General features: G+C 70.9%; 52 protein-coding genes (2 of these 52 cut by a window edge). 26 read left to right on the forward strand and 26 right to left on the reverse strand.

Features of this window, described 5'->3' with window-relative positions:
* Together G4D85_RS32300 and G4D85_RS32305 are read right to left on the reverse strand one after the other, a co-directional pair.
* A protein-coding gene (locus tag G4D85_RS32300; RefSeq protein WP_164017903.1) for an Ig-like domain-containing protein crosses the window boundary here: on the reverse strand, window positions 1-1,076 show its 5' portion. The gene continues 802 nt to the left of window position 1, outside the view; only the first 1,076 of its 1,878 coding nucleotides appear in the window; the start codon lies at window positions 1,074-1,076; the stop codon falls past the left edge of the window.
* Between the two features lie 264 nt (window positions 1,077-1,340).
* Entirely contained in the window at window positions 1,341-2,999 is a 1,659-nt protein-coding gene (locus G4D85_RS32305) for a carboxypeptidase-like regulatory domain-containing protein (RefSeq protein ID WP_164017904.1), read from the reverse strand.
* Window positions 3,000-3,245: 246 nt separating this feature from the next.
* On the opposite strand from G4D85_RS32305, the gene G4D85_RS32310 reads away from it, so the two are divergent.
* Together G4D85_RS32310 and G4D85_RS32315 are read left to right on the forward strand one after the other, a co-directional pair.
* On the forward strand, window positions 3,246-3,689 hold the full coding sequence (locus G4D85_RS32310; RefSeq protein WP_164017905.1) for an HIT family protein: 444 nt from the start codon (window positions 3,246-3,248) through the stop codon (window positions 3,687-3,689).
* A gap of 94 nt (window positions 3,690-3,783) precedes the next feature.
* Window positions 3,784-8,367 carry an AAA domain-containing protein gene (locus tag G4D85_RS32315; RefSeq protein ID WP_240359617.1) on the forward strand — a complete coding sequence of 1,528 codons (4,584 nt, stop codon included), beginning with the start codon at window positions 3,784-3,786 and terminating at the stop codon, window positions 8,365-8,367.
* 72 nt (window positions 8,368-8,439) lie between these two features.
* On the opposite strand, the gene G4D85_RS32320 is transcribed toward G4D85_RS32315, so the two are convergent.
* A complete protein-coding gene (locus tag G4D85_RS32320) occupies window positions 8,440-9,015 on the reverse strand; it encodes a Uma2 family endonuclease (protein WP_164017906.1) in 576 nt (191 codons plus the stop codon).
* A 181-nt stretch (window positions 9,016-9,196) separates the two neighbouring features.
* Here G4D85_RS32320 and G4D85_RS32325 point away from each other — a divergent pair, with 181 nt between their 5' ends.
* The 6 genes from G4D85_RS32325 to gloA all read left to right on the forward strand — a co-directional run bounded on the left by G4D85_RS32325 (window position 9,197) and on the right by gloA (window position 16,980).
* Window positions 9,197-12,031, forward strand: coding sequence for a TonB-dependent receptor domain-containing protein (locus G4D85_RS32325; protein WP_240359618.1), 2,835 nt, complete (start codon window positions 9,197-9,199; stop codon window positions 12,029-12,031).
* Between the two features lie 44 nt (window positions 12,032-12,075).
* Window positions 12,076-12,519, forward strand: coding sequence for a GNAT family N-acetyltransferase (locus G4D85_RS32330; protein ID WP_164017908.1), 444 nt, complete (start codon window positions 12,076-12,078; stop codon window positions 12,517-12,519).
* Window positions 12,520-12,635: 116 nt separating this feature from the next.
* Entirely contained in the window at window positions 12,636-13,790 is a 1,155-nt protein-coding gene (locus G4D85_RS32335; RefSeq protein ID WP_275900330.1) for an NAD(P)H-dependent flavin oxidoreductase, read from the forward strand.
* Between the two features lie 20 nt (window positions 13,791-13,810).
* Entirely contained in the window at window positions 13,811-14,203 is a 393-nt protein-coding gene (locus G4D85_RS32340) for a hypothetical protein (protein WP_164017909.1), read from the forward strand.
* A gap of 19 nt (window positions 14,204-14,222) precedes the next feature.
* Window positions 14,223-16,529: a glycosyltransferase family protein gene (locus G4D85_RS32345; protein WP_164017910.1), complete on the forward strand. Its 2,307-nt coding sequence runs from the start codon at window positions 14,223-14,225 to the stop codon at window positions 16,527-16,529.
* A gap of 64 nt (window positions 16,530-16,593) precedes the next feature.
* On the forward strand, window positions 16,594-16,980 hold the full coding sequence (gloA, locus tag G4D85_RS32350; RefSeq protein WP_164017911.1) for a lactoylglutathione lyase: 387 nt from the start codon (window positions 16,594-16,596) through the stop codon (window positions 16,978-16,980).
* A 65-nt stretch (window positions 16,981-17,045) separates the two neighbouring features.
* Here gloA and G4D85_RS32355 read toward each other — a convergent pair whose 3' ends face one another.
* Window positions 17,046-17,966, reverse strand: a complete 921-nt coding sequence (locus G4D85_RS32355) for a LysR family transcriptional regulator (RefSeq protein WP_164017912.1) — start codon at window positions 17,964-17,966, stop codon at window positions 17,046-17,048.
* Window positions 17,967-18,186: 220 nt separating this feature from the next.
* Between G4D85_RS32355 and nudC the strand changes: the two genes are divergently transcribed.
* Together nudC and G4D85_RS32365 are read left to right on the forward strand one after the other, a co-directional pair.
* Window positions 18,187-19,026, forward strand: a complete 840-nt coding sequence (gene nudC / locus G4D85_RS32360; protein ID WP_164017913.1) for an NAD(+) diphosphatase — start codon at window positions 18,187-18,189, stop codon at window positions 19,024-19,026.
* 159 nt (window positions 19,027-19,185) lie between these two features.
* Window positions 19,186-19,878: a radical SAM protein gene (locus G4D85_RS32365; protein WP_164017914.1), complete on the forward strand. Its 693-nt coding sequence runs from the start codon at window positions 19,186-19,188 to the stop codon at window positions 19,876-19,878.
* Window positions 19,879-19,885: 7 nt separating this feature from the next.
* On the opposite strand, the gene G4D85_RS32370 is transcribed toward G4D85_RS32365, so the two are convergent.
* On the reverse strand, window positions 19,886-20,299 hold the full coding sequence (locus G4D85_RS32370) for a hypothetical protein (RefSeq protein WP_164017915.1): 414 nt from the start codon (window positions 20,297-20,299) through the stop codon (window positions 19,886-19,888).
* Window positions 20,300-20,321: 22 nt separating this feature from the next.
* Entirely contained in the window at window positions 20,322-20,603 is a 282-nt protein-coding gene (locus G4D85_RS32375; RefSeq protein WP_164017916.1) for a hypothetical protein, read from the reverse strand.
* Between the two features lie 87 nt (window positions 20,604-20,690).
* On the opposite strand from G4D85_RS32375, the gene G4D85_RS32380 reads away from it, so the two are divergent.
* Window positions 20,691-21,002, forward strand: coding sequence for a hypothetical protein (locus tag G4D85_RS32380; RefSeq protein ID WP_164017917.1), 312 nt, complete (start codon window positions 20,691-20,693; stop codon window positions 21,000-21,002).
* 16 nt (window positions 21,003-21,018) lie between these two features.
* On the opposite strand, the gene G4D85_RS32385 is transcribed toward G4D85_RS32380, so the two are convergent.
* The 3 genes from G4D85_RS32385 to G4D85_RS32395 all read right to left on the reverse strand — a co-directional run bounded on the left by G4D85_RS32385 (window position 21,019) and on the right by G4D85_RS32395 (window position 22,200).
* Window positions 21,019-21,387 carry a PKD domain-containing protein gene (locus G4D85_RS32385; RefSeq protein ID WP_164017918.1) on the reverse strand — a complete coding sequence of 123 codons (369 nt, stop codon included), beginning with the start codon at window positions 21,385-21,387 and terminating at the stop codon, window positions 21,019-21,021.
* A gap of 173 nt (window positions 21,388-21,560) precedes the next feature.
* Window positions 21,561-21,812: a GIY-YIG nuclease family protein gene (locus G4D85_RS32390; protein WP_164017990.1), complete on the reverse strand. Its 252-nt coding sequence runs from the start codon at window positions 21,810-21,812 to the stop codon at window positions 21,561-21,563.
* Between the two features lie 79 nt (window positions 21,813-21,891).
* Complete coding sequence (locus G4D85_RS32395; RefSeq protein WP_240359620.1) at window positions 21,892-22,200, reverse strand: CBS domain-containing protein; 309 nt, start codon at window positions 22,198-22,200, stop codon at window positions 21,892-21,894.
* A gap of 174 nt (window positions 22,201-22,374) precedes the next feature.
* Here G4D85_RS32395 and G4D85_RS32400 point away from each other — a divergent pair, with 174 nt between their 5' ends.
* The 5 genes from G4D85_RS32400 to pdxA all read left to right on the forward strand — a co-directional run bounded on the left by G4D85_RS32400 (window position 22,375) and on the right by pdxA (window position 27,644).
* Entirely contained in the window at window positions 22,375-23,394 is a 1,020-nt protein-coding gene (locus G4D85_RS32400) for an alpha/beta fold hydrolase (RefSeq protein WP_164017991.1), read from the forward strand.
* Window positions 23,395-23,464: 70 nt separating this feature from the next.
* Window positions 23,465-24,463, forward strand: coding sequence for a peptidylprolyl isomerase (locus G4D85_RS32405; RefSeq protein WP_164017920.1), 999 nt, complete (start codon window positions 23,465-23,467; stop codon window positions 24,461-24,463).
* A 74-nt stretch (window positions 24,464-24,537) separates the two neighbouring features.
* Window positions 24,538-25,533 (forward strand): peptidylprolyl isomerase, encoded by a 996-nt coding sequence (locus G4D85_RS32410; protein WP_164017921.1) that lies wholly within the window; start codon window positions 24,538-24,540, stop codon window positions 25,531-25,533.
* A gap of 61 nt (window positions 25,534-25,594) precedes the next feature.
* Window positions 25,595-26,563 (forward strand): peptidylprolyl isomerase, encoded by a 969-nt coding sequence (locus G4D85_RS32415; RefSeq protein WP_205525816.1) that lies wholly within the window; start codon window positions 25,595-25,597, stop codon window positions 26,561-26,563.
* Window positions 26,564-26,621: 58 nt separating this feature from the next.
* A complete protein-coding gene (pdxA, locus tag G4D85_RS32420) occupies window positions 26,622-27,644 on the forward strand; it encodes a 4-hydroxythreonine-4-phosphate dehydrogenase PdxA (RefSeq protein WP_164017923.1) in 1,023 nt (340 codons plus the stop codon).
* Here the strand turns inward: pdxA and G4D85_RS32425 are convergent.
* From G4D85_RS32425 to G4D85_RS32435, 3 genes are all read right to left on the reverse strand, one after another.
* A complete protein-coding gene (locus G4D85_RS32425; RefSeq protein WP_164017924.1) occupies window positions 27,568-27,906 on the reverse strand; it encodes a (2Fe-2S) ferredoxin domain-containing protein in 339 nt (112 codons plus the stop codon). The genes pdxA and G4D85_RS32425 overlap by 77 nt on opposite strands.
* Window positions 27,907-27,942: 36 nt before the next feature.
* A complete protein-coding gene (locus G4D85_RS32430; RefSeq protein WP_240359621.1) occupies window positions 27,943-29,955 on the reverse strand; it encodes an AgmX/PglI C-terminal domain-containing protein in 2,013 nt (670 codons plus the stop codon).
* A 318-nt stretch (window positions 29,956-30,273) separates the two neighbouring features.
* Complete coding sequence (locus G4D85_RS32435; RefSeq protein WP_164017925.1) at window positions 30,274-31,359, reverse strand: aldo/keto reductase; 1,086 nt, start codon at window positions 31,357-31,359, stop codon at window positions 30,274-30,276.
* Window positions 31,360-31,564: 205 nt separating this feature from the next.
* Between G4D85_RS32435 and G4D85_RS32440 the strand changes: the two genes are divergently transcribed.
* Both G4D85_RS32440 and G4D85_RS32445 read left to right on the forward strand, forming a co-directional pair.
* Window positions 31,565-32,074: a nuclear transport factor 2 family protein gene (locus G4D85_RS32440; protein WP_240359622.1), complete on the forward strand. Its 510-nt coding sequence runs from the start codon at window positions 31,565-31,567 to the stop codon at window positions 32,072-32,074.
* A 226-nt stretch (window positions 32,075-32,300) separates the two neighbouring features.
* The gene (locus G4D85_RS32445; protein ID WP_164017926.1) at window positions 32,301-32,879 is read left to right on the forward strand and encodes a carboxypeptidase-like regulatory domain-containing protein; all 579 of its coding nucleotides are present in this window, start codon (window positions 32,301-32,303) and stop codon (window positions 32,877-32,879) included.
* Here the strand turns inward: G4D85_RS32445 and G4D85_RS32450 are convergent, their stop codons facing one another.
* The 6 genes from G4D85_RS32450 to G4D85_RS32475 all read right to left on the reverse strand — a co-directional run bounded on the left by G4D85_RS32450 (window position 32,880) and on the right by G4D85_RS32475 (window position 38,210).
* Window positions 32,880-34,265, reverse strand: a complete 1,386-nt coding sequence (locus G4D85_RS32450) for an aminopeptidase P family protein (protein ID WP_164017927.1) — start codon at window positions 34,263-34,265, stop codon at window positions 32,880-32,882. It abuts the gene before it with no gap.
* 18 nt (window positions 34,266-34,283) lie between these two features.
* Window positions 34,284-34,664 (reverse strand): response regulator, encoded by a 381-nt coding sequence (locus G4D85_RS32455; protein ID WP_205525809.1) that lies wholly within the window; start codon window positions 34,662-34,664, stop codon window positions 34,284-34,286.
* Window positions 34,664-35,407 carry a sensor histidine kinase gene (locus tag G4D85_RS32460; RefSeq protein ID WP_164017929.1) on the reverse strand — a complete coding sequence of 248 codons (744 nt, stop codon included), beginning with the start codon at window positions 35,405-35,407 and terminating at the stop codon, window positions 34,664-34,666. Before G4D85_RS32460 ends, G4D85_RS32455 begins: the two co-directional genes overlap by 1 nt.
* Before the next feature lie 4 nt (window positions 35,408-35,411).
* Entirely contained in the window at window positions 35,412-36,176 is a 765-nt protein-coding gene (locus G4D85_RS32465; RefSeq protein WP_164017930.1) for a response regulator, read from the reverse strand.
* Window positions 36,173-37,600, reverse strand: coding sequence for a sensor histidine kinase (locus tag G4D85_RS32470; protein ID WP_164017931.1), 1,428 nt, complete (start codon window positions 37,598-37,600; stop codon window positions 36,173-36,175). The genes G4D85_RS32465 and G4D85_RS32470 overlap by 4 nt, the downstream gene beginning before the upstream one ends.
* 172 nt (window positions 37,601-37,772) lie before the next feature.
* Entirely contained in the window at window positions 37,773-38,210 is a 438-nt protein-coding gene (locus tag G4D85_RS32475) for a response regulator (protein WP_164017932.1), read from the reverse strand.
* A gap of 224 nt (window positions 38,211-38,434) precedes the next feature.
* Here G4D85_RS32475 and G4D85_RS32480 point away from each other — a divergent pair, with 224 nt between their 5' ends.
* Entirely contained in the window at window positions 38,435-39,226 is a 792-nt protein-coding gene (locus G4D85_RS32480) for a hypothetical protein (RefSeq protein ID WP_240359624.1), read from the forward strand.
* 735 nt (window positions 39,227-39,961) lie between these two features.
* Here the strand turns inward: G4D85_RS32480 and G4D85_RS32485 are convergent.
* The 4 genes from G4D85_RS32485 to G4D85_RS32500 all read right to left on the reverse strand — a co-directional run bounded on the left by G4D85_RS32485 (window position 39,962) and on the right by G4D85_RS32500 (window position 43,862).
* Window positions 39,962-40,300 (reverse strand): HPF/RaiA family ribosome-associated protein, encoded by a 339-nt coding sequence (locus G4D85_RS32485; protein WP_164017995.1) that lies wholly within the window; start codon window positions 40,298-40,300, stop codon window positions 39,962-39,964.
* Window positions 40,301-40,471: 171 nt separating this feature from the next.
* Window positions 40,472-41,101 (reverse strand): DUF1360 domain-containing protein, encoded by a 630-nt coding sequence (locus G4D85_RS32490; RefSeq protein WP_164017933.1) that lies wholly within the window; start codon window positions 41,099-41,101, stop codon window positions 40,472-40,474.
* A gap of 102 nt (window positions 41,102-41,203) precedes the next feature.
* On the reverse strand, window positions 41,204-42,211 hold the full coding sequence (locus G4D85_RS32495) for a zinc-dependent alcohol dehydrogenase family protein (protein ID WP_164017934.1): 1,008 nt from the start codon (window positions 42,209-42,211) through the stop codon (window positions 41,204-41,206).
* A 157-nt stretch (window positions 42,212-42,368) separates the two neighbouring features.
* Window positions 42,369-43,862 (reverse strand): LA_2272 family surface repeat-containing protein, encoded by a 1,494-nt coding sequence (locus G4D85_RS32500; protein ID WP_205525810.1) that lies wholly within the window; start codon window positions 43,860-43,862, stop codon window positions 42,369-42,371.
* 260 nt (window positions 43,863-44,122) lie between these two features.
* Between G4D85_RS32500 and G4D85_RS32505 the strand changes: the two genes are divergently transcribed.
* Window positions 44,123-45,145, forward strand: coding sequence for an aldo/keto reductase (locus G4D85_RS32505; RefSeq protein ID WP_240359625.1), 1,023 nt, complete (start codon window positions 44,123-44,125; stop codon window positions 45,143-45,145).
* Window positions 45,146-45,151: 6 nt separating this feature from the next.
* Here the strand turns inward: G4D85_RS32505 and G4D85_RS32510 are convergent, their stop codons facing one another.
* Window positions 45,152-45,646, reverse strand: coding sequence for a hypothetical protein (locus G4D85_RS32510; protein WP_164017935.1), 495 nt, complete (start codon window positions 45,644-45,646; stop codon window positions 45,152-45,154).
* Window positions 45,647-45,778: 132 nt separating this feature from the next.
* On the opposite strand from G4D85_RS32510, the gene G4D85_RS32515 reads away from it, so the two are divergent.
* The 6 genes from G4D85_RS32515 to G4D85_RS32540 all read left to right on the forward strand — a co-directional run bounded on the left by G4D85_RS32515 (window position 45,779) and on the right by G4D85_RS32540 (window position 51,892).
* Window positions 45,779-46,303, forward strand: coding sequence for a pyridoxamine 5'-phosphate oxidase family protein (locus tag G4D85_RS32515; RefSeq protein ID WP_164017936.1), 525 nt, complete (start codon window positions 45,779-45,781; stop codon window positions 46,301-46,303).
* A gap of 541 nt (window positions 46,304-46,844) precedes the next feature.
* A complete protein-coding gene (locus G4D85_RS32520) occupies window positions 46,845-48,182 on the forward strand; it encodes an inositol-3-phosphate synthase (RefSeq protein ID WP_164017937.1) in 1,338 nt (445 codons plus the stop codon).
* On the forward strand, window positions 48,157-49,089 hold the full coding sequence (locus G4D85_RS32525; protein WP_164017938.1) for a phosphatase PAP2 family protein: 933 nt from the start codon (window positions 48,157-48,159) through the stop codon (window positions 49,087-49,089). Before G4D85_RS32520 ends, G4D85_RS32525 begins: the two co-directional genes overlap by 26 nt.
* Entirely contained in the window at window positions 49,082-50,326 is a 1,245-nt protein-coding gene (locus G4D85_RS32530; RefSeq protein WP_164017939.1) for a GtrA family protein, read from the forward strand. The genes G4D85_RS32525 and G4D85_RS32530 overlap by 8 nt, the downstream gene beginning before the upstream one ends.
* Window positions 50,316-51,311, forward strand: a complete 996-nt coding sequence (locus G4D85_RS32535) for a hypothetical protein (RefSeq protein WP_164017940.1) — start codon at window positions 50,316-50,318, stop codon at window positions 51,309-51,311. Before G4D85_RS32530 ends, G4D85_RS32535 begins: the two co-directional genes overlap by 11 nt.
* On the forward strand, window positions 51,311-51,892 hold the full coding sequence (locus tag G4D85_RS32540; protein WP_164017941.1) for a protein-tyrosine phosphatase family protein: 582 nt from the start codon (window positions 51,311-51,313) through the stop codon (window positions 51,890-51,892). The genes G4D85_RS32535 and G4D85_RS32540 overlap by 1 nt, the downstream gene beginning before the upstream one ends.
* A gap of 62 nt (window positions 51,893-51,954) precedes the next feature.
* Here the strand turns inward: G4D85_RS32540 and G4D85_RS32545 are convergent, their stop codons facing one another.
* The 3 genes in view from G4D85_RS32545 to G4D85_RS32555 are tightly spaced (each overlapping or abutting the next) and all read right to left on the reverse strand, a layout consistent with a single transcriptional unit that may run on beyond the window.
* Window positions 51,955-53,307: a hypothetical protein gene (locus tag G4D85_RS32545; RefSeq protein ID WP_164017942.1), complete on the reverse strand. Its 1,353-nt coding sequence runs from the start codon at window positions 53,305-53,307 to the stop codon at window positions 51,955-51,957.
* A complete protein-coding gene (locus tag G4D85_RS32550) occupies window positions 53,304-55,487 on the reverse strand; it encodes a hypothetical protein (RefSeq protein WP_205525811.1) in 2,184 nt (727 codons plus the stop codon). Before G4D85_RS32550 ends, G4D85_RS32545 begins: the two co-directional genes overlap by 4 nt.
* Window positions 55,477-55,799, reverse strand: the 3' end of a protein-coding gene (locus G4D85_RS32555; RefSeq protein ID WP_164017943.1) for a hypothetical protein. Its footprint extends 1,039 nt past the window's final position; the window shows 323 of its 1,362 coding nt (coding positions 1,040-1,362); its start codon lies beyond the right edge, outside the window; the stop codon is at window positions 55,477-55,479. Before G4D85_RS32555 ends, G4D85_RS32550 begins: the two co-directional genes overlap by 11 nt.

The raw sequence follows: 55,799 nt of genomic DNA on the forward strand, positions 1-55,799 counted from the left end.
TGAGCGCGAAAAGTCATTCCAGTAGCCTGTGAAAACTCGTTCCAAGCCACGCTAGGCAACCCGTCTCCATCGACTTCGAGCGCGGAGAAAAGGCTCCCGTGCCCTGCGGTAACCTCGCGAACGCTGCCAATCTGCTCCCAGCCTGTACCGTTCCACCGTTTGACGCGGATACCGAAGGGCTCCAGGTTGGTGCCATCCGACCACGCCACGACAGGCTGGCCCGCCCCATCGATTCGAAGAGAAGGCGTCTGCACGATCGAGCTCTCGGTCGAACTGGCGCTCAGGGGCTCACCCAGAGGCAGGTAGCCGGGGACCGTCCACTCCCAGTCCTGGGGAAGGGCCTGCAGGGTGTTGCCCGCCAGGTCCGCCAGGCCGTCGAGACTCACCTGCACGACAGTGTCAGCGGGCAGGAGCGAGACAGGTCGTAGGGTCAGCAAGGTCCCTTCAGGCGTCAGCAAGACATCCGCGGCAACGACGCCTGCATCAGACAGCAACTTCACCGACGCCGCGCTCACGGTGGCCGGCTTGAGAGGCTCGGAGAAACTCGCCTGGATGGTCTGGCGCACTGGGACGTTTTGTGAACCGGTCAGCGGCGTTTGCGAGATCAACCGAGGCGAGGTCCTGTCCACTTCGAGCGTACGCGACTCACTCGTGAATCTGCGCTCCCCCAGGGTCGCCCTCACGACAAGCACGTGCGAGCCCTCTTCAAGGGACTGAGTGCTCCAGCGAAGTTCGTAGGGCGGGGCCAGCGTGGCAACAGCCACTCCGTCCACGAGGAGTTCCAGCTCGTCTGGAGCGGGCCCGATCACCTCGGCATTCACCTGGACGTCGCCATTGGTGATCGACTGGGAGGTCACCAGTGTGACGACCAGGGATGGAGTACCTGAATCCAGAACTCCCGAATCAGGAATACCGGAATCAGGAACAGAGGCGTCTGGTGATGTCCCCGAGTCCTCGGCATGCCCACCCGGCACACCTGAGTCAGAGGTTTCAGTCACCTGTTGGACTTCAGGCAGATCAATGCATGCCCAGGAGAACAGGCACGCAAACAGAGCAACGATTTGGGGGTAGCGCATGGCGCAAGTCACTGATGCAGCCGTTGTTCCGGGCCCAAGCCGAACCGGCAGCTTCGGAACCCACGGAATTACCGCAGGTTCGAGTCATGGAGATGGCAGTTCATCCAGAAGGTAAGTCCACGGGTGGGACTTGAGTCCCATGAGGTGGACGCTCGCTCCGGTTCTTCCCGGGCCTCTCGTAGAAACAGCAGCGCCCCCGTGGAGCTCATTCCACGGGGGCGCTGAAGAGACACTCAAGCTTTGAAGCTCAACCCTGCCCGTTCATCACGGAGAGACGGGCACGGCCATCTGGCCCATACCGGTCACAGGCAGGTCACTGGTGACCGACTGTCCCCAGAAGCTCTCATAGGTACCGTTGATGTAGCGCGAAGGGAGCTTGGAGAATGACACCACCATGTTGAGCGAGCTGAAGCTCACGTTCTGGATGGCATTGGCACCAGCGAAGGTGAAGGCCCACCGAGTGGTGTAACCAGACGAGTCAATCTGGAACACCGGCGTCTCGGCCGGGATGCGCGTCTGGATGGGAGCCGTGGGCTCGGCACTGAAGAGTTCGAAGCCTACGGGATTGTTCACCTCTCCCGGATAATCGCCAACCACGCCGGGATTCGGGCCACCAATGTCGACCGACACATGGACGTAGACGTTTCCGGCGCCGATGAACTCGCGAGAGATGGGGTAGTTGAAGTTGACGTAGACGGTTTCACCGCTGTTGAGCTGGCCCGACGCGGGAGCGACGGTCGTGGTCTCCTGGTAGCGCGCATCCGTAATGGATACAGCCCGCGCGGAGGTCGGATCTCCTACGAAGAAGAAACCCGTGCGCGTGAAGATGCTGCCGCCCTCGGCGGACACGGCACGCAGGTCCAGGTTGTATTCCTTGCCCTCCACGAGGGTGAGGTTCGGAGTGATGGTGGCGCTGTAGCCGCCATTGCCGACGGTGGCGTTGACCGTCAGCGACTCGCGCGCGTACTCATCCGTCAAGCGCGCCAGCAGCGAGCCCTGCTGCACCGGCTGGTTGAAGAAGAGGTGGATGGGCTCGCCGGGGCGAACCAGGTTGCGCAGCGGGTCGCGGTCGGTGGCCCCACGCAGGCTGCCGACGTTGCTGCTCTCGACGTTCAGCGTGCCACCCGTCGGCCGCGTGAAGGGCAGGTTGATGAGGCGCGTGGTGCTGTTACCGACGATTTCGCCGCCGGAGTAGGAGCTCACGAAGCCGCCCGTCTCCGGGAGGCCGGTCGAAGTGGAGACCATCGGGGACACCCACAGGCGGTACTGGCCGCCCTGCAGACGCGCCATCTCCGCAGCGCCCGGGATGCCCGAGAACGTCAGGAGGCCCTGCTCGTTCGCGGTCGCCTCGACCACGACATTGCTCACCACGCGGGTGGTGTTGTCGCCGTTGAACAGGACGATGGAGCCCGCGGGCGTGGCCTCGATGGTCGCCCTCGCGCCCACCGCGGGACGGCCCTGCGGCGTCACCACGAGGAAGTTCAGCGTGCCATCCAGATGCGCCAGGGTGATGGGGCCGAAGCTCGCGTTGCCGTTGTTGATGGGAACGTTGCCGGCCGACGAGGGCACCGTCGACGTGGCGCGCAGCGTGGCGTAGTTGGCCTTGCTGAAGGTCAGCAGCACCTGGGCGCCAGCGGGGACATCCGTGTACTCGAAGTTGCCCTTGGCATCCGTGGTGGCCGCCACCGGCTCCGCGGAGCTGCCGATGGTCATCTCCACCGAGACGTCGGCCAGCGGCTTCAGATCGGTACCCAGCACCTGGCCCGACACGGTGCCCTTGGGCGTGGACGGCGTCACCACCGTCACGCTGTCCGGCTCACGCACGCCATCCGCGATGCCGTCACCGTTCTCGTCCTTCGCCTCTTCGCCGCAACCGAGCGCCAGCAGCGGCACCAGAGCAAACACCAGATGCTTCTTCATCATCCCCACCTTTAAAGGAAATTCCCCAATATCGACGCCCCAACACTTGGAAGGGCGTCGGGCGGACACTCTCCGACCCGAGCCCATCCCGTCAAGGCGGGGGGGCTCTCTCCCTCAAATCCCCATCCCCAACTCGCGTCACGCTCGCTCCGAAGTGGATCAGCGCAGTCCCTTCAACTGAGAAATGAGGTCATGGATGACCCCATTTCGCGCCACGTCCCGTGACAGTCACCCTGCTAGGGTGGGGCCATGTCGGATGTGAATGAGCCCTGTCTTGGCTGCGCCATCGTTCGGGGGGACACCCGGCCGGTGGGAGGCGTCCTCGCCCGGGCCCCGGGGCTGGTGCTGCACGGGGTGGCGTCACCCAGCCCGGTTCCCGGCTGGGTGGTCATCTCCAGCGAGCGGCACGTGCGTGCCTGGTACGACCTGGACGCGGAGGCCGCGCGCGAGCTGGGCCCCTTCGCCGCCCGGGTGATGCGTGCCCAGCGAGAGGCGCTCGGTGCCGAGCACGCCTACGCCTTCGCCATCGGCGATGTGCTGCGCCACTTCCACCTGCACCTGGTGCCCCGCTTCGCCCAGACGCCCCAGCGGCTGTGGGGCCGCGCCGCCTTTGACGCAGCCCCCGCCGACCACCGCCCCGCGGAAGAACTGGAGGCCGCCGCCCGCGCGCTCGCCGCCGCGCTGTCGGGCTGAGGCTCGCGCCCGGGCCGCGTGGTAGACAACCGGCCTCCTTCCCGACGAGAGGTGCCGCCTGCCGTCCGAGCCCCGCAACCGCGTTCTGGAGAAGATGCTCGAGCGCCTCTACGCCGCGCTCGCTTCCGGACCGAGCCTCAACTGCCGCCCCCACCACAGCCGCCAGCGCGTGGACCTGGCCGCGCTGAGCCGCTTGGATGGCACCGCGCCCCACACCGTGCTGGCCGCGCTCCTGGGTGACAAGGCCACCGTCCGGCTCGCAGTGAAGCCTCCCGCGCCCGACGCAAGCTCCGACAGGACTCCGCCCATCAAGGCTCGGGCCATGCGCTCGGGCCGCGGCTCCACCACGCCGGCTGACGGGCGGAGCCGCCCCCCCGACGCACAGGGCGATTCGCTCGCGCGTGCCTCCGCGCCAGCCCTTCCCACCACCGACGCACCGGGCGCTTCGCGCTCACGTGCCATCACGGTGCCAGGAATGGAGGAGCCGGGTCTCCCCACCGACGACGCCGACGAGAGCGAAGCGGAGGACACCGACTCCCCCACTCGCGCCGAGGAGGAGCAACAGGCACTGCTGCGCAAGTTGGCCACCATCGTCGAGGACGCTCGCACCTTCGAGCAGGACACCGGCGCGCACGTGCTCCACGTGGGCTTCCCCCTGCTGCACCTGCCTCCAGGTGCGAAGGACAAGCGAGGCTTCGGCACCCGGCGCGTCCTCGCTCCCATCGCCTTCGTGCCCGTGCGCCTCACGCTCAAGAAGGGCCGCGCACCCTCGGTGGAGCTCGAGGGCGCCGAGGAGGGCGAGGACCGCGTCGCGCCCAACACCGCCCTGCTCGCCTGGGTGGAGCAACAGACCGGCCAGCGCTTCGGAGACCTCTTCAAGGACGAAGAAGGCGCCGACCCGTGGCGCGAGCTGAACGAGCTGGTCGCCGCGGTGGCCCGGGCCCTCGACCTGCCCGCCCCCGCGCCCTTCACCGCCACCACGCCCCTGGCCCCCGTCCCCCGCTCGGATGATGACGGCGACGCGAAGCCCACCATCCTCCCCAGCGCGGTGCTCGGTCTGTACCCGCTGTCCAACCAGAGCCTCGTCGACGACATGCGGGCGCTCGTGGACGGCGAGCCCATCTCCGGCCCCCTGGAGAGCTTCCTCCGCGTGGACGTGTCGCTCGGCGAGCCCGCGGGCCACGGGGGCGGCGAGCCCAACCTGGAGGGCCTCAAGCGCGCGGACGAGGAGCGGCTCGTCACCATCGCCGACCCGTGCCAGGCGCGCGCGGTGAGACTGGCCCGCAGCAGCCGGGGCCTCGTCGTCCACGGGCCTCCGGGCACCGGCAAGTCGCAGACCATCGCCAACGCCATCGGCGACCACCTGGCTCGCGGCGAGCGCGTGCTGCTCGTCTGCGACAAGCGCACCGCGCTGGACGTGGTGAAGCACCGCCTGGACCACCTGGGCCTGGGCAGCCTGTGCGCCGTCGTGCACGACGCCCAGCGAGACCAGCGCGACCTCTACATGGGCATCCGCGACCAGCTCGACTCGCTGCCGGAGACGCGCACCGACGCGGCCGTGTCCTCCGAGCTGTCCCGCGTGGATGCGGAGCTGCAGTCGCTCCACGACGAGCTGACCACCTCCGAGCGCGCCCTCTCCGAGCGCCCCGCCGGCGGCACCGCGCCCTCCTTTCATGAGCTGGTGGGCCAGTGGTTCGCCCTCGAGCCCTCGCAGGCCCTGGCCCCCACCGTGGCGGGCCTCACCTCCGCGCGCCTGTCCGACGTGTCCCCCCGCGAGCGCGAGGTGCGCGAGGTGCTGGAGCGCGGTGTCCGGGAAGGCTACCCGGACAACCCCTGGCGCGAGGCCCTCGGCGTCGACCTGGCCTCGTACCTCGCCCGGCCGCTCGCCACGTTCCGCGAGCGCCTCGACGCCGCGGCCCAGGCCGCTCGCGACGCGGACGCACTCACCGCTCCCGACGTGCCCGCTTTTGGCGCGGACCCTCGGGCGGAGGGCGCGGCGCGCGCCGCCTTCGCGGAGAAGCTCGCGCCGCTGCTGGAGTCGGCCAGCCCCGACGTGCTCTCGCGCTGGGGCTCGGCGTCACCGGACGCGGTGCGGGCGGCGAAGGCCCAGCTCGACGGACTGGCGCCGCAGACACGAGTGCTCACCGAGGGGCCGCTGGACACGGAGCTGGCGCTGGTCCACCGCGAGCAACCCCAGGCCCTGGGCGCGCTGGGCACGGCGCTGGCCGCGCTGGGCACGTACCTGGACATCGCCAGCAAGTGGTACGCCTTCTTCTACTTCGCCCGGAAGGCCGGCGCGCGCAGGGTGCTCCAGCAGTTCGGCCTCACCCTCGGCATCGCCGCCGCCGAGCGCGTCAACCGCTTCCTCACCGGCGCGCGCGCCCGGGCGCTGCTCACCGAGTACCACCGCTCCACCCTCGCCCCCAGCGCCACCGAGCCCCTCACCGACGAGGCCCTCTCCCGGGGCCTCCGCACGCACGCCACCCTCTTCGAGCTGCTCGGCGAGCTGGACGGCACGCCGCTGCTCGCCTCGTGCCGTGAGGCCGTGCGCCAGGCCCTCAAGGGCGAGGCGGGCGCGCGCATGGCCCTGCTCTCCGGGCTGCGCCAGTCCGCGGCCCGGGGCGAGGCCGTGGCCCGGCTGGAGACGCGGCTCGTCGAGACGGGCCTCTTCTCCACCGCGTGGCTCCAGGCCCGCTCCCGTGAGCTGCGGGCTGGCGGGAAGCTGTCCTCTGTCGTCTCTGCCCTCCAGGCGCGGCTGTCCACGGTGGAGGGATTGCTGCGCCTGCGCTCGCTGCTGTCCGGCATGCCCCCGGCGCTGGAGTCCGCGGCGGAGGGGCTGGCCCGCCAGGGCGCCGACGTGGAGGAGGGCTGGCGCGCGGTGCTGAAGGCGACGCTGGCCGCCGAGGTGTCCTCGCGGCTGCGCGAGGACCCGGCGCTCCAGCACATCGACGCGGACCGCGTGCAGACCACCCACGCGCGCTACCGGGCGCTGGAGGAGAGGAAGCGTGGCCTCGTGCGCGACGCCCTCGTCCACCGCTGGACGCAGCGCCAGCGCGAGCGGCTGCTCGCGGCCACCGGCGGACGGCTCAACGGCGCGGGCGCCGAGCTGCGCCGACGGCTCATGCTGCGCGGAGAGCGCGCCATGCGCGTGAGGCAGGTCATCGCCACCGGCCAGGGAATCGAAGGCGGAGACCCCCTCTTCGACGTGCGGCCCGTGTGGATGGCCAGCCCGCAGACGGTGGCGCAGATATTTCCCCGCCATCCCATCTTCGACGTCGTCATCTTTGATGAGTCCTCGCAGTGCCGGCTGGAGGAAGCCCTCCCCGTGCTCACCCGCGCGAAGCGAGTGGTCATCGCCGGAGACCCGAAGCAGCTGCCGCCCACGCGCTTCTTCGAGTCCGCCGTGGTGCAGAGCCAGGAACTGGAGGCCGAGACGGAGCAGGGCCTCTTCGAGGAGCAGCAGGCCGAGGTGGAGGATTTGCTCTCCGCCGCGCTCAACCTGGACATCGACCAGTGCTACCTGGACGTGCACTACCGCTCGCAGAACGCGGACCTCATCGCCTTCAGCAACGACCACTTCTACGACAAGCGCCTGCAGGCCATCCCCGCGCACCCGTCCCACCGCGCTCCGCACACGCCGCTGCGGCTGCTGCCCGTGGGCGGCACCTACGAGAAGCGCGTCAACCGCGTGGAGGCACAGGCCGTGGGCGCCCTGGTGAAGGAGTTGCTCGCGCGCCCCGAGCCTCCGTCCATCGGCATCGCCTGCTTCAACCTCTCGCAGCGCGACGCCATCACCGACGTGCTCGATGAGCTGGCCGCGGAGGACTCCACCTTCGCAGCCCGGCTGACAGCGGCGCGCGCTCGGCGTGGCGCCGGCTCGTTCGAGGGCCTCTTCGTCAAGAACCTGGAGAACGTCCAGGGCGACGAGCGAGACCACCTCATCATCAGCACCACCTACGGCCCGGACCGGCAGGGGCGCTTCTATCGGCGCTTCGGCCCGCTCGGCACCGCGGGCGGAGGCCGGCGCCTCAATGTGCTCGTCACCCGCGCGCGGCAGCAGGTGCACCTCGTCACATCGATTCCCCGCGAGACGTACCTGTCGCTTCCTCCCGTGGAGAAGGGCCGCCAGCCCAACGGCGGCTGGCTGCTCTTCGCCTACCTCCAGTTCGCGGAGCAGGTGACACAGTCCTACTCCGAGGAAGAACAGGAACTCCGTCAGTGGCTCGCCACCGGGGAAGCGGACCCGAAGACCCTGCCGTTGGAGAAACGGGAGACGCTGGTGCGCGAGCGGGAGACGGCGGCGGGCTCCCCGTTCGCCCGCGCGCTGGCCGGACACCTGGCGCGGGAGCACCGCGTCTCGTCCGACGTGCACTGGGGCAATGACGGCTTCTGCGTGGACCTGGCGCTGCACCACCCCACGCAACTGGATGACGTCACCGTGGGCGTGCTCTGCGACGGCACCCGCTACCCCAAGGCCGCCGACCGCGTGGAGTGGGACTTGTTCCGCACCGGCGTGCTGGAAGGCCAGGGCTGGAGGCTGGTGCGCCTGTGGACGCCCCACTTCTTCAGAGACCCGGAGGGCGCCACCACGCGCGTCCTCCAGGCCGCAGGGGACAAGCTCATGCGAGAGCCCGCAAGCGCCCAGGCCCCGGGAGCCGGCCGATCCGTGGTGCACTGAACCGGCGCTTGCCCCGCTTCACGGGGCTCTGGGTTCGGGCAGCCCCAGCACCCAGGAGGTGCTGGGCCTGCCTCACGGCCCCTTCGGCTCCGGCAGCCATAGCACTCCGAGCTCCAGCTCGAGGGCCTCGAAGGGCTCGGCCCGGACGCGCTCCTCGCCGGAGTACGTGCCCTGCTCCACCCACTGGTGTCCGTCCAGCCGGTACACCTCCAGTGTCCGTAGCTCCGGGTCTATCAGCCACACGTGGCGCACGCCCTCACGCGCGTAGATGCGCTTCTTGCGAACCCGGTCCACCGCCGCGGTGGACGGCGAGAGCACCTCACAGACCCAGTCCGGGGCCAGCGTGAAGAACGGCGTCCGAGGCATGTCGGGCATCCGCTCCCGACGCCAGCCCGCCAGGTCGGGGACCAGGACATCCTCACTGAAGTGCAGCTCCGGCTCGGCGAGAAGGTGCCAGCCCCCGGGACCTCCCCGGCCGCGCTCGAAGGGGCCGTAAAGCTCGCCCCCCAACGAGAAGCTGCCCCTCGCATGCGGGCTCGCCGGCCTCGGCATGACGATGAGCTCCCCGTCGATGATCTGCCCCACCACATGCTCCGGCAGTGCCAGCAGGTCCTCGTAGGTCGCCCGACGCTTCGTCTCCTGGCCCATTCCCTCGCTCCTCTCGCCTGCGACGCCCCACCCCTCCATCATTCCCCCTGCCTCCCAGGAGTGGAACCCCACCCCTCACTGTGTGTCCATCCCACCCTACTCGCGGGGTCTGACAGCAGACGGACAACCGAAGGCCCCCATGGACCTGTTCCCCCAGAGAGGGAAGAATGGCCGCCGCGCCATGCTTCCCACCCGTTACGGCCTCCTCATCCTGTCCCTCCTGCTCCTGGCCAGCCCCGTGCTCGCGGACAACAACGCGGACGAGGCTGACATCGCCTTCGAGCTGGGCAACGAGGCCTATTCCAAGGGCCAGTACGCCGAGGCGCTGCGCTCCTACTTCACCAGCTACCGCCTGGTGCCCAACCGCAACGTCCTCTTCAACATCGCCCGCTGCTTCGAGGCGCTGAACAAGTTCAACGAGGCGTACCGCTACTACAACGACCTGCTCACCGAGGACCTGCCCTCCGACGACGCCGCCGAGGTGTCCCGCTCGGTGGAGCGGCTCCGTCCCAAGGTGGCCCTCGTCCGCGTCACCACCAACCCCAAGGGCGCCGACGTCTACGTGGACCGCATGGACCTGGGCAGCCGCGGCCGCTCGCCGCAGACGCTCGCGCTGACGCCCGGCCGCCACAAAATCATGGTGAAGAAGGACGGCTACCGCCCCGCCGAGGCCACCCTCGCCCTGGTGCGCGGCCGAGAAACGGAGCAGACCTTCGAGCTGGCCCTCATCACCGGCGGCGTCGAGCTGTCCGGCACTCCCGAGGGCGCCGAGGTGCGAGACACCCCCAACGGCCCCGTCATCGCCCGCCTGCCCGGCCGCGCTCGCCTGCCCCCCGGCCAGCGCGTGCTCTACGTGCGCGCCCCCGGCCACGCTCCCGGCCAGTACGTGGTGGACGTGCCCGCCGACGGCAACGTGCCCCTCGCCGTGTCCCTGCGCGTGCAGGACCGCCCCGCCGGCCGGCTCGTCGTCACCGCCAACCGCGACGGCGCCGCCGTGCGCGTGGACGGCAAGCCCACCGGCTTCACCCCCACCGTCGTCACCCTCCCCGAGGGCGAGCACACCCTGGAGGTCGAGAGCCGCGAGGTCCGCCCGCTGCGCCAGACGGTGACGGTGGTGGCCGACCAGGAGGTCAAGGTCCACGCCGAGCTGCGCTACGCGCCGCCTCCCGTGCGCGCCGCTTCCAAGAGCCTCGTGTCCGTGGACGACGCCCCCGCCTCCACCACCGTCCTCACCCAGGAGGAGCTGCGCGCCTTCGGCTGGCGCAACCTCGCCGAGGCCCTCTCCGGCGTGCGCGGCATCTTCCTCACCGATGACCGGACGTACACCTACCTGGGCGTGCGCGGCTTCTCGCCCCCGGGCGACCTCAACACCCGCGTCCTCATCCTCTGGGACGGCCACTCCATGAACGACGTCTGGGCCGGCCAGGGCTATGCCGCGCATGACCTCAGCGTGGACCTCCAGGAGGTGGAGCGAATCGAAGTGGTGCGCGGCCCCGGCTCCGCCCTGTACGGCACCGGCGCCTTCTTCGCCGTCATCAACGTGGTGCCGCGCGAGTCGCTCGGCGATGACAAGAACCTGGAAGTCACCGGCGCGGTGGGCGCCCTCGGCACCACGCGCGCACATGCCACCGCCGCATGGCGGGACGGAGACCGCTCGGTGCTGGTGAGCGCGGCGGCCATGACGGCCACGGGCGCGGACACCACGCGGCTGGGCGAGGGCGGCCCCCTCATCACCGGCATGGACGCGGAGCGGGCCCTCACCGGCTCGCTGACGGCGCGCATGGGGAACTTCTCCCTCCACACCCAGCTCAACGTGCGCGGCAAGGATTTGCCCACCGCCCCCTACGGCACCGTGCCGGGCGTCGAGGGCACCACCGTGGAGGACCTGCGCGCCTTCGCCGAGGCCCGCTACGAGCGCGCCTTCTCCGAGAACTTCAGCCTGTCCGTGCGCGGCGCGTTCGACCTCAGCCGCTACGAGGGCACCTACGTGTACCCGGAAGAGGACGGCGGCCCCAGCACCGAAGGAGGCGCGGCCGACTGGGCCACCGCCGAGGTGCGCGCGCAGCTGGGCCTCTTCGAGGGCAACCGCTTCACCGTGGGCGTGGAAGGGCAGGCCCAATTGCGCGTGCGGCAGACCGCCAACGACGTGCCGCTGGCGACGCAGGCCCGCACGCTGGTGTCCGTCTACCTGCTCGACGAGTGGCGCCTGCACCCACGGCTGAGCCTCTCCGCCGGCCTGCGCCTGGACAAGTACGTGGACCTGGACACCACGCCCATCACCCCGCGCCTGGCCCTCATCGCCCGCCCGTATGACGCGGGCCTCACCAAGCTGGTGGCCGGCCGCGCCTTCCGCGCGCCCAACGTCTACGAGCTCTACTACGAGGACAACATCTCCCAGGCCGCGGCCAGGGAGCTGGAGCCGGAGACCATCACCACCTTCGAGCTGGAGCACTCGCACGACCTCACGGACGAGCTGCGCCTCACCGTGGCCGGCTACCACAACCGCATCTCCAGCCTGGTGCAGCTGCAGACGGAGGCCACACCCTCGGGCGACTGCGGCACCGTGGCGTGCCTGCGCTTCGCCAACAACGACGGCACCACGCTGGCCTGGGGCGCGGAGGCCGGCGTGCACTGGCAGCCGGGGCGCTGGCTGCTGGTGGACGTGAGCTACTCGTACGTGACGCTGCGCGACGCCTCGGAGGAGGTGGCCGCCGCGGCCCCCGCGCACCTCGTCTCCGGCCGGCTGATGATGCCGGTGGGCGGCGGGGACATGCGGCTGGCCACGCAGGCCACCTACCAGAGCGCCCGGTCCACCGGCCCGGGCGGCGCCGAGAGCGGGGAGGCGCTGCTCATCGGCTTCGGCCTGTCCGGCGACTACGGCCCCCTGCGCTACTTCGCCGGCGTGCAGAACCTGCTGGACGCGCGCTACACGCTGCCGGTGTCGGACGAGAACTCCATCGCCCCCGTGCCGCAGTACGGCCGCACCTTCACCCTCCAGCTCACCGGCACCTTCTGAGCCGGCACGCCTGACGCGCCGCCCCCGGCGCGACGCCCGCCGCCATGCCCGACACCGTGCTGTCCTTCATCCACCCCGGCCACCCCCTGTACGCGGGCGAGCTGGAGCTGCGCTTCCAGGTGCTACGCGAGCCGCTCGGCTTCACCCGCGCCCAGGTGGCCTTCCCCTTCGAGTCCGACAGCCTCCACCTGGTGGCCCACCAGGACGGCACCGTGCTGGGGTGTGTCCTCTTCAACCCCGAGGACGCCCACGGCGGCCGCCTCTTCCAGATGGCGGTGGCCCCCCACCTCCAGGGCCAGGGGCTGGGTGCCCGGCTGGTCCGCTCGCTGGAGGAGGAGCTGCGCCGCCGGGGCTTCACCCACGTCCACCTCCACGCCCGCGCGCCCGTCGTCCCCTTCTACGAGCGCCTCGGCTACGCCGTTTACGGAGAGGCTTTCACCGAGGTCGGAATTCCGCATCGGCACATGCGCAAGGCGTTGGACACCTAGGGTGGGACAGCTGTCACCCGCCCACCAGCCCGGGTGGCGTCTTCCCCACCCATGCGCATCATCGACGAGGGTGCTGGTAACCTTCTCAATCCCATCCGCCGCCACCTCCAGGAGACATGATGAACGGCACGAACGATGGACGTTCCCCGGAAGACACCGACGACAGGCCCCGGCGACCCATCTCCGTGCTGGAGGGAAACACGCTGCACACGCGACTGACGCGTGAGCTGGGTGTGCACTATCCATTCGTCAGCGCGGGCATGGCCTTCGTGGCGCTGCCGCCGCTGGTCATCGCCGTGTCGGAGGCCGGAGGCGTCGGCATGCTCGGCGCCGCGCCGGAGCCGCCGCCCTTCCTGCGTGCCCGCCTCCAGGCCATCCAGGCAGGCACGAAGCGGCCGTATGGTGTGAACTTCATCGTCGCCAACGCGAAGGGGCAGGACTTCACCACGCGCGAGCACATCGACGTGTGCCTCGCCGAGCGCGTCCCCGTCGTCACCTTCCACTGGGAGGCGCCGCCCGCGGACTGGGTGAAGGCGCTGAAGGCGGCGGGCACGCGGGTGTGGCTGCAGGTGCCCTCGGTGGAGGCGGCGAAGCAGGCGCTGGCGCTGGGCGCCGACGGCCTCATCGCCCAGGGCCAGCAGGCCGCGGGCCACAACCGGAGCACGGTGCCCACGCTGAAGCTGGTGCGCGAAGTGCGCGCCCTGTCCCGCGACGTGACGCTGCTGGCCGCCGGTGGCATCGCCGACGGGCTCAGCGCGGCGCGCGCCCTCTTCCACGGTGCCGACGGTGTCTGGGTGGGCACGCGCATGGTGGCCTCCGTGGAGGCGCACGCGCACCCCGGCTACAAGCAGCGGCTGGTGGAGGGCGACGCGGGCGACTCGGACGTCACCACCCTCTTCGGCCCCGAGTGGCCCGGCCCGCGCATGCGCGTGCTGCGCAACCGCGTGGTGCGCGAGTGGGCCGGCCGTGAGGACCGCGTCCCCTCGCCCCCACCTCCGCCGGAGCGCATCGGCCTGACGAAGCTGTTCCCCGGCATGACGGGGGGCGACGCGCCCTACCCCATGCCGAAGTTCTGCTCCTTCGTGCCCACGGCCGACACCGAGGGCGATTTGGAGGAGATGGCCATGCCCGCCAGCGGCGCCAGCATGGCGCGCATCGACGGGGTGCTGCCCGCCGGACAAATCGTGGTGGAGATGATGGAGCACGCGCACCGGGTGCTCTCGAATCCCCAGGGCCTGGAGGGTGACGTGGAGGAGGACGACCGGGGCTGAGTTGGAGTAGGAGCGCCTCCATGGGTAGACACTGGAGGCGCGCTTCACTCGCGGGTTGGCTGGCCTTCGCGCTGTGTGGCGCGACGGCGGTGGTGCGGGCCGCCACCTCCGAGCGGCCTCCCCCCGAGCGCCGCCTGTCCCCCGCCGAGCGCGCCGAGGTGGGCCGCGCCGCCGCCGCCGAGGAGCCCGGCTGGCGCCTCCGCTCCCGCCACTCCTTCCCTGGAGACGACTGGTCCCAGGACGACGACTTCAGCGCCTCCGAGCGCAGCTGGGCCATGAGCGAGGCCAGCAGGCGCGGCGTGCCGGTGGCGGAGGTGTTTGGCGCCATCGACGCGGAGCTGCACTCGGCGCCCGTACTCCCGCCTCGCAAGGCCACCGCCAGCCCGTGCAAGCCCCGGCCCTTCTACGACTGAAGCGCGCCCACCTCCGCCCATGACGCCCCCGCCCCGCCGGCTGCTCCACGCCGCCCACCGCGCCGCCTCCCTTCCCGGCCTTCGCCTGGCCCTCTTCGGCGTGCTGGCGCTGGTGGCCTGCTGGCGCCCGTTGATGCTGGGCGGGGCGCTGAATGACTTCCGCGACTCGCACCTGCTCCACTCGTACGAGGACGCGGGGACGCGCACGCTGACGCGCTACGGGCAGCATCCGCTGTGGAACCCGTGGGCGTGTGGCGGGCAGTACGCCCTGGGCAGCCCGCAGACGCGGGTGGCGTCGCCCACGCTGCTGGTGTCCGCGGCCCTGGGCTCGCGGCGCGCGGAGCCGGTGGTGCTGTGGGCCTTCCTCGTGCTCGGCATGGAGGGCTTCTTCCGCTACGCGCGGCGGCGCGTGGGCTCGGCCCTGGGAGCGCTGGGCGCGGCGCCGCTGTTCGGCCTCACCGGCTTCACCGCGCTGTCCTGGTCCATCGGCTGGCTCAACTTCGCGGGCTTCCTGCTGCTGCCGTGGCTGCTGCTGGGCACGCGGAAGGCCGCGGAGGGCAAGGTGTCCGGCGCGGCGCTGGTGGCGGGCGTCTTCGCCTTCCTGCTCGGCTTCGGCGGCACGTACCCGGTGCCCATGGGCGCCCTCTTCGTCGCGCTGGAGGCCGGGCGCACGCTGTTCGAGCTGCGCGGCACCGCGCGCCGGCGCCAGGCGCTGTGGGCCCTGGGCGCCACCGCCCTGTTCACCCTGGCCGCGTGCGCGTACCGACTGTGGCCCCTGCTGGAGACGATGCGCTCCGCGCCGCGCATCATGGCGGGCACGCCGGGCCAGTCGCTGGTCACGCTGGGGCGGATGATGCTCCAGCTGCCGGCGCGCTCCGGGCACAGCAATCCGGGCAACTTCTTCCTCGTGCCCGTGGCCCTCGCGCTGGTGCCTGTGGCCGTGGTGCTGGGCCGCCACCGCGCGCGCTACCCCGCGGTGATGGCGGCGCTGTGCGTGTGGATGGCGGCGGGCTATGCCGCGAAGCCGTCGCTGTTCGCCGGGCTGCGGCTGCTGCCCATCTTCGGGACGCTGCGCTACCCGGAGCGCTTCCTCGTCCCCGCCGGCCTCTTCATCGCCGAGCTGGCCGCGCTGGGGCTCGCCGCGCTGCTGGTGCGCTCATGGCGCTCGCGGGGGTGGGGACGGGCGGCGGCGCTCGCGTGCGTCCTGGTGGTGGCGGGCTGGGGCGTGCAGGTGCACGCCTTCGCCAACCTGGCCCGCTGGGCGTCGATGGTGGCCGAGCCTCCACCCACGCCGTCGGAGGCGGAGCAGCCCTTCGCCCAGGCGCGTGGCAACCGCTGGGCGCAGGGCCACTTCCTGGCCCTCAACCGCGGCTCCATCTCCTGCGGCGAGGCGTGGCCGGTGCCCATGTCCGAGCGCCTGCGCGGCGACCTGCCCCAGGAGGAGTACCTGGAAGAGGCCGACTCCGGCACCGCGCGCCGCGTGGAGTGGACGCCGAACCGTGTGGAGGTGGACGTGGCGGCGACGCGGCCGGCGGTGCTGCTCGTCAACCAGAACTGGCACCCGGGCTGGAAGGCGTCCGTGGGGGAGGTGGTGTCGCGCGACGGGCTGCTCGGCGTGCGGTTGCCGGAGGGCGAGCACCGCGTGGTGCTGCGCTTCGTGCCGCGCTCGGGCGTGGGCGGGGCGATTGTGTCCCTGCTGGCCTGGGCCGGGCTCGCCTTCCTCGTGTGGCGTCCCCGGGTGAGAGGTGGGCGGCTGGGGCCGGAGGCGTTGATGGTGGCCTCGGTGCCGCTGCTCGCGTGGGCCGCGCTGCTGACGCTGTGGCGCGAGCCGGTGGCGCGGGCGGTGCCTCGCAACCCGGATGGCTCGTTGATGGTGACGGCCTCGCTTCCTCCGGTGGCGCGCCGCCTGGACGTGCGCTTCGACGCGCCGGTGGAGTTGGTGGCGGCGGAGGTGCCCGGGGCCCCGGACGCGGAGGGCCTGGTCCACCTGGTGCTCTACTGGCGGGTGACGGGGCCGGTGCCGCGCTCGGCCGGCGTCTTCGTGCACCTGCCGGGGCCCGAGGGCAGCAAGCGGAAGAACGCGGACCACGCGGTGCTGGGTGGCACCTTCTTCCTCCGCGAGGCCCCCAGGGACGTGCTCCTGCGCGACGCCTTCGCCGTGTCCACCAAGGACTGGGAGGCCGGGGAGTGGAAGGTGCTCGTGGGGCTGTGGCACGCCAGCGGTGATGGCTCGCGCCTCGGCGCCCGGGGGGCGGACGGGCGGCCCCTGCATGAGTCCCGGGTGGAGGCGGGCACCTTCACCGTGCCGGCGAAGCCGTCTCCTTGACGGTAGCGGACGAAGAGCCCCGGAGTGCCGAGACGCGGTGCTCCTGGGGCGTTATGAAGCGCGCATGAGAATCCTGCACACCATGCTCCGCGTTGGCGACCTGGAGAAGTCGCTCGACTTCTACACCCGGGTCATCGGGATGAAGCTGCTGCGCCGCCATGACTACCCGGACGGAAAGTTCACCCTGGCGTTCGTGGGCTTCGGGCCCGAGGACACCCACCCCGCGCTGGAGCTGACCCACAACTGGGGCGTCGAGAAGTACGAGCTGGGCACGGCGTACGGGCACGTGGCGCTGGGAGTGAGCGACATCCGTGCGACGTGCGAGGCGATTCGTCAGGCCGGTGGCAAGGTGGTTCGCGAGCCGGGGCCGATGAAGCATGGCACCACGGTGATTGCCTTCGTCGAGGACCCGGATGGGTACCGCGTGGAGCTGATTCAGCAGGGCTCGTAGGGACGATTCGTTGCAGCGGGGCCCCGCCAGGCGGGGTCCAGGGCCCAGGAGTCCTCAGCCACGGCTCACCGCTCCTCCGTCGCCGGGAACCGTTCCGCCGCACGAGCTGCGATGAAGTCCAGGAACGCGCGCACGTGTGCGGGCATCGCGGTGCGGCGCAGGTACAGCGCGGAGATGAAGCGCGGCGCGGGACGAAACGGTGCCAGCACCCGCACCAGCGCTCCGGACTCCAGCTCCTTCGCCACGAGGTACTCCGGCAGCACCGCGATGCCCATTCCCGCGAGCGCGGCCCCGTGGATTGCCGGCAGGCTGTTGCACCGGAAGCGGCTCTTCGGTGGGCGCACCTCCTGCGTCCGTCCCCCGTGCATCAACTCCAGCGGCCGTGCCGCCGGGCCTCGCTGTGGCAGCAACACCTCGTGGCCGGAGAGGTCCCTCGGCTTGCGAAGCGTTCCCTGCTCGCGCAGGTAGGCGGGGCTCGCGCACAGCACGTAGGGCTGCATCCCCAGGCGGCGCATCACCAGCGCGCCTGGCTCCAGCCGGGGAGCGATTCGCAGCGCCACGTCCACGCCGCCCTCCAGCAGGTCCACCATCGCGTCCTCCAGCACCAGCTCCAGGCTCACCGCGGGATTCGCGCGGAGGAATGCGTCCACCCACGGCACCAGGACGTGCTGACCGAAGAGCACCGGGGCGGACACCCGGAGCGTGCCTCGCGGCACCCCCTGCTCGGCCAGGTCCCGCTCCGCCTCGTCGAGCGCGTCGAGGATGCCTCGCGCGTGCCCGAGGTAGCGCTCGCCCGCCGCCGTGAGCTGCAGCCGTCGCGTGGTGCGCTGCACCAGCTCCGTGCCCAGCCGCGCCTCCAGCGCCGCCAGCTCGCGGCTCACCACCGAGGGCGCCCGCCGCAGCGCACGCGCCGCCCCGGCGATGCTGCCCGCCCGCGCCACCTCCACGAATGTCCTCAGCGCCTCGAAGCGGTCCCGGCTCGCCATGACTCGTGCTCCTGGAGCACGAATGTCGTGCATGCCTGACACCTGTTCAAGCCACGTCTCCTGACGCATTCAAGAAGCGGTGACGGTGGGCCCGCCCCTTCGACTCCCGCTTCGGGAAGCGCCCCTCGTCACTGGCACCCACGTCGCCACCGTGAAGCCCGGGACGCCCCCGCGCACTCGACACCTGCACCCGGGCCCCGCGCCCGTTAAGGTGCCCTCCGTGAGCACCGTCCCGCACTTCGTCCCCGGCCACGAGCCTCCAGACCGTCCCCGCGACGGCGCCCTCCTCTTCCTCGCCAAAGGCATGGACCTGCTCGTCCAGGAGCACGAGGACACCGTCTCCCTCCCCACCTGCGCCACCTTCCCCGAGCTCGCCACCGGGGCCCACTACCTCGGCACCCTCGACGGGCAGGACTGCTACGCCGCCGCCCTCCCCGAGGACGTCACCCTCCCCGAGGGCTACAAGAAGGTCCCCGCGCGCTCGCTCTTCCGGCGCGTGGACGATGCCCGCTTCGCCGTGGTGGGCCGCTCGCTCTCCATCGTCGAGTGGGACCTCACCCACCGCTTCTGCGGCCGCTGCGGCAGCCCCACCCAGCTCGTCCCCGGAGAGCGCGCCCGCCGCTGCCCCGTGGACCACACGCCCTTCTACCCGCGCATCGCCCCCGCCATCATCGTCCTCGTCACCCGCGGCGACACGATGCTCCTCGGCCGCAACGCCACCTTCCCCGAGCCCATGTTCAGCACCCTCGCCGGCTTCGTGGACCCCGGCGAGACGCTGGAGGAGTGCGTCGCCCGCGAGGTGAAGGAAGAGGTCGGCATCGAGGTGAAGAACATCCGCTACTTCGGCTCGCAGCCGTGGCCCTTCGGGCGCTCGCTCATGGTGGGCTTCACCGCCGAGTACGCCGGGGGCGACATCGTCGTGGACCCCAAGGAAATCGCCGAGGCCCACTGGTTCACCCCCGACAACCTGCCGCGCATCCCCCCGCGCATCAGCATCGCCCGCCGGCTCATCGACGCCTTCGTCGAGCGCGTGAAGGGCTCCACCCCGGCCCCCTCGTAGCAGGCCACCTCCAGAGGGCCCGCCCGCTCGCCCGCCAGGGGAATGCCGGGCGTCAGCCAGGGCGTTACGGTCCGTCTTCGGGGTCAGCGCTTGATTTCACGGCCACAGTGGGATTGAAGCGCCCCTCCCCTCCGCACCCAGAAGCCGGACGAAGAAGCCATGCCCGCCGCGCGCCCGCACATCGAGCCCCGCCTCGTCCCCACCGCCGACTCCGTGGTGGTGAAGGAGATCTACCTCTCCGTCCAGGGCGAGTCCTCCCACGCCGGCCTGCTCTGCGCCTTCATCCGCCTCACCGGCTGCCACCTGCGCTGCACCTGGTGCGACAGCGAGTTCTCCTTCCACGGCGGCGCACGCCGGAAGAACGCCGACATCGTCGCCGAGATAAAGGCCCTCAACACCCCCAGCGTGGAAGTCACCGGCGGCGAGCCCCTCCTCCAGCCCGGCGTCTATCCCCTGATGCAGAGCCTGCTCGACGCCGGCCTCAAGGTGCTCCTGGAGACCAGCGGCTCCATCGACGTGCGGCTCGTGCCTCCGGCCGTGCACAAAATCGTCGACATGAAGGCGCCCTCCTCGGGTGAGCACTCGCGCAACGACTACCGCAACTTCACGTCGATGAACGCCAACGACGAGCTGAAGTTCGTCATCGGCTCGCGTGAGGACTACGACTGGTCCAAGGCGCTCATCGCCGAGCACCGCCTGCTCCAGAAGCCCTACGGCATCGTCTTCTCCACCGTCTTCGACAAGCTCCACCCGCGCGAGCTCGCCGAGTGGATCATCGAGGACAGGCTCCCCGTCCGCTTCCAGCTCCAGATGCACAAGTACCTCTGGGACCCGAACGCGCGCGGCGTGTGACGTCCGCTCACTGGCTCAGCCGCAGCATCACCAGCCACGAGACGGACAGCCCCAGGTTCAGCCCGCCCAGCGAGAGCACCACCCGGGCCTGCATGCGCCCGCGCTCGGCGCCCAGGCCCCGGCGGATGCGCCGCAATTCGCGCCCGGCCAGCACCACCCCGGCCAGCCCGGCCACCAACGTGGGCAGGGGCAGCGCCAGCGAGCACGGCAGGCACACCAGCCCCAGCACGTTGAGCCCCAGCGCCACCTGCACCACCCGCGACGGCTTCGCGTCCCGCCGCAGCACCGCCACGCAGGGCGCGCAGTAGGGGGACTCACCCACCAGCTCCGTGCAGTCACCGCACAGGAAGCTGCCACAGCGCACACACGTGGCCACCGCCGCCACGTCCGGGTGGCTGGCGCAGCGGGCCCCGGTGGCCATGGGCGTCACGGAGGCTTTTGCCTCAGAAGCCCGGCGGCGGGACGGGGGAGGACAGCTCGCTCAGCCCGTGCGCGCCCAGCCCCAGGAACACCGCCGCCAGCACCGTGCTGGCCATGAAGCCGGCGACGATGAGGCCCTTGCGCGGGTGCTCGAACTGGCTGAAGGCGTAGAACAGCACGTAGCAGGGGATGAGCAGCACCATGACGCCCGTGCCCACGCTCCGACGGAAGGCGTGGATCAACAGGATGGCGGCGCACACCAGCGCGATGAGACCGAACAGGATGGCGAGCGGAAGCAGCGGCACGCCCCTCCCTTAACACGTTCCACCCCTGGCGGTCGCACCGTGCGCATATTAAGCACGGCCCGACGTCAACCCGCCGAGGTGCCTGCCATGAACACCGCCAAGACGCTGCTCAACTTCGTCCTCGCGGGAGCCCTGCTGGGCATCGTCGTCGCCTCGTGGATGGGGCCCGCCTTCCTCGGCTGGTACAACGAGACGCCCTTCGCCACGCAGACGATGTGCAACCTGCCGGAGGTCATCCGGCGGTCCACCAGCTCCCTGCTCACGTACCAGGCCATCGGCGCGGGCATCGGCGGCCTCGTCCTGCTCGTGCTGGGCATCCTCTTCGTCCGCCGCGCCAGCCGCCGCGCCCGGGAGCAGGCGGAGCAGACGCCTCCCGCCACCCCTGGCGCCACCGCCTGACGTCACCCGGCCGGGGCTAGTTCACCCGCACCACCAACGTGGGCGAGGTGCCCAGCACGCCGCCGCCCTCGTTGTCCGTCACCGTGACGGCGATGTTGAACGTCGTCGTCTCGCCGATGTCCGGCGCCGTCCAGGTGGGGTTGCGCGCGTGCTTGTCGCTGAAGCGGCCCGCGGGCTCGGGCGGAATCTGCGTCCACTCGTACTCAATCTTGTCCCCGTCCGGGTCGGCGACCTCCAACTCGAGGACGACCTGGCCTCCTGGACCGATGACGAGCGGATTGGGGCGTGGCCCCACCGTGACTTCCGGCGGCAGATTGACATGGCACCCGAGGCCGAAGGCGCTCAGCACCAACGCCACGACGAATCCCGAAGACGACCGAGACATGGACTTCCCCCTGCGAAGGATGGCTCCAGACTAACGCGTCGGGGGACCTCGGGGTATCGCCCCCCGTTCCGGAAAAGTCGTGGATTCCATGATGGAAGTCACACGGCGCGCCGAAAGGTCCACCACTGTCCGTCATCCCCGCTCGCCAGTCGCAGAGCGGACGTCTCGCGGCCTCACTTCCGGCGGCGTGCGGGCGTCCGGCGGGCCGCTACCAGCAGCAGCTTGTCGCCCCGGGACAGGCGTTTGATGGCGGCCTCACGGCGCAGGGCCGCGCCACGGTCCCCCACGGGCTCGCTCCACACCAGGGTGACGGGCAGGCGGGCGCGCGTGTAGGCGGCCCCTCTTCCCCGGCCGTGGGTGGCCAGCCGGCGCTCCAGGTTGTTGGTGGCGCCGGTGTACAGCGAGCCGTCGCGACACCGCAGCATGTAGACAGTCCAGAGAGGTGTTTCGTGTGTTTCGTCCGACACGGCGGCGGCACTGTACCGCCACCGCCGGCCGGCCGCCTCACTCCCGCCCCACGGGCGCCGGCGGAGCACGCTCCTTCCGCCGCAGCCGGGGCAGTCTCAATTGGAACTTCAACAGCCGCAGCCGGGGCCGCTCCCTGGGCGGGGGTTTCACCCGCGCCATGACCTCGGAGACCGAAGCCAGCGGATCCACCTGCCACGCCGCGAGGATGTGCGCCTCACTCACCAGCCCCAGCAGCCCTCCCCCCTCACCCACCACTCCCAGCATCCGCACCTGGTGCCGCTCCATCTCCCGAAGGGCACGCAGGAGGGTGTCTGTGGGAAAAACGGTGGCGATGAAGGATGACAACGCTTCCTTGAAAGCCCGGTTTTGCCTCATCCAGCGTCCTCCCGCCATCACACGCACATCTCCCTGCAACAGCCCTGCCGGGGTAGGCAAGGATGGCCATTGAACAGAGCGGCGCGCAGCGGACGGGCTTAGACTGGTTGGGTGACACGCAGACAGGTGGCTCGGCTGGGACGGATGGCGGACCTCTTTTCGCGGACGATGTCCCGCGGCAAGGAGGGCCTGCTGACGCTGAGCTTCCGGCCAGACGAGCTCTATCGGGTACCCACGGACGACGGCGCCGCCATCGCCATGGGCCGCTACCACCCCAGAGGAGAACGGCGCTTCGCGGAGCCCGTCATCCTCTGCCACGGGCTGGGCGCCAACCGCTTCCACCTGGACTTCGACGAGCAGTACAGCATGGCGCGCTACCTGGCCCGGGCGGGCTTCGAGGCGTGGGTGCTGGAGCTGCGCGGCCGGGGGCTGGCGGGCGACTGCGCGGACTTCAATTTTGATGACCAGGCGGAACATGACGTTCGCACCGCGGTGCGAACCGTCTTGTCCACAGGTGCGAAGGAAGTGCTCTGGGTCGGTCATTCCAAGGGCGGGTTGACCCTCTACGCGCACCTGGCGAAGAACCCCGAGGCCCCGGTGCGCGCGGCGGCCGTGCTGGGCAGCCCGTTCACCTTCGCGGTGCAGCCGGGGCTGCGCACCTTCATCCAGAAGGTGGAGCCCATTCTCCAACTGAAGGTCATCCCCACCGGGCGGGTGACGAGCCTGGCCCTCTTCGGAGCGCCGCCGGGGCCGCTCAGCCGGTACATGATGCTGGCGGAGAACATGGAGACGGACGTGGTGCGCAAGGCGCTCGCCAACGTGCCGGCCAATGTCTCCGGCGGCGTGGGGCGCCAGTTCGCCCGTTGGATTTCCACCAACCGCTTCACCTCCTATGACGGGGGCTTCGACTACCGCGAGTCCCTGTCCCGCGTGCGCATCCCCTTCCTGCTGCTGGCCGGCAGCAAGGACTTGCTCGCCCCGCCCATGTCGGTGGCGCGCGCGAAGGAGGCCCTGGGCGGGCCGGTGAAGTTCCTCGTCGCCGGCCGGGCCCATGGCTTCGGGGCGGACTACGGGCACGCCGACCTCATCCTCGGCCGCCGGGCGCCGGACGAAATCTTCCCCCTGGTGGAGGCGTTTCTCTCCGCGCACGCGACCCGGTCGTGAGCCGGCGCACAGCGCCCGGGGCCCCGGGTTGTCCGGGCCCCCACGCCGTGCTACCCGGAAGCCCCTGCGCATGTCCGTTCCCGCCCGTCTCCTCACCCTCACCCTGCTGTGTACCGCCGCGTGCGAGCGGGCCCCCGCCGAGGGGCACGCGAGGCTCGACCTGCGCCACACCCGGCAGGCAGGGGGCCAGGCGGTGGCCCGCTGGAGTGGCGACTCGGTGACGGCGGAGGAGCTGGCCCGGCGCCTCGGGGAGATGAGCCCCGCCCTGCGCGAGCGCTACGTCGAGCCCCAGGCCCGTCGCGAGTACGTGCAGTCCATGGCCCGCTTCGACTTGCTGGTGCGCGACGCGCTCGCCCGGGGCCTGCAGGACGACCCGGAGGTGGTGGAGGCCACGAAGCGCGCCCTGGTGGGCCGGCTGATGCGCGCGCAGTTGGAGGAGGCCCCCGTCCTCGTCAGCGACGCGGAGCTGGAGGCCGCCTACGCCGCGCGCCGTGACGACTTCGTGCGGCCCGAGGCCGTGCGCGTGTCCCATGTCTTCCTCACCGCGCCCCGCGCGGAAGCGGCCCGGGTGGCGGACGCGCGGAAGCGGGCGGAGGCGCTGCTGGCGCGCGCGAAGGCCCTGCCGGCGACGGACTTCGCGGGCTTCGGCGCGCTGGCGCGGGAGCACAGTGAGGAGCCTCGCTCGGCGCCGCTGGATGGGGATTTGCGCTTCCTCACCGAGGACGCCCTGGCCCACACGTACGGCCCGGAGGTGACGGCCGCGGCCCGGACGCTGGCGGACGAGGGCACGCTGAGCGACGTGGTGCAGACGGACGCCGGCCTGCACCTGCTGAAGCTGCGCGCGCGCCGGCCCGCGCTGAACCTGGCCCTGGACGACGTGCGCGAGGAGCTGCGCGTGCGCCTGGAGGGCGAGAAGCGCTCGCGCGCCTGGGCCGAGTACCTGGCCGGCGTGGAGCAGCGGCTGTCGCTGTCGGTGGACCCGGACGCGCTCGCGCGGGTACCGCTGGACGTCGCGGCGCCCATGCAGAAGCCCACGGGCCCCCTGCCCGGCACGGTGCCGGCGCCATGATTGCCCGCTTGCCACCCGGGGGAGCAGACACCACCTACGGGAGTCGCCCCCTCCCTTTCCCGAGGCACCCCAGCATGCGTCTTCATCCCACCCGCGCGCCCATCATCCCACTCGCCCTGGGAGTCCTCGTCCTGGGCCTGGGCGCCGCCTGCAACAAGCCCCCGAAGGAGGACCCCGACGCCTCGGTGGTCGCCACGGTGAATGGCGAGGTGCTGGGCCGCGCGGACTTCGAGCAGGAGCTGTGGCGCGAGCTGGCCTCCACCGAGGCCCCCCAGCGCACGCCGGAAGAGGTGGAGCCCTTCAAGCGGACGCTCCTGGACACGTACATCCACCGGATGCTGCTGCTCCAGGCGGCGCGGAAGAACAACATCTCCGTCACCGCCGAGGAGGTGGACCGGGGCGTGCTGCGGCTGTCCGGCGACTACCCCGCGGGCAACTTCAACGAGGTGCTGGCCCAGGGACAGCTCTCCATGGCCGAGCTGCGCGCGCGGGAGGCGAGCCGGCTGACGATTGAGAAGCTGTTCGCCAGCCATGTCTACTCGCGCGTGGCGGTGACGGAGGAGGAGCTGCGCGCCTGGTACGCCGCCAACGAGGCGGACTTCAACGAGGCCGAGCAGGTCCACGCGGCGCAGATTGTCGTGAAGGGGCTGGACGAGGCCCGGAAGCTCCAGGCCCAGCTCAAGACGGGCAAGAAGTTCGCGGACCTGGCGCGCCGGTATTCCCTCAGCGCGGACGGCAAGGTGGGCGGGGACCTCGGCTTCTTCCCCCGCGGGCAGATGCCCCCGGCCTTCGACGAGGTGGTATTCAGGCTCCCCGTGGGGCAGGTTTCGGATGTGGTGTCCACCGAGTACGGCTTCCACCTGTTCCGCGTGCTGGAGCGCAAGCCGGCACGCAAGCGGGAGTTCGCCGAGGTGCGGCAGCTGGTGGAGGCGAAGCTTTTGGAGAAGAAGCGGACGGAGGCGCAGGAGGCGTTCGAGAAGGAGCTGCGCGAGAAGGCGCTGGTCCAGGTGAACGAGGCCACCCTGCAGGCCATCCGTGGGAAGCCGGCGCCGCAGCAGGCGGCGAAGTGACGGAATGCGAGGCCGGGACGGTGGTTGGACGGGCCCGGTGGAGCTCGGAAGGATGTTCGAGATGAAGAAGCTGGTGGCGGTCATCGCGGCGACGGCGCTCCTCGGGGGCGGCACGGCGGCACGCGCGGAGTTGGTGGACAGGGTGGCCGCGGTGGTGAACCGCGACATCATCGCGCTGTCCGAGGTGCAGCAGCGCGTGGCCCCGGAGCTGTCGCGCATCAACGTGCCGGACCCCAAGAAGCGCGCCGAGCAGCGGGTGCTGCTGATGAAGACGGCGCTGGACACGCTCATCGGCGAGAAGCTGATGGAGGCGGAGATTGCCCAGCTGGGCATCACCGCCACCGAGGCCGAGGTGGATGAGCTGGTCGCCGACGTGCGCCAGCAGAACAACATCACCGACCCGTCGCAGTTCGAGGAGCTCCTGAAGGGCGAGGGCCTCACCATGGCCGCCTACCGGGACATGCTGCGCAAGCGCATCCTGAGGGACAGGCTGCTGCGCGTGAAGATTGGCCCCAAGGTGAAAGTCACCGAGGAGGACGTGAAGGCCGCCTATGCGCAGTACGCGCGCATGGAGACCGGGGACTCGGAGGTCTTCGCCCGCCACATCCTGGTGCAGGTGGACCCCAAGGCCACGCCGGAGCAGGTGGAGGCCGCGCGCAAGAAGGCGGAGGCCATCGCCGTGGAGGCGCGGCGGCCGGGCATGGACTTCTCCGCCCTGGCCCGCGCGCGCAGCGAGGGCTCCAGCGCGGCCGAGGGCGGCGAGCTGGGCTGGTTCAAGCGCGGCGTCATGGTGCCGGCCTTCGAGAAGGTGGCCTTCACCCTCAAGGAGGGCGAGGTCAGCGAGCCGGTGCGCACCAACTTCGGCTGGCACGTGCTGAAGGTGGAGGAGAAGCGCTCGGTGGCGGCCACCTCGTACGAGGAGATGCGCCCGAAGCTGGAGGCGAAGCTGTACCAGGAGCGGACGGACAAGTTCCTGGAGCAGTACGTCGCCGAGCTGCGCCAGAAGGCCAACGTCGAAGTGAAGCTGTAGTCGTAGCCCACCTCGCTCCCCTTCCGTTGGGAAGGGGATGGGGGGATGCTGCGCCGCCGTGAGTCCTCCTCTCGTCGGCATCTCCCTGGGTGACGTGTCGGGCATCGGGCCGGAGGTGACGGCCGCGGCCCTGGCGCTCCCCACCTTGCGCAAGGCGCTCGTCCCCGTGGTGTTCGGGGACGGGCCCACCCTGGAGCGCTTCCCCGTCTTCCGCCGCTACGCGCGCGTGGCCCCCGAGGCCCTGGGCCGCGTGGACGGCCCCACCCTGGTGGAGGTGACACGGCTGGCGGAGAAGGACCGCGTGCCGGGCAAGCCGTCTCGCGCGGGAGGCCGGGCGCAGTACGCATACGTGACGGCGGCGATTGAAGCCATGCGCGCGGGACACGTGGACGCGCTGTGCACGGCGCCAGTGTCGAAGGAGCAGATTTCGCGCGCGGGCATCCCCTTCATGGGCCACACGGAGGTGCTGGCCGAGGCCTTCGGCGTGGACGTGTTGATGATGATGGACGGGCCCCGCGTGCGCGTGGCGCTGGCCACCAACCACGTGTCCATCTCCGAGCTGCCGACGCTGCTCACCGTGGAGGGACTTGTCGCGCAGCTCAAGCTGCTGTCGCGCAGCCTGGAGCCGGTGGTGGGCCGCCGCCCGCGCATCGCCGTGCTGGGGCTCAACCCGCACGCGGGCGAGGGCGGGCTGCTGGGGCGGGAAGAGGTGGAGGTGATTGGCCCCGCCATCCGCAGGGCGCGCGCGGCGAAGGTGGACGCGAGCGGGCCCATTCCGGCGGATGGCCTGTTCGCCCGGCCGGATGGGATTGCGGAGCGCTACGACGTGGTGCTGGCCATGTACCACGACCAGGGGCTCATCCCGGCCAAGGCGCTGGACTTCGAACGCACCGTGAATGTGACGCTGGGGCTGCCGGTGCCGCGCACGTCTCCGGACCACGGGACGGCGTACGCGATTGCGGGCAAGGGTGAGGCGAGCTGCGTGCCCATGGTGGAGGCGCTGCTCAAGGCGGCGCAGTTGGCGCGGGCAGGCGCGCGAGGTGCTCGGCCAGGTCCTCGCCGTCCTTCTCGGGGTCGATGAGCTGGACGTGCGCGCCGGTGCCTCCGTCCGGGAGCACCAGCACGCTGACGCGTCCCTTCGGGCAGTAGCCCAGGCAGTCCGCGGAAATCACCCGCGTGCTGCCGGCGAGGCCCCGCGCACGGAGCGCCTCCTTGAGCCGGCGCGGCAGGTCCACGCCTCCGGCGCTCGCGTCCAGGCGCACCAGGCAGCGGTGGCAGACGTGCAGCTCCGTGGGCTCCGGTTCCTGTCCGGGCTCGGGGGGTGGCGTTCCGTGCTGCGGCATGGCCCGGGAAGGATAGGCGCGGGCTCGTCCGTGCGCCTAGAAGACGAACGGGAAGCGGATGGGCTCCGCCATGCGGACCTGGTGGGCCGGGAACTTCCAGCGGCGGACCACGTCCTCGATGCAGTGCGCGAGCGAGGTGGCCTTGAGCGTGTCCGTGTCCATGGAGACGCTGGAGGTGTCACCGCTCGGGAGCACGGACCAGCGCACCAGGAAGCGACCGCCTCCCTCCACTGGCGTGCCCTTCGCGTGCTGACGGATGCACGCGGTGATGGCGGGCTGGTTCGTCACCACCACGGCCTTCACGTCTTCGGGCGTGAGGTGCTCCTTCGCATCGGGCGCGGGCGGGATGTAGACGGTGCGCTCGGGGACCGCGGGCTTCGCGGCCTTCTGCTCCGCGTCCTCCGTGAAGCCGAGCTCCCGCGCGAAGTCCTCGTCCAGCTCCGACTGCTGCTCCTCGGCCTCCTCTGCTTCGGCGGCCTCGGCGGTGATGGACTCCTCGTCGGCAGCGGAGGACTCGGACTCGTTGAAGTTGTGCTCGCTGGAGTCCTGGTCCTCGGCTTCCTCTTCGGTGTCGGCGGGGCGCGAGGCCACGACCGTCTTCGCGGCCACCTTGCGCGCGGAGGGCATGCGGAGCGCCACCGTGGCGGGCTGACCACTGGTGAGGGTGGTCCCTCCCACGGCGGAACCGCTCATCGGCCCCGTCGTGGGCTGCTGCGCGCGCAGACCGTTCGCCGCACCCTGCACGTCACCCTGCGCAGTGGAGAGCACGGTGCCCGAGACCGAGGCCGCGGCCTGCTGCGCGGCCGACGTACCGGCACCCGGGGCTCCGGGCTGTGGCTGGCCCTGCGCCCCCGTCACCAACGGCTGGCCGGCCTGCGCGGCGCCGGGGATACCGGCGGGGCCTGCGATGCCGCCAGCCTGCGCCTCCCCGTTCACTCCCGAGGGCACCCCCGTACCTGCGCCACCGAGCTGAGCCACGCCAACTCCACCCGACGGCAACAGTGCGCCGGTGCCGACCTGTGCCTCACCGTTCATGCCGGTGCTGCCCGCCTGCGCCACGCCGGCCAGGCCTGACGGTAGCGCGCCCGTGCTGCCCACCTGCGCCGTACCCGCCACCGCGCTGGTGCTGCCCAACTGAGCCGCGCCGGCCATGCCTGGCGGCAGCGTGCCTGAGTTCCCCACCTGCACAGTGCCCACCACCGCGCCGGTGCTGCCCGCTTGCGCCGTGCCCGCCATGGACGACACGCCCTGGGTCGTGCCCGTGCCCGTCAGGTGCTCACGGAAGTGCAGGCCCGCGACCACGAGCATTCCCGCCGCGAGCGCGCCCACCGCCGCCGCGCCCAGGAAGGCGCCGGGCTTCATACCGACGCGCTTCGGCTCAACGTGCGTGGGCAGCGGCATGCCCCACTGCTGGGGATACTGCGCCATGGGCGCCGCGTGCGGGTGCCCCCACGAAGGCAGCGGCACTCCGGGCGGCGGCGGTGCAATCCCCGGCAACAGGTTGCCCGGATACGCAGGCGTGGCGCTCGCCTGCTGCGCGGAGACTGGCACGCTCCACGGCGTCATCGGCAGGCCCGCCGCGTCCGTGCCCACGCCCCCGTGCGCCGCCTCGGCGTGCCCCTGCACCGAGGCCGGGTCCACGGGCGCGAGCATCTCCGAGAAGCGCGTCGTCACCTTCACGCCCGGCGACATGCGCATCCACTCGGGAATCTCGACCGCGGGCTCCTCGGGCTCGGGGAGCACGTCCACGGAGGGCGGCGGCAGCGTCTTCAGCCACTGCGACTCCTGCTCGGCCAGGTCGAGCAGCGCGCGCATGCTCCCGGAAGCCGTCGTGGCGGGACTCGCCTCGGACGCCTCCACGCCCGCCCCCTGATGGACGAACAACTCGCGGTCCAGGTACGCGTCGAGGTCCCCGTCGAGCGCATCCTCCACGCTCAGCGGCACGCCCGGCACGGGCCCGTGAGCCCCACCCGCCGGGCTCGTCGTCCCCGGAGTCCCCATCCCCTGCCCCCGGAACTGCCCCTCGGCCCCTGACAGAAGCTCGCCCACACACCCTCCCGCGCCCGTACTGATTTGTCCGGCCCTGATCGCGTCAGGGCCTGCAAGCTAGGGATGGGTCGGCGGTGCGCCACTCGCGAGTGTCCTGGGACGAACGCTCTGCCCTGCGGACGGAGCCCGCCTGTCCATTGCTCCACCGAGCCCGCACACGTCGGGGCTGTGCCTCGCACGCATGCCGACATCGCGCTTCGAATCTCAGCGGTTTTTTCCTTCACGCCGACCCGGAGTCCCGGGGCCATGCAGTCCCACGTGGAGAGGCACGGCGTGAAGGAGGGGCACGTCTACCGCGAGGACTTCCGAAGCGCCGGGCTACCAGCGCTCCTTGTCGGACTTCGGCGCCATGGGCCACTCGGGCGCGGCGACGCCATTCACCGTGAGGCCGCCGTGCATGAACGTGGGAGCGCCCTGGAGGAAGGCCGCGGGGAAGTTCAGCGTCGGCGTGGACGCGTCGTCCAGCGCCTTCACGTGCTCCGGCTTGAGCTGCACGTCCAGCGCGCCCAGGTTGTTGTCGAGCTGCTCCAGCGTCCGCGCCCCGATGATGGTGGACGTCACGCCCGGCCGGCTCTGCACCCACGCGAGTGATACGCGCGCCACGGTGGTGTTCAGCTCCTTCGCCACGCGCTGGAGCACGTCGATGATGCCGTACGTCTTCTCGTTCAGCGAGCTCTCCGCCCACGCGCCGCGGTCCGCCTTCACCTTGCCGGCATTCTCTCGCGTGTACTTGCCGCTGAGCACCCCGCTCTTCAGCGGAGACCACGGCGTCACTCCGAGCCCCAGCTCGCGCGCCATGGGCAGCAGCTCGCCTTCCACCGTGCGCTCCAGCAGCGAGTACTCCACCTGCAAGGCCACCAGCGGCGTCCAGCCCCGGAAGTGCGCTGTCACCTGCGCCTGCGCCACCTTCCACGCGGGCAGGTCCGAGACGCCCACGTAGCGGACCTTCCCCGAGCGCACCAGGTCGTCCATCGCCCGCAGCGTCTCTTCAATGGGCGTGTGGATGTCCCAGATGTGCATCCAGTACAGGTCGATGTGGTCCGTCTGCAGCCGGCGCAGCGACTCCTCGCACTGGGAAATCATCGCCTTGCGGCCCGCGCCGCCGCCGTTCGGGTCGTCGGTGAACAGGTTGCCGACGAACTTCGTGGCAATGACGACGCGCTCGCGCTTGCTGGAGTGCCGACCCAGGTGGTCGCCGATGATTTTCTCCGAGTGCCCGCGCGTGTACGCGTTGGCCGTGTCGATGAAGTTGCCACCCCGCTCCACGAAGCGGTCCATGATGGCGTTGGACGCCTCGACGCTGCTGCCCCAGCCCAGGTCCTCGCCGAACGTCATCGCCCCCAGGCAGAGCGGGCTGACGCGCAGGCCGGAGCGGCCCAGGGTGACGTAGTGGTTCAACGGCATGAGTGCTCCCATCAATTCAGGGTGACACCAGCCTTCAAGGCGAGGAGCGGGACGGAGTGAGCACGAGCGGGCCCGGGAGGTCCGGTGAAAAGCGGCCGGTGGACTAACGGGATGCCACGGGCGCCGCCACCTCGTTACGGAACGACTGATGCCCACGTGACGTGCTGCTGGCACCCTCCACGGGAAACGTGCTGAAACGTGGCGCATGCCCCGTCTGCTTCTGCTCACCGCCGTGCTGGCGGCCTGCGCCTGCAGCCACCCTCCCCTTCGGAGCCCCACGAACATGAGCCCCGAGCCTTCCCGCGCCCACCGTGAGTTGCTGGAGCTGGAGCACTCCGTCACCCAGGCCATCCGCGAGCGGAATGGCCCCCGGCTGCGCGAGCTGCTGGGCAAGGACTTCGTCTTCCGTGGCGCGGGAGACGTGGAGACGGACCTCGAGACGTTCATCTCCAGCGTGGCCGCCATTCCCGGCACCATCCTCGACATCGAGATGCTCACCATGCGCGGTCACGTCTTCGGGGACACCGGAGTGCTCACCGGCACCCAGCGCGCCCGCGTGCGCCTGCCCGACGGCACCGAGGTGACGGACCTGCAGACCTTCACGGACGTGTGCCAGTGGCGCGAGGGACGGTGGCACATGGTCCTCGCCCACAGCCTCCCGGCCGCGCCCGAGGCCCCCTCGGACGGCGCTGCCACCGCGGCCACGGCGCGCTGAGTCCAGCCTCGGGTCCAGGTCCGCCGTCTCGCGGCGCACGGCCCTCGTGGCGGAGAACTGAGTCTCACGGCGCACACCCCTAGACTCGCACGCTGCCTGCCGGGTCGAGCCCGGCGTCCCACTGCGCACACGCGAGGCACGCAGCCGATGTCTGCTTGACAAGATTGCCACGGCCCCTGAGCCGCGACGCTCCCGCGTGTCCACCTTCGCGCGCGGGGGGCTTCACATGCCGCACATTCAAGGTGAGCGCCGGTGGAGGCTTCCAGCCCGCGGCGCGGACTGGCTCGTCGTTCCATCCCTCAATCTCGGTGAGCAAGAGTCCGAGAGGAACCGGGTGCCGGAGGTCTTCGTCACCTCGGCGCTCGACGGTTGGCTGTCTTCACCCGCCGCGCGCACGCTGTATGCGATGTATCAGGCGCTCGGAGGGGGCTCCCCGCTGGGGTTGTCCGGCCTGGAGCGCGGCCGGTACGAGCAGCGCCTCAAGCAGCGGCTCACCGACGCCTTCCTCCACGGCGAGCTGATGGCACTGGAGGAGGATCGCCCCGTGCTCGCGCCCCCGCCCTGGCCGGAGCCCGTATGGCTGCGGCCCCAGGAGGCGCCCGTGAAGGAGCCGACATGGCTCGCCATCGAGCTGAAGGACGCGGAAGGCCAGCCCGTGCCCCACGCGCGCTACGTGGTGACGCTGCCGGACGGCTCCACGCGCGAGGGCACACTCAACAAGAATGGCCACGCGCGCGTGGACGGGGTGACTCCCGGGCAGTGCCAGGTCAGCTTCCCCGAGCTGGAGGGAGAAAGCTGGGCGTGACTACCGCCGCTCCGCCATGACGGCCTCGACCTCCGAGGCCTCCTTCGGAATCGCGGCCGTCAGCACCTCGCAGCCCTCCGCCGTGACGAGCACGTCGTCCTCGATGCGGATGCCCCGCACGTCCGAATAGCGCGCCAGCACCTCGCGGTTCAGCCTGTCGCCCGCGCGCGCGGTGAGCCGCGCATCCTCCAGGATGGCGGGCACGCGGTAGAGGCCCGGCTCAATCGTCACCGCCATGCCGGGCTCCAAGTCCCTGTCCAGCCGCAGGTACCGGTGGCCGAACTCCTTCGCGCGCGTGCGGCCCGGCGCATAGCCGGCCCGGTCTCCCAGGTCCTCCATGTCGTGCACGTCCAGCCCGAGCAGGTGGCCGATGCCATGGGGGAACAGCAGCGCGGTGAGCCCGTCCACCACCAGCTCCTCCGGGTCTCCCCGGAGGATGCCCAGTGCCACCAGCCCGCGCGCCATCTCCCGGTGCGCGGCGAGGTGCACCTCGCGGTAGCGCACGCCCGGCCGCACCAGGGCGATGCTCGCCTTCTGCGCGCGCAGCACCACCTCGTACAGCTCGCGCTGCGTCGTGCTGAAGCGCCCCGTCACCGGCCACGTGCGCGTCACGTCGCACGCGAAGCCACCCGGGCTCTCGCCACCGACGTCCGCCAGCAGCAGGTCCCCCGCGCGCAGCTCATGGTGGTACTTCAGGTTGTGCAGCACCTCGCCATGCACCGTGACGATGGGCTGGTATGCCGGGCGCACGTCCCGCGCGACGAACTCCGCCTCCATCGCCGCGCGCACCGCGGCCTCGAGCAGCCCCGGCCGCGTCGCGCGCATGCCGGCCAGGTGCGCGGGCGTGGTGGCCTCGGCGGCCCGACGCAGCTGCGCCACCGCCGCGGCGTCGTGCCGCAGGCGCAGCGCAATCATCCCCTCCGCCAGCGGCTCGTCCGCCGGGAGCAGCCGCCCGGGCCGCACCTCGCGGCCGAGCAGCCCCGCCAGGTCCGCGCATGTCTCCAGGTCCGGCGTGGGCAGCGTGGCCACCCCGCGCACCGAGGCCAGCACCGCCGGCAGCTCCGCGCGCGAGCGCACCGGGCAGCCCGTCCGCTCGGAGACTTCCGCGAAGCCCGGCACCGCGCCGTCCCACAGCGCGTCGTCAGGGCCGGGCTCGGGCAGGTACAGCGTCCACGACTGGCCGTCGTAGAAGCCCAGGCCGTCCGGCACCGCCACCCCGAAAAGGTAGAGGAAGTGGCTGGCCGCGCGGAAGGGGAACTGGTCCGCCGCGTAGTTGCGCGGACGCGGGCGGCTCGACGCCAGCACCGCCGGGGTGCTTCCCAGGACGTGGGCCAGCAGCTCGCGCCGCCGCAGGAGGGCGGCGCGCTCGGAGAGGTCAGGCAGCATGAGGAGGAGGACTCCGGCTCAGGCGCCCAGCGGACGCTGGGGGAGCAGCTTGAAGAGGAAGGCCAGCAGGTCGTCGAAGTGGCCGCCCTTGCGGAAGATGGCGTCCACCGGCATGTCGATCTTCCCGTCGTGCCCGGTGACGAAGACCACCTTCGTCTTCGGCATGTGGTGGCGCACCAGCGGAATCAGCCCGGTGCCGAAGCCGTCACCCAGGCTCTGGTCCAGCAGCACCGCGTCGTAGGCGCGCGGCCGGGTCAGGAGATTGGCGGCCTCCGAGTAGGAGCCGGCCGTCACCACCGCGAAGCCCGCATCCTCCAGCAGCGCCGCGAGCGTCATCCGGTTGGACGGGTCGTCCTCCACCAGCAGCAGGCAGCGTCCGAAGGTCCAGCTCGTCTCCATCACTTGCTCCCCTGAATCACTTCGCGGCCCACGGGCCTCGAGCCAGGACCCACGTCAGGGCCCTTGAAGACGACTTCCACGAACGTGCCTCCCGAGGAGCCCGCCCCCAGGTCCAGCTGCCAGCCATGCCGCAGCGCCACCCGGTGGACGATGCTCAGCCCCAGCCCCGCGTGGCCGGGCTTCGTCGTGTAGAACGGCTCGAAGGCTCGCGAGTACGCCTCCGGCGCCAGGCCCTCGCCCGTGTCCTCCACGCGCAGCGACACGCCGTCGTCTTCCAAATCCCTCGTGCGCACGGTGAGCGAGCCCCCGCGCGGCATGGCCTCCACCGCGTTGTCCACGAGGCAGCCCACCAGCACCGCCAGCTCCTCGCGGTCCAGCGCCACCTCGCACTTCTCCGTCAAATCCCGCACCACCCGCACGCCCTCGGGCACGTGGGCCTCGGCCAGCGCGTGCTCCACCGCCTCGCGGGGGTGGCAGTGCGGCTTGGGGCCCGTCACGGCGGGCGGGCTGCGCTTGGAGAGCAGCTCCTCGGCGGACGCCAGCTCCTTCTCGATGAGCTGGAAGAAGGTCTCCACGCGGGGGTCCGTGGTCCAGACCTCCGTCTTCTTCATCTGCCGCATCAGGTAGAAGGATGCGTTGCGGATGCTGGCGAGCTTGTTGCGAAGGTCATGGCGCAACGTGGACGCCACCACATCCGCTACCGCCGACCGCTCCCGTGCCTGCAAATCTCCACGCCCGGACATACCGTCAATTCCTCGCGCCGAAGGGGCCCTGCGGCCGGCCTCGCACCCGGGCGATGGCCTGCACCAGCTCGCGCAGGGGCACTGGCTTCGTCATGCACACCACCGCGCCCTGGGCCGCCACCACCCGCAGCATCTCCGGCACCACGTGCCCGGACACGGCAATCACGGCCACGGAGAGGTCCGCCTCGCGAACCTTCTTCACCAGCTCCGGCCCGCTCATCTCTGGCATCACCAGGTCCAGCACACACACGTCGAAGGCGCCCGAGCGCAGGGAGGCCAGCGCCTCCTCGCCGCTATACACAGCCCGCGCGCGCAGCCCCACCGTGCTCAGCGCGCGCACCATGGCGCGGGCCACCTGCTCGGTGTCGTCCACCACCAGGACCTGGGGCGCCCGCACCGCGCGCAGCACCGTGTCCAGCGCGTGCGCCACGTCGAAGGGCTTGGGGAGCACGGTGAAGGCGCCCTCGGCGAGCGCGTCGTCCACCAACTCCTCCGCCGTGAAGGCCGTCATCAGCACCACGGGCATGTCGGGGCGGTCCTGCTTGATGCGGCGGAGCAGCTCCACGCCATGCAGCCCGGGCATGCGGATGTCGGTGAGGACGACGTCGACCGATTGCTCACTGAGCACGCGCAGGGCGTCCTCGCCGGACGAGGCCTCCAGGACGGTGTGTCCCTCCAGCTCCAGGTTCGCCGCGAGGGTGATGCGGAGCGACTCCTCGTCGTCGACCAGCAGGATGCGAGCGGGGCCCACTTCCACTTCCTCCATCACGCGGCCTGCGCCGCCGCGGACGCGGGGAGCTGAATGGTGAATTCGCTGCCCCGACCCGCTTCACTGCGCACAGAGATTGTGCCCCCGTGACGTTGCACCATGTTGGCGACAATGGCCAGTCCCAAGCCGGTTCCCCGTGTCTTGGTGGTGAAGAGAGGCTCGAAAATCTTCGGAAGCACGTCCGGGGGTATGCCCGAACCGTCGTCCACCACCCGGACGGACCAGGGCCCGGCCTCCCCGCCTTCCGCCAGCACTGAAACCTCCCCGTTGCGTCCTGAAGGCATGGCCTCCACCGCGTTCTGCACCAGGTTCACCAGGACCTGCCGGAACTGCTCCTTGTCCAGGTTGGGGACGGGGAGGGACTCGGGCACGCCGTTGACGATGCGGACGCCCTCGCGCGGGGGCACCACGCTGAGCGCCTCGTCCACCAGCGGCCGCAGGGGACAGGGCTGGAGCGCGGGCGGGCGCTCGCGGGCGAAGTCGAGCAGGTCGGAGATGATTTTCGCGCAGGCATTCAGCTCGCGCTCCATGACGCCCATGAACTGCTGGACGCGTGGGTCCTCGGCGGCGCCGGCCGGGTCTCGGGTCAACTTCCGCGCCAGGTAGGCGTGGGCGTTGCGCACGGCGGCCAGCGGGTTGCGCAGCTCGTGGCCCACACTGGCGGCGAGCTGGCCCACGGCCGCCAGCTTCTCCACCCGGATGAGGTGCTCCTGGAAGCCGCCCAGCTCGCGCAGGGCCCGGTCCAGCTCGCGCGCCTTCGCACCCTCGCGCTCACGGGCCAGCTCCAGCTCCGCGCGGCGCACCGCCACCTCGCGCAGCTCGCGGAACATGCCCCGGCAGGCGTAGACGAGCACGCCGTTGAAGGCGGCAATCCAGAAGGCATGCTCCAGGAAGCGCCACCACTCCGGGTGGGGCACGCCGTAGACGGACTCCGGCCACAGCACGCCCCGCACCGCACGGTCCACGAGGAGGGCGGTGGTCGAGGACAGGAGCACCCACGGGTCCCGGTAGAGCGACAGCAGGGCCAGCGAGGCGAAGACGTGGAAGTGCGTCTCGATGCGGCCGCCCGACAGGTGGATGAACAGCGCGGACCAGAGCGCCTGGGACACCGCGATGACGTGCCGGGTGGCCACGGTGCCCGGACGCCAGCGGGCCAGCGCCAGGGGGACGGCGGTGAGGACCGCGCCCACGAGCAGGGCGGTCTCGAAGAAGGCGAGGTCGAAGCCGCGCACCTTCCCGCTCCAGCCCTGGGGCGACCAGCCCAGCGCGAGCAGGATGGCGAGCGGCCACTGCGCCAGCGACAGCTTCGCGAGGAGCCGGTCCGTGTGGCTGCGCACCCGGTGCAGGTGCTCGCGCAGGAGCAGCGCCGACCGCTCCTTGAGCGCCACCTTCGGGCCGCTATCTGGGTCCTGCCAGTCCTTCATGAGGTGCCTCCCACCCGGTGCTCGGGCGGGTCATCCAACAACGCGCGGCCCTGGGCGACGCATGCGGCCCCCCCGGCGGCCAGGCCGGAGCGGCTGCCCGCGTGCCTCCACGGCGGGGGGACGCGTCCTGCCTTCCATTCGAGCGGGGTGGCGCTGGCCCGCGGGGATGGCGTCATCGGGCGCCCCGCTTGCGCTCGGCAAGGCCGGAGGTGATGAGGCTCATCTCCCGCTTGAGGCGGGTGGCGTCCGCCGCGCGGCGGATCATCGCGATGAGGTCCGGTGGCTGGTAGGGCTTGAGGACCAGGTAGAAGAGGCTCTGGGCCTGCTGCTGGTCCTTGCGGTCCAGGTACTCGCGGTAGCCGGTGACGAGCACGCCGGCGAGCTGCGGGTGCAGCCGCGTCGCCTCGCGCAGCAGGTCGATGCCGTTGCGCCCCGGCATGTGGAAGTCGGTACAGAGGACGTCGAAGCGGTGGAGCGCCAGCAACCGCAGCGCCTTACCCGCGTCGCGCGCGGGATGGACGTCGAAGTCTTCGGAAAGCACGGCCGCGGTGGTGGCGAGTACAGGCTCCTCGTCGTCCACCAGCAGCACCTGGAGGCGCTGGGCATTCATTGCGTGGGGACACGCACGATAGCGCCCGCCACGGCCACTCCGTCAGGGGGTGGCTGCGGATTCTTGGCCACTCCCCGGCAGGCGGGCTCGGGACGCCAGGGACTGGGCACCTTGACCTACACGGGCCCGCGTCCCCGCGCGGTGTCCGGGCTGACTTTTACGGCGAGGGGAGAAGCGGAGACGTGCGCTTGCCCGGCACGGTACCGGAACCTTGAATGGTGGGAATGGGCGCGACGGGAGCCAGGCGAGGTGGGAGCGCATCTCGCAAGACGGTGATGACGCTGGTGCTCGCACTCGGAGTGGGGTGCGCCAGCGCGCCGCAGCCCCACACCACCTCGCAGGATGCGCCCATCACCCGAGGGCCCTGGGCAGAGGTGTCCGCCGTGGAGATGCCCACCGGGGATACCTCCATCCCCATCGACCTGCTGCGAGACGTGGCGGATGCGCTCCTCAAGCGCCCCGGCGCCCGGGTATGTGACCCGGTGACGCGCCGGCCCATTCCAGGCATGTCCACGGAGTACTGCTCGACGGTGTACGTCGCGGGAGACCGTGACGCCCTGTCGTGGCGGGTGTCCGAGCCCGTGAGTGGGGGACAGAAGTCGTGCAGGCCGTTCTTCGCGGTGAAGGATGACGACTACCCTTCATCCCAGGTCTGGGTCGTGGGGTACATCCACAACCACCCCTGTGCCGCGCCTCCATCATCAGAGGACCTTGGGGCATGGCCTACCGACGTGTTCGACCCCTACGTCGCCATGACGGAAGTCCGATTGATTCCGGGCAACCCGCACCCGGCCATTCACAAGAGCACGGCCATCGAAACAGCCTCGGCCCTGGTCGCGGAGCGACTGGATGGGAGGCGCGTCTTCATGCGCTACTTTCCCACCGGTGAAGTCCAGCAGTGGAGTGATGTCCAGGCTCGCTGGGTCACCCTGGGCATCTGTGCCCCGGGTGGACTCGCGCCACGCGCCACCGCGCCTCAATGTAGAGAGGGCACCCTGAAGCTGCTGGACGAGTAGGTCGTATGCCGAGCGTGGGTCGAGAGGACAGTGATGAGCAAGGCGTACGCGCTTGCAGGACTTGCGGTGATGCTCTCTGGATGTGCCAGGACCACTGCTGCATGGAAGGGCGAGGTGGCGTGGCCAGAGGATGAGCAATCGTTCAAGACCATCGCGTCCCCCATGGAGGCGGGTGCCGCACTCGCCGCGGCGGGGGCCATTCGTGAGCTGGTGAGAAGCAACACGGATCCAGGATTGTTCTGGGGCTGCTCCAGCCCCGAGCAGGGCTTGGATGTCGCTGTCTTCACCGGTCCAACGCCGGGCCTGTACTACGTAGCCCTGGGCCAACGCTTCGACCGGTGCGGAGGACCGCGCGGGCGTGTTCTCGACTGGTACTATGTCTATGCCGTGACCCCGCAGGGCGAAGTCGTGGCCGAGGCTCCACCGCCTCCGGGAGAGGCACCAGACTCCTCACCTCCGCCACCGAGCTCCACGCCTTCAGAACCCGCGCCGACTCCAGCCCCTCCACCTCCGGGTACGGGAACCGAAGCGCCCGCGACACCGCCGTCGGCTCCCGCTCCCGCGACTCCACCTCCGGTGACACCGCCACCGACTCCTCCGGCGTCGACAGCGCCCGCGACACCGCCACCGACTCCTCCGGCGACGCCCGCTCCAGAAGGCCCTTGATGGACTCCGCCACGGCGTGCCCCGGTCACCGGGGCACGCGTGGCCAGAAGTACCGACCCGGCCCGTGAGTCACTGTCCATGGTGCGCGTGCAGTGTCTCCGCGTAGTGCTGGAGCTGGCGTCTCGCGGCGTCGAAGGCGTCCGTCACGGCCTGATAGGCGTCCTCGTGGCCCGTGCGCTGCTCCGGGTCCCTCGCCGCGACGATGTTCTTCCCCGGCACGCTCAGGTCCACGCGCACGTGGAAGTGCTTGCCGTGCTGCTTGTGGCGATGCGGCTCCTCCACCACCACGTGGCACCCCACGATACCGTCGAAGAACTGCTCCAGCTTGTCTGCATGGTCGCGGATGTGCTCGCTCAAGCCGTCGCTCGTCGTCATCCCGCGATACGTAATCTGCAGCGCTCGCTTCATCGTCCGCCTCGGGTAGCGCCCCTGTCGGGGCATCGGGTTGCACCCTCTTCCCTTGCATGGACGCGGCCAGCGCCAACTCCGCGAAACCCCGTCGGTGCGCCTGCCTGCCCCCCGCAGGCTTTGCGGCGAAATGTCCCAACGCCGCAGCCCCTGCGGGGCGAAACGCCCCGCTCAGCTCGGCGCGGGAATGGGCGCGCGGCCCGGCTCCAGCGCTTCCGCCGAGACACTGGCGCTGGGGAACTGCACGCCCTCCTCACGGTCCGTGCGGGCCTTCAGCTCCCGTCCCTGCTCGCGAGTGCGGTGCAGCCCGGCCCCCAGCCACTCATAGGCGCGGTGCAGGAAGGACGACGCCGCGGAGAGCGCGAACACGGAGCCCAGCCACCGCGCCTGTCGCGGCGCCACCGCGTGCACCGCCATGAACCCCGCGGCCACCCACGGGCCCAGGCAGAAGGGACAGCCCAGGAGCTGCCCCAGCGCCTTCTGCATCCCCGCGCCGCGAGACACCTCCTCCACCTCGCCCGCCGTCGAGTCCTCCTGGAAGCGCACGAAGGGCGCGCGCAGGAAGCTCGTCACCCGGTCCTTCGCCAGCAGCCGCGTCATCGAGTGCGTCGCCACGCTGAACAACACCACGTCCCCCAGGTCCAGCCGCTCTGGCAGCGTCTGGCGCCGTCCTCGCGACGACCACCCCAGGAAGCCCGCCACGGACACGCCATACGCGCCCATCAGCAGCGCGTACGAGCCCAGCGGGTGGTGCGCTTCGTCGTAGCCGGCGAACAGGCCGGTCTCCTGGGGAGCCTTCATGGGATGGGTCGCCTCCGTGTCGCCCTGAAGACTGCACATCCCCCGACATCCGCCCAAGGTACCGGCAGGCGTGCGGACAGGCCCTCGCCCCGAGGTCCGCGCTCAGTCCCGCGCATTCACATCCAGCACCGCCGCGCCGTGCACGCGCCCCTCTCGCAGTGCGGTGAGCGCCTCGTTCGCGGCGGACAGGGGGAACACCTCCACCTCCGTGCGCACCGGCACACTCGGCGCGAGCGCGAGGAAGTCCAGCGCATCCGTGCGCGTGAGGTTCGCCACCGAGCGCACCACCCGCTCCTCCCAGAGCAGCGCGTAGGGGAAGGCGGGAATGTCACTCATGTGGATGCCGCCGCACACCACCACTCCGCCCCGGTCCACCGCGCGCAGCGCCGCGGGCACCAGCGCTCCTACGGGCGCGAAGAGGATGGCCGCGTCCAGCGGCTCCGGCGGCAGCGCGTCCGAGTCTCCCGCCCACTCCGCCCCCAGCGACTTCGCGAAGCGCTGAGCCTCCGCGTCTCCTGGCCGGGTGAAGGCGAAGACGCGCCGCTTCTGGCGCAGCGCCACCTGGACCAGCACGTGCGCCGCGGCGCCAAAACCATAGAGGCCCAGCCGCTCGGCGTCTCCCGCCATGCGCAGGCTCCGGAAGCCGATGAGCCCCGCGCACATCAGCGGCGCGGCGTGGACGTCGCTGTACCCGGACGGGAGCGGAAAGCAGAAGCGCTGGTGCGCCACCGTGAACTCCGCATAGCCGCCGTCCAGGTCATAGCCGGTGAAGCGCGCCCGCTTGCAGAGGTTCTCCCGCCCCACCGTGCAGAAGCGGCACTGGCCACAGCTCCAGCCGAGCCACGGCACCCCCACTCGCGTGCCCACGGGGAAGGCCGTCACCTCCTCGCCTCCGCCCACCACCGTGGCCACGATTTCATGGCCCGGTACCAGTGGCAGCTTCGGGCGCGTCAACTCGCCGTCCACCACGTGCAGGTCCGTGCGGCACACCGCGCAGGCCCGCACCCGCAGCAGCAATTCCTCCGGGCCGGGACGCGGGAGGGGAAGCCACTCCTCTCGCAGCGGCTGCCCCGGTGCTCGCAGCACCATCGCCCGCATGCTCCCTTCCATGAGCCGCTCTCCTCACGCCTGCTGAGGAAAACATGGCGACGCCCGGGGCGCGCTGAAGCACGCCCCGGGCGCTCGGCAGGCAGGCGGCGGAGTGCGCCGCCGAGGGGCCGGGTCCTCCACCGTCCCGGGCGAACCGGGCTCCGTCAGGAGGACAGAATCAGAGCTGCACGCCGGCCAGCACGCCCGGCCACGTCCGCACGACGGTGCTGCCTCCGTCGGAGACCTGCCGCCACTCCGGGCCGATGCCCAGCTCGTCCCAGCGCTCATCCGCGTCCCAGCTGACGAGCGTGTTCGCGGTGACGCCGCCGTACACCGCGAAGCGCCGGGCCACCTGGAAGCCCGCCATCAGCCGGACCTGGCCGAGCACGTGCTCGGTGTCATCGTACAGCCGGCGCGAGTGGAGCGTGCTGCCCACCACATCCACGTCGACGTAGAAGCGCCCGAGCGGGATATGGCCGCCGACGCCCACGCCAAGGACATAGCGACGGCTCTCGCCGTCCAGGGGCGGGGTGAAGCCCGCGGCGAGCAGCGTGTAGAGGTGGCGGCCGCCCAGCTTCAGGCCCACGTTGGCCATCGCCACGTCACTGCCCCACACCTGCACGTGCGCCTGGCCGTTGCCGACGAAGCTCAGCAGCCCCACCGACTCGCCCTCCGTCGTGCCCGCGACGTTGAGGAGGCCCACCTGCACGCCCTTCACCCGGCCCGCCACGTTGACGAGGCCCACCTGCGCGCCGTCCACCTCGCCGCCCACGTTGATGAGGGAGAGCTGCCCGCCCGAGATTTGGCGCGCGTAGCTGACGCCCGAGGACATCTGAAGGCCGGACACCTCCGAGGCCACGTTGGCGCCCACCGTTGCCTGGAGCCCGCGCACCGGGCCGCCCGCCACGTTGAGGCCCACGCTGAGCTGCGCGCCGTGCACCGACCCCGTCGCCACGTTGGCACCCACCGAGAGCTGCGCTCCGCTCACCGCGCCCGCCACCGTGTTGGCGCCCACCGTGAGCTGCGCGCCCTCCATCATCCCGCGCACCACGTTGACGCCCACGCTGGATTGGATGCCGAAGAAGTCGCCCCCCGCCACGTTGCCGCCCACGGACAGCTGCGTGCCCGTCACCGGCCCTCGCGACACATTGGCCCCCACCGCGAGCTGCGCGCCGTGAAGCCCTTCCGTCACCCAGTTGCCACCTATCGACATCGCCACGCCGTCCACCCGCTTCGCATGCGTGGCGACCAGGCCGATGGACACGGTGTTGACCACGTTGCCGGTGTGGAAGCCCGACGTGCTGAGGCCCGGCACCAGCGAGAGGCTGAACGGGATGTGGACCTCCTCCGCCTCCGCGCTCGCCACGGGCTCCGCCTTCGCCTTCGTCTCCACCGGAGAGGCCGCCGCCGGGGCCGCGCTCACCGCGCCACCCACCGCCGCGTCCACCAGCGGAGGCGCCACCATGACCCGCTCCGTGCCGGGACCGTCGACGGCCGGCGCGGCCGGTGCGGCCACCGCTTCCGGAGCCGTGTCCGGGCGCGACGGAGCCGGCTCGGCTGCCTGCTCCGCGCCGGGGGCCTGCACGCCCGCCGACTTCGGCTCCTCGGCTCCGGCCGAGAACGCCACCACCGCCGCCACGACCCCCGCACACACCGAGACCTTGCGCTTCATCGCCTGGACCTTCCTGGACTGTTCCGAAGAGCGGCCCGGCCCGCACCGTGCGGGCACCGGAGCCATACAGAGAGCTTCACCGGGGGACGTTGCCGCCCCTCTCGCGGAAGGAAACACCGGCACCACGAAAAGCTGTCACCCGCCCGTGGCACCGCTCGGGCGAAGGCGTGCATGCGCCCCCGGGCGGGAACTGTCACCTGTCCACCCACTCGCGCCCTCGTCCCCGCCGGCCTCCAGGCTCCGACGCTAGATTCAGCGTCATGCCCCCGGAATTGCCCTCCGACCTGGATCAACCCCGTCCGTCCACGACGACCCGCCGCGAGGTGCTCGCCGCGGGGCTCGGCGGACTGCTGCTGCCGGCGGTCGCCTCCGCGCAGGCCACGCCTCCACCCCCTCCCGCGAAGGCCGCGCCACCGCCGAAGCCGGGCACGCCCGCGAAGCCCACCACCCGAGGAGAAGCCATGCTCACCCGCCCCATCCCCAGCTCGGGCGAAGCGCTGCCCGTCATCGGGCTCGGCACCTGGCAGACGTTCGACGTGGGCACCGCCCCCTCCGAGCGTGGCCCGCTGGCCGAGGTCCTCCGCCGCTTCCTCGCCTCGGGCGCGCGCCTCATCGACTCGTCACCCATGTACGGCCGCGCGGAGCAGGTGACGGGCGACCTGCTCGACTCCATCGGCGAGCTGAAGACGCCCTTCCTCGCCTCCAAGGTCTGGACCACCGGAAAGGACGAGGGCCTCGCGCAGCTGCGCGACTCCGTCCAGCGCATGGGCCGGGGGCGAATGGACCTGATGCAGGTCCACAACCTCGTGGACTGGCGCACGCAGCTGCCCGTGCTGCGCGAGTGGAAGGCCGCCGGCCGCATCCGCTACGTCGGCGTCACCCACTACACGCGCGGCGCCTTCGACGAGCTGGAGCGCTTCATCCGCGAGGAGAAGCTGGACTTCGTGCAGCTCCCCTACTCGCTCGCGCAGCGCGACGCGGAGAAGCGCCTGCTGCCCGCCGCCGCCGAACATGGCGTGGCGGTGCTCGTCATGCAGCCCTTCGCCTCGGGCTCGCTCTTCCAGCGCGTGCGCGGGCGCGCCCTGCCGGAGTGGGCCGCGGAGTTCGACTGCACCAGCTGGGCGCAGTTCTTCCTCAAGTTCATCCTCGGCCACCCCGCCGTGCACTGCCCGCTGCCCGCCACCAGCAAGCCCGACCACGTCGCCGACAACCTGCGCGCCGGCTTCGGACGCCTGCCCGACGAGAAGCAGCGCGCCCGCATGGCCCGCGCCCTCGAGGGCTGACGCGCGCTACAGCTCCGGGTCCGGCGCGTACTGGAGCTCACCCGTGGGCTCCAGCACCAGCCCCGTGCCCGGCTCGCCCGATTCGTCGTCGCGGCCCACCTCCAGCACGGAGTCCTGCGCGTCCCACTGGCCCAGGTAGTACTCGCCGCCCGCGGCCATGCACGCGCGGCCCTCGGACACCACCGTCTCCACCACCTCGCGCTTGTCGCTGGTGGCGCGCAGCAGCGTCCACTCCTTGTTGTCCTCGCGAAAGCCCGCCACCAGCTCCTGCAGCTCGGCGTCCTGCGGCGCGCCGGCCGGCAGCGTCTGCCGCTCCCACGTGCGCGCCTCCTTCGCCGGCTGCCTCGCCTTCCACGCGCGCGCCAGCTCCAGCACCTTCTCCTCCGCCGAGTCCTGGAGCGCGTGCAGCTCCTCCGGCAGCTCAATCTCCTCCAGCGCCAGCAGCGCCGTCTCGAGCTGCAGTGCCTTGAGGCTCCACTCGTTCCACGCCGTCTTCAGCATCCGTCACCCTCGCTGTTCACCTGCGGCCAGCCACCTACCACACCGCCTGCCTGCCCTGGCGGCGAGCAGGCGGCCACTCCGTGTTCCCCGCCCGCCTCGCGACCTACCTTGAGCCCCCAGGGAGGAACAGCCATGGCGAGCAAGAAGAAGGACACGCACGAGGTCGTCCAACACTTCGGAGACCTCATCAAGGGCATCAAGGTCGCGATGATGACCACCGTGGAGGAGGACGGGAGCCTGCGCAGCCGTCCCATGTGGACCCACGACCGGGACTTCGACGGCGAGCTCTGGTTCTTCACCCGCGAGCACTCACCCAAGGTGGGCGAGGTGGAGCATGACCACCACGTCAGCCTCGCGTACTCGGACCCGACGAGGGACCGCTACGTCTCCGTGAGCGGCCGCTGCCGGCTGGTACTCGACAAGGAGAAGGCCCGCGAGCTGTGGAACCCCACCCTCAAGGCCTGGTTCCCCGAGGGTCTGGATGATCCAGAGCTCGCCCTGCTGTGCATCCGCGTGGAGCGCGCCGAGTACTGGGACACCCCCAACAGCCGCATGGTGCAGCTGGCCGGCATGGTGAAGGCCGCCCTCACCGGCGAGACGTACCAGCCCGGCGACAACCAGAAGCTGGACCTGGGCGACGCCCCGCTGACCCATTGAAGCCCCACCGGGCGCTCCAGCCTGGGGCCCGCCCGCATATATAAGGAGGGGGCGGCACCACCGCGCCGGGACATCTCATCTTTCGAGACTTCCGGTTGCGCCGGGCGGGCGCGGGCGCCATGACTGGGCCCGCCGGACCCGCCTTGCCTGTTCCACACCCCTGTAGGCTCCCACCCCACCCACTGCTCAACCCCTCGCGCCTCGCCGCGTGCCAGCCCGGGTCATCCCAGACACCCCGACTATATTGTCAGAGTGGAGTCTTGCGGGTGTCACCCTTTGGACGTCGTGGTGTTTCTCTGACAGCCCCGTTCGTCCCGCCTTGTAGCTGGCGGGGGCTGCTCCATCCAGATCGCCGCGCGGCGTGGTAACAGCGCCCGACCCACATGACGTTGAAGTCAAGAACGCTTTAGGGTATCAACCATCCGCTTTCGAGATTTTCCGCATGCCCCATAGGTATCGTACCGACGGCATTGCATACGGCGGACTCGAATACGTCTAGCGAGGCGGCGCGGATTCCGCCCTTTGAAGGAAGAACTCCAAGATGGAAAACACGAGGAAGGTCACGAAGCCTGAGGGCAAGCTGGCGGTGCTGGTGCCGGGCCTGGGTGCGGTCTCCACGACGCTGATGGCGGGCGTGGAGCTGGCGCGTCAGGGCAAGGGCCTCCCCATCGGCTCGCTGACGCAGATGGGCACCGCGCGCCTGGGCAAGCGGACCGATGGCCGTACCGTGAAGCTGGGCGAGCTGGTCCCCCTGGCCCAGCTGCCGGATGTCGTCTTCGGCGCCTGGGACATCATCAGCGAGGACGCGTACCAGGTCGCGGTGCGCTCCGGCGTGCTGAACGACAAGCACCTGGAGCAGGTGAAGCCCTTCCTCCAGTCCATCAAGCCCAAGAAGGGCGTGCACGACGCGGAGTTCGTCCGCCGCATCGAGGCCAACCACACCAAGGCCACCAAGACGCACCGCGAGAGCATCGAAGCGCTGCGCCAGGACATCCGCGACTTCAAGAAGGAGCTCAACGCCACGCGCGCCGTCATGGTGGTGTGCAGCAGCGTGGAGACCTTCCGCCCGCTGCCCGAGTCCTTCAAGACGCTGGCCGGCTTCGAGAAGGCGCTCGACGAGAACAGCCCGGACATCAACCCCACCGCGCTCTACACCTACGCGGCCCTCAAGGAGGGCGTGGCCTTCGCGAACGCCACGCCCAACGCGAGCGTGGACACGCCCGCGCTGCAGGAGCTGGCGAAGCTGGAGGGCGTCCCCGTCGCCGGGCGAGACCTCAAGAGCGGCCAGACGATGATGAAGACCGTCATCGCCCCCGCGCTCAAGGCGCGCATGCTGGGCCTCGACGGCTGGTTCTCCACCAACATCCTCGGCAACCGCGACGGCGAGGTGCTCGATGACCCGGCGGCCTTCAAGGCCAAGGAAGTCACCAAGTCGAGCGTGCTGGACACCATCCTCCAGCCCGAGGTCTACCCGGACCTGTACAAGAAGTACGCGCACAAGGTGTCCATCCACTACTACCCGCCCCGCGGCGACGCGAAGGAGGGTTGGGACAACATCGACATCACCGGGTGGCTCGGCTACCCGATGCAGATCAAGATCAACTTCCTCTGCCGCGACTCCATCCTCGCCGCGCCGCTGGTGTTGGACATCGCCCTGTTCCTGGACCTGGCGAAGCGGCTGGAGTGGCGGGGCATCCAGGAGTGGATGTCCTTCTACTTCAAGAGCCCCATGGCGCACCCCGGCCTGCCGGTGGAGCATGACCTGTTCATCCAGCTCACCAAGCTGAAGAACACGCTGCGCGTCGTCGCTGGTGAAGAGCCCATCACCCACCTCGGACTCGACTACTACGGGGATGACCTCCCACTCTCCAACAAGTAGAGCGACCCCCTTCACGTGGCTCTGCACCCTGCTGGGTGTGGGCCACGTGGTGTTGGTGGCGGCCACCGGACGGCTCCGGTGGGACCACGTCGTTGCCGACGTGCTGCTGGTGGGGGTGGCCTGGGCGGGCCCCCGCTCGCGGCGCTTCCTGGCAGGCGGGCTCCCGCTATGGCTGACCGGCATGCTGCTGGACAGCCAGGGGCTCTGGCTGTTCCTGCGGGGCACCATCCACACGGGTGATTTGTGGGAATGGGAGCGCCAGTGGTTCCCCGCGCCGGGCGGCACGACCTGGCCCGAGTGGTGGGCCACGCGCTTCACCCCGGTGCTGGATTTGCTCTGCGGCTTCTCGTACGCGGCCTACCTTTACGAGGTCTTCCTCGTGGCCATCTTCTTCTTTGTGAAGAAGGACACACGCTTCGAGAAGCTGTGCTGGGCCTTCCTGGTGGTCAACGCCATGGGCGTGGTCATCTACCTCGTCTATCCGGCGGCACCGCCCTGGTACGTGCTCAAGTACGGCCCCGGTCCGGCGGACCTCGCCGCGCTGCCCAGCCCCGCTGGCACCGCGCGCTTCGACGCGCTGCTGGGCATCAACTACTTCGCCAGCTTCTACTCGCGGAACACCAACGTCTTCGGGGCGATGCCGTCACTGCACGCCTCCTACCCGTTCATGGTGGTGTTCTACGTGTGGAACAAGGGCTGGGCCTGGCGCGTGCCCGCGGCGGCGTTCTCCGCGCTGGTCGCCTTCTCCGCCATCTACCTGACGCACCACTACATCCTGGACGTGCTCGCGGGCATGGTCGCAGCCATCGCCGCGTACCTGGCGGTGGAGGCCGTGTTCGCGCGCCGGGCGGTACCGGCGGCGGCCATGACCGTGCCACTGACTTCTAGAGGAGACACCCGTGCTTGAGACTCTGGTGGCCTGGCTGAGTGGAAACCTGTCTCCGTCCGCCCGCATCTGGACGGCGCTGGCGCCCGCCATCCTGGCCTGCGCCTACTTCCTCGGAGGGCTGCTGCTCTTCACCATCCGGTGCGCCTTCAAGGGCATTCCCCGGGACGAGGAGACGCTCAAGCGCGGCAGCACGGTGCTGGTGGGCTTCTTCCTGCGACACTACTTCTTCTGGGTCATCCAGCCGCTGTGGGCGGTGATTCTGCGCTCGGGGCTGCCGGCCAACGCGCTGTCCATGCTGTCGGGCCTGCTGGGCGTCTCCGCCGGCGTGGCGCTGGCGGCGGGCCGCTTCGCGCTCGGCGGCTGGCTCTTCCTGGCGGCGGGCATCCTCGACGTCATGGACGGCCGCATCGCCCGCACGCGCAAGGAGGCCAACCCGGCCGGCGCGGCGCTCGACTCGGTGCTCGACCGGTACGTGGACTCGGCGATGCTCATGGGCCTGGCCTGGTACTACCGGGACACGTGGGTGCTGCTGCCGGCGCTGCTCGCGCTGCTGGGCTCGTCGCTGGTGCCCTACGTGCGCGCCAAGGGTGAGGGCCTGGGCGTGAGTGTCCGGGACGGGGCCATGCAGCGGCTGGAGCGGGTGCTCTTCCTGGGCGTGGGCACGGCGCTGTCTCCGATTCTGGAGGCCGTCTTCTGGCCCGAGGAGAAGCACCCCATGCACTGGCTGGCGGTGGTGGGGCTCGTCTTCGTGGCGGTGATGAGCAACTACACGGCCATCACCCGCTTCCGGACGCTGGTGCGCACGCTGGCGCCCAAGCGGCAGGAGGCGCGCTCCGGCAAGGCGATTCTCGGCTTCAACGCCGTGGCGGGGGCGGTGGCCACCGCGGCGGACTTCGCGCTGGTGCTGGTGCTGGTGGAGTGGGCGGGGATTCTGCCCGCCTGGGCCACGGTGGTGGGCTCCGTGCTGGGCGCGGTGGTGAACTACTCCATCAACCGGGTGCTCACCTTCAAGAGCACGGCCGCGGTGTCGCGGCAGCTGGCGCGCTACGCGGTGGTGAGCGGGACGAGTGCACTGCTCAACGCGGGCGGCGTGGCGCTGCTGACGCTGCATCCGCAGCTGGCGTACACGCTGGGTTGGTGGCTGGTGCGCGGCGTCGTGTACTTCGCGTGGAACCTGCCCCTGCAGCGCGATTATGTCTTCAACGACAACGCCTCGCCGGATCCGCTCTTGGAGCAGCGCCCCCATGCTGCGTAAAGCCCGTCTCCTGTTCCCGATGATGGTGGCGCTCCTCGCCACGCTCGCGCTGCCTTCGGTGGCGGTGGCGGGCGGGACGCTGGAGCCGAAGCCCTCCCCGCATGACAACTACGGAGAGAGCTTCACCTTCATCGGGGACCTGGACGGCGGCACCTTCGTGCTGGTGCAGTTGATGGTGACGAACATCGGCCCGGGCTCGCGCCACGGCATCTGCCGGGCGACGGTGCTGAAGCCCGGGCAGCGCGCGTGGACGCCGCAGAAGAAGGTGGGCGAGAAGGAGTGGAGATACGACGCGAGCACCGGCACCCTGCAGGTGGGGGCATGCTCGGCGCGCGCGGAGAGCGGCTCCACGCGGGTGGAGGCGCCGCTGGACGGCGGGCGGGTGGTGCTGGAGTACGCCGCGCCGGTGGAGCCGCAATCTCCCGAGGGCTCGGAGGTGGAGGTGGGCAGCGCGCGCTACCGCCACGAGGTGACGCTGGCCTTCAGTCCGGTGCGGGTGCTGCTGCAGCTGCCCAAGGGCGCGGAGGAGACGCACGTGGGGGGTGGCTACGGGGACCACACGCGCTCCACGATTGCGCCGGCGAAGCTGGCCAAGCGCTGGGTGCGCTTCCGGGCGCTGCGCGGCGGCGAGCGGCTGGTGCTGCTGGCGCGCGAGGGCCAGGACGGTGAGTTCGGCCCCGTGTACACGTGGGAGCAGGGCGAGCCGCCCCGCTCGCTGGAGCACTTCACCTTGAGCCGCGAGGGCGCGAAGGAGCGCAGCGTGTGGAAGGTGGAGCTGTTCGGTGATGCTGGCGCGGCGCTGGTGCTGCGCTCCACGGCGCTCTTGCAGCGCAGCGCGCCGGTGGAGGACCTGGGCATGCTGGGCGGACTGGTGCGGCCGGTGGTGGGCTCGCCGGTGACGTACCTGCACCGCGCGGTGCTGGAGCGCGCCGGGAAGGCGCCGGTGGCGGGGCTGCTGGAGGTCTCGCTCGAAGGAGACCTGTAGTGAGCGTCTCGCTGCTCCGTGACGTGCACCATGTGCCGGGAGTGCGTGGCTGGGTTCGCAAGCAGGTGCTGCGCTCGGTGGCGCGGTGCGTGGAGTGGACCACGAAGCTGCCCGGACAGGGCCTCAATGTCTCGCGGGTGAATGAGTGGCTGTTCGTGGGCGGCGGGGTGCCTCGCTCGCGGTACGCGGACCTGAAGGCGCTCGGTGTCACCGCGGTGATTGATATGCGCGGTGAGCGCTGTGACGACGCGCAGGCGCTGGCGGCGCTGGGAATCGAGCTGCTGAACCTGCCGGTGACGGACCGCTACCCGCCCTCGGTGGAGCAGCTGATGCGCGGCGTGGAGTGGGCGCTGCCCCGGCTGGAACAGGGCGGCCAGGTGTTCACCCACTGCGAGCACGGTGTGGGCCGGGGTCCGCTGATGGGACTTGCCATCATGGTGGCCCGTGGCGCGGATGCGCCCGTGGCGTATCGCGAGGTGCGCAAGGCGCGCTGGCAGGCCACGCTGAATGACCGGCAGCTCAACGGCCTCGCGGACTTCGTCACCGCGTGGGCCGCGAGGAAGCCGAGCCGGGCGGCGTAGCTCGCCCCCCTCCCATCCACTGCCGGCCCCGGCGTTGCCGAGGACGCTGGCTGGAAGGTGAATCAGCCTCGGGGGCGCTCTGCGCTGCGGTGACGCTCGGCGACGCGGTAGAGCTGGGTGAGCGAGCAGTCCAGCAGGGCCTGGGTGGAGCGCATGTAGCGGTGTGCCCGGAGGAACGGAAGCCACACGCGGTCGCCCACGCGAACCTGCGCCTCCTCCAGCTTCTTGCGCGGTATCCACTGTCCTCCGAGGTTCTTCACCAGCACCTGGCCCAGGTACGCCCCCACCGCGGGCACCGCTTGCTCGTCCACCTTCCACCGCTCGAACCGCTCCGGGAAGCCCTGATGCCAGAAGTGGAAATCCACGTCCGTCAGCGACTCGGGCGTCGCGTCGAAGACCGACGGCACGTCGGTGTGCAGCAGCGCCACGAGGCGCTCGGCGAGGTACGCGTAGTGCGCGCGCTCTCGCTCCGCGTCCTCCACGTCCGAGGGCAGGGGTGCGTTGGCGGGGAGCCACTCCTCGGGCTCGGGCGGCGGGTTCGTGTTGAATCCAGCAATCGTCCGCTGACGCTTGCTGATGGCGGACTCGTCCACCACGCGCGAGAGCAGTTGCGCCACGTCCGGGTGGAACCGGGGCTCCACCGGAGCCAGGGTGGCGCTGCGCTCGCGCAGGGTGCGCAGCACGGTGTCGAAGTCCAGCTCCGGCCGCAGGTGGACGTGCGCCCGGGCCTGCGCCACCCGCGCCTCGTCGCTCGCGAAGCCCGTGGCGGTGGGCCACATCACCAGGAGGACGGAGCCATCGGGCAGCGCCTCCACCCGGTGGGCCGGCGTCGACAACATGCGCTCGCGGCCCACCGTCTCCACCAGAGCAGGGCCGAAGACGTTCAGCCAGAACACCTCGTAGACCTTTTCGAACTTGTCCAGACTCCAAGTCTTGTCGTCGCGACCGAAGCTGGGGTAGCCCGTCAGCCCCATGTCTGAAGCGCCGTGGGCAATGGCATACGGAGTTGGATACCGTGAGGCCCAGGCGCGGACCAGGTCCACGAATTGCCGGCTGCGCTCCGCATCCGCGAAGAATGTGGGCGGCTGGATGTGGAGGCTGATATCCAGCTTGGACCGTCGGGACATCAACCAGAGCGTCAGCGACACGGCGGGAACGCCCGTGCGATGCAGCCCGATGATGGCACCGTCCTCGTCACGCCCTTCCTCTAGAGCCTTCCAGAAAGCATCGCGGGAGTAGTTGCGCTGCCGCTTCCCCTTGACGAGGGTCGGCATCCACTCTCCCGCATGCTCCTCAAGCGCCAGGAGGAAAGGCGCCAGTTCGTGCTCCAGCCGGGCCTGCGGGTCAAAAGCGCCGTCAAAGAAGAGGGTCAGGTCGTCCCTGACGCTCAAGTCCCGCATCGTCAGCAGCTTCATTGGAACTGCACCTCCACTGTCTTGGCGTTCTCTTTGACGTTTTGCATGACACGCTCCAACGCACTGGTGCGGTCGGGCTTCAGTTCGCCCCCTTCATAGATGAGGCAGACCCGTTTCACCCGCACCTCCATCTCCAGCCCGGGCCGACGGATGCGCACCACCTCACCGTAGTACCGCAAGGCGTCTCTCGCATCCGCCTGCATCTGCGCCCTCAAGTCCTTCGCATCCAATGTCGAGAGATTCCGGCTCTTGAAGCTGAAGGTCTCCACGCGGGGCGGCACGCCCACGGGCGGTCTCGTCTCCACGACGAGCACGTCCACATAGCGGACGTCCGCCTTCGCCACGCCCACGTGCGTCTCGATTCGAGGCGCTTCGAAGTCCCCGAGCCACTCGCGCTGGGCCCGCGGCAGGGCCGCGTCCTCCTTCAACCGGGACACCATCGTCCGCTCGAACTCCAGCCCCCGGGCGAACCACCCGCGCATCTCCTGGTAGCCCTCCCACTTGAGGGGCCCCTCGACGGGCCTCCCCTCGAGGAGTTCGCCCAGCCGCTTCTCGCGGTACGTCACGTACTCACGCCAGAGCACGGTGCCCTCGGGGACTCCGCGCGGAGGAGTGTCCAGCGTGGGCGCGAGCTGCTTCAGCACCTCCACGTCCCGGGGCAGGCGCGCGCCCGTGGCCTCCAGCTCCGCCTGCAGCAACTTCTCCCGCAGGACTTCCGGAGGAGGGCCCGCCTCCCGCACCTCGGCGGCCCCGCCGCCACCACGCTTCAGGCCTCCCGCCGTTGTCGTGCCGGGCCCCGCGCGCGGAGACTTCGCTTCCGCCAGGTACGCCTGCGCCTTCGGCACGTTGCCGCGCGCCTCGTGGAGGGCCGCCGCGCCAACCTCGCCCCACTCCGCCACAAGGAGTCCTGCCTCCCGGCTCGCCTGGATGTACCGCACCACCTCTCCGAGAGCGCTGGCCCCCAGCCGCTCCGACAGCCGGTCCACCACCGGCGTCAGCCCCTCCAACGACAGCGGCACTTGGAGCCGTCGCAAACCGCCCGGCCCGGAGACTCCGGCCTCGGACAGGTGGCGTGCCCCGCGGCCTCCGGCATACAGCGCCACCAGCAGCGCCGCGGGCGCCAACTCCCGCGTGGCCTGCTCGTACCTGCCCTTCGCCAGCGAGGACGCCCCCTGCCCCGTCCCCGCAGCCAGGTGGAAGAAACCCAGCGGCACGCCGAAGGTCAGGTGGTCGAAGCTCCCCAGCGCCATGCTCCCCGGGGAGAAGTGCTGCTCCATCAGCGCCTGCTCCACCGCGTCGAGCGCTTCCTGGTAGGGCGGCGGCAGCTGCCCTCGCTTCGCCGTGAAGTCCACATAGCGCGCCCCATCGCTCACGGAGGTGGTGGAGAGGGCGTCCCTGCCCGCACGGCCCAGGCCCCGAAGCACGTCACCCGCCCGCTCGCCCCGGTCCGGGAACTCGGAGAGCTTCAGCCCCCGCCGCTCCAGTTGCTCGCGGACGGCGCCCATCGTCCCCAGCGTCCCACCCAGCTGCTTGTCGCGAGCCATGAGCTGGAGCAGGTGCCGCAGCTCATCGTCGAAAGCGGAGTGGAGGATGAAGAGGGCGAACACCTCCGCCCGTGCGACGCCGTACTTCTCCGTGGCGGTGACGATGAAGGAGGCGCGCTTGCGGTTCAGGACTTCGGCGGCTTCCGCGTCCAGGGGCCCCAGTGCACCGAGGCGGACGGCATCCCACGCCTCCAGGGACTCCACCACGCGTGGCATGTCCACCGTGCGCTGCAGCGCAACGAACCCGGCGGGCGAGGCGCACTCCAGCAACGGCGCCAGCACCTCCGCGCTGGACTCCAGGTAGGGCCATCCAGGAGGCACGCCGCCGCGGGTGCCAGACTCCGCACGGGTGGACTCGGCCTGACGCGGCCCGGCCACGGACGAGCCCTGCTCGCGCTTCGTCGCGCGTCTGCGGCGCAGCCGTTCTTCGGCACCTGCCTCCGAGAAGGCAGTGAATGGCGCGGCGTCCCCGGGTCGGTTGTCCGAGGTGCGCCTCAGCACCGACGCGGGAGACAGACGCGGGGCAGACGGCAGGTCGCCAGCGTGAGCAGCCCTGTCCGACAGCGAGGCGCAGCCGGTGGTGAGCAGGACGAGGGCCAGCCCCGCCCACCGGCGCGGCGGCGACTCAGCGCGCATTGTCCACCCCCAGTCCCACCGAAGCGAAGGCGCCCGGACGCAACGCCCCTTCCGCCGTGGGGTACAGCAGCGTGCCCCCCTGGCCCATGGCGTACAGCCGCCCTCCAAGGAAGCGCCAGCGCACCTCTCCTGAAGCCAGGTAGCGCGTCCCCGGCTGGCGCAGGCCCACCGCCATGCCCCTGACGGCCGCTTCGACGTCGCGCCCGAAGAGCTGCACGGCCAGCCGCCCGTCCGCGTCCACGCGGCCCCAACTGAAGGCCTCGACGCCCAACGAGAGGCGCAGGTGGCGCCGCAAGAGGTCGCCCAACCGCA

Source organism: Pyxidicoccus trucidator (assembly GCF_010894435.1).
Taxonomy (GTDB): Bacteria; Myxococcota; Myxococcia; order Myxococcales; family Myxococcaceae; genus Myxococcus; species Myxococcus trucidator.

Bases quoted from the DNA above. Each gene is read 5' to 3' on its own strand.
- G4D85_RS32305 (WP_164017904.1), bottom strand. From the start codon at position 2,999: ATGATGAAGAAGCATCTGGTGTTTGCTCTGGTGCCGCTGCTGGCGCTC.
- G4D85_RS32310 (WP_164017905.1), top strand. From the start codon at position 3,246: ATGTCGGATGTGAATGAGCCCTGTCTTGGCTGCGCCATCGTTCGGGGG.
- G4D85_RS32315 (WP_240359617.1), top strand. From the start codon at position 3,784: ATGCTCGAGCGCCTCTACGCCGCGCTCGCTTCCGGACCGAGCCTCAAC.
- G4D85_RS32320 (WP_164017906.1), bottom strand. From the start codon at position 9,015: ATGGGCCAGGAGACGAAGCGTCGGGCGACCTACGAGGACCTGCTGGCA.
- G4D85_RS32325 (WP_240359618.1), top strand. From the start codon at position 9,197: ATGCTTCCCACCCGTTACGGCCTCCTCATCCTGTCCCTCCTGCTCCTG.
- G4D85_RS32330 (WP_164017908.1), top strand. From the start codon at position 12,076: ATGCCCGACACCGTGCTGTCCTTCATCCACCCCGGCCACCCCCTGTAC.
- G4D85_RS32335 (WP_275900330.1), top strand. From the start codon at position 12,636: ATGATGAACGGCACGAACGATGGACGTTCCCCGGAAGACACCGACGAC.
- G4D85_RS32340 (WP_164017909.1), top strand. From the start codon at position 13,811: ATGGGTAGACACTGGAGGCGCGCTTCACTCGCGGGTTGGCTGGCCTTC.
- G4D85_RS32345 (WP_164017910.1), top strand. From the start codon at position 14,223: ATGACGCCCCCGCCCCGCCGGCTGCTCCACGCCGCCCACCGCGCCGCC.
- gloA (WP_164017911.1), top strand. From the start codon at position 16,594: ATGAGAATCCTGCACACCATGCTCCGCGTTGGCGACCTGGAGAAGTCG.
- G4D85_RS32355 (WP_164017912.1), bottom strand. From the start codon at position 17,966: ATGGCGAGCCGGGACCGCTTCGAGGCGCTGAGGACATTCGTGGAGGTG.
- G4D85_RS32365 (WP_164017914.1), top strand. From the start codon at position 19,186: ATGCCCGCCGCGCGCCCGCACATCGAGCCCCGCCTCGTCCCCACCGCC.
- G4D85_RS32370 (WP_164017915.1), bottom strand. From the start codon at position 20,299: ATGGCCACCGGGGCCCGCTGCGCCAGCCACCCGGACGTGGCGGCGGTG.
- G4D85_RS32380 (WP_164017917.1), top strand. From the start codon at position 20,691: ATGAACACCGCCAAGACGCTGCTCAACTTCGTCCTCGCGGGAGCCCTG.
- G4D85_RS32385 (WP_164017918.1), bottom strand. From the start codon at position 21,387: ATGTCTCGGTCGTCTTCGGGATTCGTCGTGGCGTTGGTGCTGAGCGCC.
- G4D85_RS32390 (WP_164017990.1), bottom strand. From the start codon at position 21,812: ATGCTGCGGTGTCGCGACGGCTCGCTGTACACCGGCGCCACCAACAAC.
- G4D85_RS32400 (WP_164017991.1), top strand. From the start codon at position 22,375: ATGGCGGACCTCTTTTCGCGGACGATGTCCCGCGGCAAGGAGGGCCTG.
- G4D85_RS32405 (WP_164017920.1), top strand. From the start codon at position 23,465: ATGTCCGTTCCCGCCCGTCTCCTCACCCTCACCCTGCTGTGTACCGCC.
- G4D85_RS32410 (WP_164017921.1), top strand. From the start codon at position 24,538: ATGCGTCTTCATCCCACCCGCGCGCCCATCATCCCACTCGCCCTGGGA.
- G4D85_RS32415 (WP_205525816.1), top strand. From the start codon at position 25,595: ATGAAGAAGCTGGTGGCGGTCATCGCGGCGACGGCGCTCCTCGGGGGC.
- G4D85_RS32425 (WP_164017924.1), bottom strand. From the start codon at position 27,906: ATGCCGCAGCACGGAACGCCACCCCCCGAGCCCGGACAGGAACCGGAG.
- G4D85_RS32435 (WP_164017925.1), bottom strand. From the start codon at position 31,359: ATGCCGTTGAACCACTACGTCACCCTGGGCCGCTCCGGCCTGCGCGTC.
- G4D85_RS32440 (WP_240359622.1), top strand. From the start codon at position 31,565: ATGCCCCGTCTGCTTCTGCTCACCGCCGTGCTGGCGGCCTGCGCCTGC.
- G4D85_RS32445 (WP_164017926.1), top strand. From the start codon at position 32,301: ATGCCGCACATTCAAGGTGAGCGCCGGTGGAGGCTTCCAGCCCGCGGC.
- G4D85_RS32450 (WP_164017927.1), bottom strand. From the start codon at position 34,265: ATGCTGCCTGACCTCTCCGAGCGCGCCGCCCTCCTGCGGCGGCGCGAG.
- G4D85_RS32455 (WP_205525809.1), bottom strand. From the start codon at position 34,664: ATGGAGACGAGCTGGACCTTCGGACGCTGCCTGCTGCTGGTGGAGGAC.
- G4D85_RS32460 (WP_164017929.1), bottom strand. From the start codon at position 35,407: ATGTCCGGGCGTGGAGATTTGCAGGCACGGGAGCGGTCGGCGGTAGCG.
- G4D85_RS32470 (WP_164017931.1), bottom strand. From the start codon at position 37,600: ATGAAGGACTGGCAGGACCCAGATAGCGGCCCGAAGGTGGCGCTCAAG.
- G4D85_RS32475 (WP_164017932.1), bottom strand. From the start codon at position 38,210: ATGAATGCCCAGCGCCTCCAGGTGCTGCTGGTGGACGACGAGGAGCCT.
- G4D85_RS32480 (WP_240359624.1), top strand. From the start codon at position 38,435: ATGGGCGCGACGGGAGCCAGGCGAGGTGGGAGCGCATCTCGCAAGACG.
- G4D85_RS32485 (WP_164017995.1), bottom strand. From the start codon at position 40,300: ATGAAGCGAGCGCTGCAGATTACGTATCGCGGGATGACGACGAGCGAC.
- G4D85_RS32490 (WP_164017933.1), bottom strand. From the start codon at position 41,101: ATGAAGGCTCCCCAGGAGACCGGCCTGTTCGCCGGCTACGACGAAGCG.
- G4D85_RS32495 (WP_164017934.1), bottom strand. From the start codon at position 42,211: ATGGAAGGGAGCATGCGGGCGATGGTGCTGCGAGCACCGGGGCAGCCG.
- G4D85_RS32500 (WP_205525810.1), bottom strand. From the start codon at position 43,862: ATGAAGCGCAAGGTCTCGGTGTGTGCGGGGGTCGTGGCGGCGGTGGTG.
- G4D85_RS32505 (WP_240359625.1), top strand. From the start codon at position 44,123: ATGCCCCCGGAATTGCCCTCCGACCTGGATCAACCCCGTCCGTCCACG.
- G4D85_RS32510 (WP_164017935.1), bottom strand. From the start codon at position 45,646: ATGCTGAAGACGGCGTGGAACGAGTGGAGCCTCAAGGCACTGCAGCTC.
- G4D85_RS32515 (WP_164017936.1), top strand. From the start codon at position 45,779: ATGGCGAGCAAGAAGAAGGACACGCACGAGGTCGTCCAACACTTCGGA.
- G4D85_RS32520 (WP_164017937.1), top strand. From the start codon at position 46,845: ATGGAAAACACGAGGAAGGTCACGAAGCCTGAGGGCAAGCTGGCGGTG.
- G4D85_RS32525 (WP_164017938.1), top strand. From the start codon at position 48,157: ATGACCTCCCACTCTCCAACAAGTAGAGCGACCCCCTTCACGTGGCTC.
- G4D85_RS32535 (WP_164017940.1), top strand. From the start codon at position 50,316: ATGCTGCGTAAAGCCCGTCTCCTGTTCCCGATGATGGTGGCGCTCCTC.
- G4D85_RS32545 (WP_164017942.1), bottom strand. From the start codon at position 53,307: ATGAAGCTGCTGACGATGCGGGACTTGAGCGTCAGGGACGACCTGACC.
- G4D85_RS32550 (WP_205525811.1), bottom strand. From the start codon at position 55,487: ATGCGCGCTGAGTCGCCGCCGCGCCGGTGGGCGGGGCTGGCCCTCGTC.